At 72.7% G+C, this 53,661-nt stretch carries 55 protein-coding genes and 1 pseudogene (2 of these 56 cut by a window edge); 28 read left to right on the top strand and 28 right to left on the bottom strand.

The window, feature by feature from the left end:
- The 7 genes in view from ACWDLG_RS12380 to ACWDLG_RS12350 are tightly spaced (at most 14 nt apart) and all read right to left on the bottom strand, a layout consistent with a single transcriptional unit that may run on beyond the window.
- Positions 1–763, bottom strand: partial view of an N-acetylglucosamine kinase gene (locus ACWDLG_RS12380; RefSeq protein ID WP_449918957.1) — the 5' portion only. 164 nt of this gene lie to the left of the window's left edge; 763 of the gene's 927 nt are visible here — the first part of the coding sequence; its start codon is at positions 761–763; its stop codon lies beyond the left edge, outside the window.
- A complete protein-coding gene (locus ACWDLG_RS12375) occupies positions 763–1,851 on the bottom strand; it encodes a hypothetical protein (RefSeq protein WP_449918954.1) in 1,089 nt (362 codons plus the stop codon). The genes ACWDLG_RS12380 and ACWDLG_RS12375 overlap by 1 nt, the downstream gene beginning before the upstream one ends.
- The gene (locus ACWDLG_RS12370) at positions 1,848–2,594 is read right to left on the bottom strand and encodes a sugar isomerase domain-containing protein (RefSeq protein WP_449918951.1); all 747 of its coding nucleotides are present in this window, start codon (positions 2,592–2,594) and stop codon (positions 1,848–1,850) included. Before ACWDLG_RS12370 ends, ACWDLG_RS12375 begins: the two co-directional genes overlap by 4 nt.
- 10 nt (positions 2,595–2,604) lie before the next feature.
- Positions 2,605–3,423 carry a carbohydrate ABC transporter permease gene (locus tag ACWDLG_RS12365; protein ID WP_354908176.1) on the bottom strand — a complete coding sequence of 273 codons (819 nt, stop codon included), beginning with the start codon at positions 3,421–3,423 and terminating at the stop codon, positions 2,605–2,607.
- A complete protein-coding gene (locus tag ACWDLG_RS12360) occupies positions 3,420–4,313 on the bottom strand; it encodes a carbohydrate ABC transporter permease (RefSeq protein ID WP_449918948.1) in 894 nt (297 codons plus the stop codon). Before ACWDLG_RS12360 ends, ACWDLG_RS12365 begins: the two co-directional genes overlap by 4 nt.
- A complete protein-coding gene (locus ACWDLG_RS12355; protein ID WP_449918946.1) occupies positions 4,304–5,575 on the bottom strand; it encodes an extracellular solute-binding protein in 1,272 nt (423 codons plus the stop codon). Before ACWDLG_RS12355 ends, ACWDLG_RS12360 begins: the two co-directional genes overlap by 10 nt.
- Before the next feature lie 14 nt (positions 5,576–5,589).
- On the bottom strand, positions 5,590–6,483 hold the full coding sequence (locus ACWDLG_RS12350) for a MurR/RpiR family transcriptional regulator (RefSeq protein WP_449918944.1): 894 nt from the start codon (positions 6,481–6,483) through the stop codon (positions 5,590–5,592).
- Between the two features lie 174 nt (positions 6,484–6,657).
- Between ACWDLG_RS12350 and ACWDLG_RS12345 the strand changes: the two genes are divergently transcribed.
- Positions 6,658–8,298: a bifunctional metallophosphatase/5'-nucleotidase gene (locus tag ACWDLG_RS12345; RefSeq protein WP_449918942.1), complete on the top strand. Its 1,641-nt coding sequence runs from the start codon at positions 6,658–6,660 to the stop codon at positions 8,296–8,298.
- 64 nt (positions 8,299–8,362) lie between these two features.
- Here the strand turns inward: ACWDLG_RS12345 and ACWDLG_RS12340 are convergent, their stop codons facing one another.
- The gene (locus tag ACWDLG_RS12340; RefSeq protein WP_354908170.1) at positions 8,363–8,833 is read right to left on the bottom strand and encodes a MarR family winged helix-turn-helix transcriptional regulator; all 471 of its coding nucleotides are present in this window, start codon (positions 8,831–8,833) and stop codon (positions 8,363–8,365) included.
- Between the two features lie 73 nt (positions 8,834–8,906).
- Here ACWDLG_RS12340 and ACWDLG_RS12335 point away from each other — a divergent pair, with 73 nt between their 5' ends.
- The 3 genes from ACWDLG_RS12335 to ACWDLG_RS12325 all read left to right on the top strand — a co-directional run bounded on the left by ACWDLG_RS12335 (position 8,907) and on the right by ACWDLG_RS12325 (position 11,235).
- The gene (locus ACWDLG_RS12335) at positions 8,907–9,686 is read left to right on the top strand and encodes an SGNH/GDSL hydrolase family protein (protein ID WP_449918939.1); all 780 of its coding nucleotides are present in this window, start codon (positions 8,907–8,909) and stop codon (positions 9,684–9,686) included.
- Positions 9,683–10,306, top strand: coding sequence for an NAD(P)-dependent oxidoreductase (locus ACWDLG_RS12330; RefSeq protein WP_449918936.1), 624 nt, complete (start codon positions 9,683–9,685; stop codon positions 10,304–10,306). Before ACWDLG_RS12335 ends, ACWDLG_RS12330 begins: the two co-directional genes overlap by 4 nt.
- Positions 10,307–10,386: 80 nt before the next feature.
- Entirely contained in the window at positions 10,387–11,235 is an 849-nt protein-coding gene (locus ACWDLG_RS12325) for a hypothetical protein (RefSeq protein WP_449918933.1), read from the top strand.
- A gap of 23 nt (positions 11,236–11,258) precedes the next feature.
- Here ACWDLG_RS12325 and ACWDLG_RS12320 read toward each other — a convergent pair whose 3' ends face one another.
- Positions 11,259–11,684, bottom strand: coding sequence for a VOC family protein (locus tag ACWDLG_RS12320; protein ID WP_449918931.1), 426 nt, complete (start codon positions 11,682–11,684; stop codon positions 11,259–11,261).
- Positions 11,685–11,855: 171 nt separating this feature from the next.
- On the opposite strand from ACWDLG_RS12320, the gene ACWDLG_RS12315 reads away from it, so the two are divergent.
- The 5 genes from ACWDLG_RS12315 to ACWDLG_RS12295 all read left to right on the top strand — a co-directional run bounded on the left by ACWDLG_RS12315 (position 11,856) and on the right by ACWDLG_RS12295 (position 17,125).
- The gene (locus ACWDLG_RS12315) at positions 11,856–12,455 is read left to right on the top strand and encodes a dihydrofolate reductase family protein (protein WP_354908161.1); all 600 of its coding nucleotides are present in this window, start codon (positions 11,856–11,858) and stop codon (positions 12,453–12,455) included.
- A gap of 157 nt (positions 12,456–12,612) precedes the next feature.
- Positions 12,613–14,001, top strand: a complete 1,389-nt coding sequence (locus ACWDLG_RS12310; RefSeq protein WP_449918928.1) for a selenium-binding protein SBP56-related protein — start codon at positions 12,613–12,615, stop codon at positions 13,999–14,001.
- Complete coding sequence (locus ACWDLG_RS12305) at positions 13,998–14,603, top strand: hypothetical protein (protein ID WP_449918926.1); 606 nt, start codon at positions 13,998–14,000, stop codon at positions 14,601–14,603. The genes ACWDLG_RS12310 and ACWDLG_RS12305 overlap by 4 nt, the downstream gene beginning before the upstream one ends.
- A 103-nt stretch (positions 14,604–14,706) precedes the next feature.
- Positions 14,707–16,314 (top strand): protein kinase domain-containing protein, encoded by a 1,608-nt coding sequence (locus ACWDLG_RS12300; RefSeq protein ID WP_449918924.1) that lies wholly within the window; start codon positions 14,707–14,709, stop codon positions 16,312–16,314.
- 193 nt (positions 16,315–16,507) lie between these two features.
- Entirely contained in the window at positions 16,508–17,125 is a 618-nt protein-coding gene (locus ACWDLG_RS12295) for a hemerythrin domain-containing protein (RefSeq protein ID WP_354908156.1), read from the top strand.
- Between the two features lie 147 nt (positions 17,126–17,272).
- Here the strand turns inward: ACWDLG_RS12295 and ACWDLG_RS12290 are convergent, their stop codons facing one another.
- Positions 17,273–17,611, bottom strand: coding sequence for a histidine phosphatase family protein (locus ACWDLG_RS12290; protein WP_449918921.1), 339 nt, complete (start codon positions 17,609–17,611; stop codon positions 17,273–17,275).
- A 208-nt stretch (positions 17,612–17,819) separates the two neighbouring features.
- Positions 17,820–18,470: a CHAP domain-containing protein gene (locus ACWDLG_RS12285; RefSeq protein WP_449918918.1), complete on the bottom strand. Its 651-nt coding sequence runs from the start codon at positions 18,468–18,470 to the stop codon at positions 17,820–17,822.
- Positions 18,471–18,994: 524 nt separating this feature from the next.
- On the opposite strand from ACWDLG_RS12285, the gene ACWDLG_RS12280 reads away from it, so the two are divergent.
- Genes ACWDLG_RS12280 through ACWDLG_RS12270 form a run of 3 tightly spaced genes read left to right on the top strand, consistent with a single transcriptional unit; the run spans position 18,995 to position 21,228 of the window.
- Complete coding sequence (locus ACWDLG_RS12280) at positions 18,995–19,366, top strand: BlaI/MecI/CopY family transcriptional regulator (protein WP_449918917.1); 372 nt, start codon at positions 18,995–18,997, stop codon at positions 19,364–19,366.
- Positions 19,363–20,313: a M56 family metallopeptidase gene (locus ACWDLG_RS12275; RefSeq protein WP_449918914.1), complete on the top strand. Its 951-nt coding sequence runs from the start codon at positions 19,363–19,365 to the stop codon at positions 20,311–20,313. Before ACWDLG_RS12280 ends, ACWDLG_RS12275 begins: the two co-directional genes overlap by 4 nt.
- Positions 20,314–20,373: 60 nt before the next feature.
- Positions 20,374–21,228, top strand: coding sequence for a F510_1955 family glycosylhydrolase (locus ACWDLG_RS12270; RefSeq protein ID WP_449918912.1), 855 nt, complete (start codon positions 20,374–20,376; stop codon positions 21,226–21,228).
- Between the two features lie 25 nt (positions 21,229–21,253).
- Here ACWDLG_RS12270 and ACWDLG_RS12265 read toward each other — a convergent pair whose 3' ends face one another.
- Entirely contained in the window at positions 21,254–21,913 is a 660-nt protein-coding gene (locus tag ACWDLG_RS12265; RefSeq protein WP_449918910.1) for a class I SAM-dependent methyltransferase, read from the bottom strand.
- Positions 21,914–22,028: 115 nt separating this feature from the next.
- On the opposite strand from ACWDLG_RS12265, the gene ACWDLG_RS12260 reads away from it, so the two are divergent.
- From ACWDLG_RS12260 to ACWDLG_RS12250, 3 genes are all read left to right on the top strand, one after another.
- On the top strand, positions 22,029–22,583 hold the full coding sequence (locus ACWDLG_RS12260) for a TetR/AcrR family transcriptional regulator (RefSeq protein WP_449918908.1): 555 nt from the start codon (positions 22,029–22,031) through the stop codon (positions 22,581–22,583).
- A 192-nt stretch (positions 22,584–22,775) separates the two neighbouring features.
- Positions 22,776–23,534, top strand: coding sequence for an ABC transporter ATP-binding protein (locus ACWDLG_RS12255; protein ID WP_449918906.1), 759 nt, complete (start codon positions 22,776–22,778; stop codon positions 23,532–23,534).
- Positions 23,528–26,050 (top strand): FtsX-like permease family protein, encoded by a 2,523-nt coding sequence (locus tag ACWDLG_RS12250; protein WP_449918904.1) that lies wholly within the window; start codon positions 23,528–23,530, stop codon positions 26,048–26,050. Before ACWDLG_RS12255 ends, ACWDLG_RS12250 begins: the two co-directional genes overlap by 7 nt.
- Positions 26,051–26,142: 92 nt before the next feature.
- Here the strand turns inward: ACWDLG_RS12250 and ACWDLG_RS12245 are convergent, their stop codons facing one another.
- Both ACWDLG_RS12245 and ACWDLG_RS12240 read right to left on the bottom strand, forming a co-directional pair.
- Entirely contained in the window at positions 26,143–26,613 is a 471-nt protein-coding gene (locus ACWDLG_RS12245) for a DUF3237 domain-containing protein (protein WP_449918902.1), read from the bottom strand.
- Positions 26,595–27,815, bottom strand: coding sequence for a flavin-dependent oxidoreductase (locus tag ACWDLG_RS12240; RefSeq protein ID WP_449918900.1), 1,221 nt, complete (start codon positions 27,813–27,815; stop codon positions 26,595–26,597). The genes ACWDLG_RS12245 and ACWDLG_RS12240 overlap by 19 nt, the downstream gene beginning before the upstream one ends.
- 82 nt (positions 27,816–27,897) lie before the next feature.
- On the opposite strand from ACWDLG_RS12240, the gene ACWDLG_RS12235 reads away from it, so the two are divergent.
- A complete protein-coding gene (locus tag ACWDLG_RS12235; protein ID WP_354908136.1) occupies positions 27,898–28,395 on the top strand; it encodes a MarR family winged helix-turn-helix transcriptional regulator in 498 nt (165 codons plus the stop codon).
- Between the two features lie 73 nt (positions 28,396–28,468).
- On the opposite strand, the gene ACWDLG_RS12230 is transcribed toward ACWDLG_RS12235, so the two are convergent.
- On the bottom strand, positions 28,469–29,668 hold the full coding sequence (locus ACWDLG_RS12230; protein WP_449918898.1) for a M20 family metallopeptidase: 1,200 nt from the start codon (positions 29,666–29,668) through the stop codon (positions 28,469–28,471).
- A gap of 85 nt (positions 29,669–29,753) precedes the next feature.
- Between ACWDLG_RS12230 and ACWDLG_RS12225 the strand changes: the two genes are divergently transcribed.
- From ACWDLG_RS12225 to ACWDLG_RS12210, 4 genes are all read left to right on the top strand, one after another.
- Positions 29,754–30,212 (top strand): Lrp/AsnC family transcriptional regulator, encoded by a 459-nt coding sequence (locus ACWDLG_RS12225; protein WP_354908132.1) that lies wholly within the window; start codon positions 29,754–29,756, stop codon positions 30,210–30,212.
- A 46-nt stretch (positions 30,213–30,258) separates the two neighbouring features.
- On the top strand, positions 30,259–31,404 hold the full coding sequence (locus ACWDLG_RS12220) for a hypothetical protein (RefSeq protein WP_449918897.1): 1,146 nt from the start codon (positions 30,259–30,261) through the stop codon (positions 31,402–31,404).
- Between the two features lie 102 nt (positions 31,405–31,506).
- On the top strand, positions 31,507–32,364 hold the full coding sequence (locus ACWDLG_RS12215; protein ID WP_449918895.1) for an ACT domain-containing protein: 858 nt from the start codon (positions 31,507–31,509) through the stop codon (positions 32,362–32,364).
- A gap of 60 nt (positions 32,365–32,424) precedes the next feature.
- Positions 32,425–33,315, top strand: a complete 891-nt coding sequence (locus ACWDLG_RS12210; RefSeq protein ID WP_449918893.1) for an NAD(P)-dependent oxidoreductase — start codon at positions 32,425–32,427, stop codon at positions 33,313–33,315.
- Positions 33,316–33,329: 14 nt separating this feature from the next.
- Here the strand turns inward: ACWDLG_RS12210 and ACWDLG_RS12205 are convergent, their stop codons facing one another.
- From ACWDLG_RS12205 to egtA, 7 genes are all read right to left on the bottom strand, one after another.
- Positions 33,330–34,046 carry a DUF4097 family beta strand repeat-containing protein gene (locus ACWDLG_RS12205; protein WP_449918890.1) on the bottom strand — a complete coding sequence of 239 codons (717 nt, stop codon included), beginning with the start codon at positions 34,044–34,046 and terminating at the stop codon, positions 33,330–33,332.
- 241 nt (positions 34,047–34,287) lie between these two features.
- Positions 34,288–36,003 carry an ABC transporter ATP-binding protein gene (locus tag ACWDLG_RS12200; protein WP_449918889.1) on the bottom strand — a complete coding sequence of 572 codons (1,716 nt, stop codon included), beginning with the start codon at positions 36,001–36,003 and terminating at the stop codon, positions 34,288–34,290.
- Entirely contained in the window at positions 36,000–37,715 is a 1,716-nt protein-coding gene (locus tag ACWDLG_RS12195; protein WP_449918888.1) for an ABC transporter ATP-binding protein, read from the bottom strand. The genes ACWDLG_RS12200 and ACWDLG_RS12195 overlap by 4 nt, the downstream gene beginning before the upstream one ends.
- Positions 37,716–38,102: 387 nt before the next feature.
- Positions 38,103–39,086 carry an L-histidine N(alpha)-methyltransferase gene (gene egtD, locus ACWDLG_RS12190; RefSeq protein ID WP_449918885.1) on the bottom strand — a complete coding sequence of 328 codons (984 nt, stop codon included), beginning with the start codon at positions 39,084–39,086 and terminating at the stop codon, positions 38,103–38,105.
- A gap of 19 nt (positions 39,087–39,105) precedes the next feature.
- Complete coding sequence (gene egtC, locus ACWDLG_RS12185; RefSeq protein WP_449918883.1) at positions 39,106–39,825, bottom strand: ergothioneine biosynthesis protein EgtC; 720 nt, start codon at positions 39,823–39,825, stop codon at positions 39,106–39,108.
- Entirely contained in the window at positions 39,825–41,117 is a 1,293-nt protein-coding gene (egtB, locus tag ACWDLG_RS12180) for an ergothioneine biosynthesis protein EgtB (protein WP_449918881.1), read from the bottom strand. Before egtB ends, egtC begins: the two co-directional genes overlap by 1 nt.
- The gene (gene egtA, locus ACWDLG_RS12175; protein ID WP_449918879.1) at positions 41,114–42,355 is read right to left on the bottom strand and encodes an ergothioneine biosynthesis glutamate--cysteine ligase EgtA; all 1,242 of its coding nucleotides are present in this window, start codon (positions 42,353–42,355) and stop codon (positions 41,114–41,116) included. The genes egtB and egtA overlap by 4 nt, the downstream gene beginning before the upstream one ends.
- A 102-nt stretch (positions 42,356–42,457) precedes the next feature.
- Here egtA and ACWDLG_RS12170 point away from each other — a divergent pair, with 102 nt between their 5' ends.
- Positions 42,458–42,700 (top strand): anti-sigma factor family protein, encoded by a 243-nt coding sequence (locus tag ACWDLG_RS12170; RefSeq protein ID WP_449918876.1) that lies wholly within the window; start codon positions 42,458–42,460, stop codon positions 42,698–42,700.
- A 31-nt stretch (positions 42,701–42,731) separates the two neighbouring features.
- On the opposite strand, the gene ACWDLG_RS12165 is transcribed toward ACWDLG_RS12170, so the two are convergent.
- Both ACWDLG_RS12165 and ACWDLG_RS12160 read right to left on the bottom strand, forming a co-directional pair.
- Positions 42,732–42,971, bottom strand: coding sequence for an anti-sigma factor family protein (locus ACWDLG_RS12165; protein ID WP_449918875.1), 240 nt, complete (start codon positions 42,969–42,971; stop codon positions 42,732–42,734).
- Between the two features lie 80 nt (positions 42,972–43,051).
- Positions 43,052–43,684, bottom strand: coding sequence for an RNA polymerase sigma factor (locus ACWDLG_RS12160; RefSeq protein ID WP_449918873.1), 633 nt, complete (start codon positions 43,682–43,684; stop codon positions 43,052–43,054).
- A 192-nt stretch (positions 43,685–43,876) separates the two neighbouring features.
- On the opposite strand from ACWDLG_RS12160, the gene ACWDLG_RS12155 reads away from it, so the two are divergent.
- Positions 43,877–44,410 carry an NUDIX hydrolase gene (locus ACWDLG_RS12155; RefSeq protein ID WP_449918870.1) on the top strand — a complete coding sequence of 178 codons (534 nt, stop codon included), beginning with the start codon at positions 43,877–43,879 and terminating at the stop codon, positions 44,408–44,410.
- A 317-nt stretch (positions 44,411–44,727) separates the two neighbouring features.
- On the opposite strand, the gene ACWDLG_RS12150 is transcribed toward ACWDLG_RS12155, so the two are convergent.
- Positions 44,728–46,284, bottom strand: coding sequence for a phospholipase (locus ACWDLG_RS12150; RefSeq protein ID WP_449918868.1), 1,557 nt, complete (start codon positions 46,282–46,284; stop codon positions 44,728–44,730).
- 82 nt (positions 46,285–46,366) lie between these two features.
- Complete coding sequence (locus ACWDLG_RS12145; protein ID WP_449918866.1) at positions 46,367–47,269, bottom strand: DNA-3-methyladenine glycosylase family protein; 903 nt, start codon at positions 47,267–47,269, stop codon at positions 46,367–46,369.
- Between the two features lie 264 nt (positions 47,270–47,533).
- On the opposite strand from ACWDLG_RS12145, the gene ACWDLG_RS12140 reads away from it, so the two are divergent.
- Positions 47,534–48,136: a cadmium resistance transporter gene (locus ACWDLG_RS12140; RefSeq protein WP_449918865.1), complete on the top strand. Its 603-nt coding sequence runs from the start codon at positions 47,534–47,536 to the stop codon at positions 48,134–48,136.
- Between the two features lie 191 nt (positions 48,137–48,327).
- Here the strand turns inward: ACWDLG_RS12140 and ACWDLG_RS12135 are convergent, their stop codons facing one another.
- On the bottom strand, positions 48,328–48,873 hold the full coding sequence (locus tag ACWDLG_RS12135; protein WP_449919713.1) for a CGNR zinc finger domain-containing protein: 546 nt from the start codon (positions 48,871–48,873) through the stop codon (positions 48,328–48,330).
- Positions 48,874–48,976: 103 nt separating this feature from the next.
- Between ACWDLG_RS12135 and ACWDLG_RS12130 the strand changes: the two are divergent.
- Both ACWDLG_RS12130 and ACWDLG_RS12125 read left to right on the top strand, forming a co-directional pair.
- Positions 48,977–49,798 (top strand): annotated as a pseudogene (locus tag ACWDLG_RS12130) (MFS transporter); the annotation flags it as partial.
- Positions 49,799–49,874: 76 nt separating this feature from the next.
- Positions 49,875–50,219 carry a hypothetical protein gene (locus tag ACWDLG_RS12125; RefSeq protein WP_449918863.1) on the top strand — a complete coding sequence of 115 codons (345 nt, stop codon included), beginning with the start codon at positions 49,875–49,877 and terminating at the stop codon, positions 50,217–50,219.
- A 152-nt stretch (positions 50,220–50,371) separates the two neighbouring features.
- Here ACWDLG_RS12125 and ACWDLG_RS12120 read toward each other — a convergent pair whose 3' ends face one another.
- A complete protein-coding gene (locus ACWDLG_RS12120) occupies positions 50,372–51,157 on the bottom strand; it encodes a SigB/SigF/SigG family RNA polymerase sigma factor (RefSeq protein WP_449918861.1) in 786 nt (261 codons plus the stop codon).
- Between the two features lie 267 nt (positions 51,158–51,424).
- On the opposite strand from ACWDLG_RS12120, the gene ACWDLG_RS12115 reads away from it, so the two are divergent.
- The 3 genes from ACWDLG_RS12115 to ACWDLG_RS12105 form a co-directional block, all read left to right on the top strand.
- Positions 51,425–52,537 (top strand): glycosyltransferase, encoded by a 1,113-nt coding sequence (locus ACWDLG_RS12115; RefSeq protein WP_449919710.1) that lies wholly within the window; start codon positions 51,425–51,427, stop codon positions 52,535–52,537.
- A 126-nt stretch (positions 52,538–52,663) separates the two neighbouring features.
- On the top strand, positions 52,664–53,143 hold the full coding sequence (locus ACWDLG_RS12110; RefSeq protein ID WP_354908102.1) for a Dps family protein: 480 nt from the start codon (positions 52,664–52,666) through the stop codon (positions 53,141–53,143).
- A 189-nt stretch (positions 53,144–53,332) separates the two neighbouring features.
- Positions 53,333–53,661 carry the beginning of an SRPBCC family protein gene (locus ACWDLG_RS12105; protein ID WP_449918858.1) on the top strand. Its footprint extends 580 nt past the window's final position, so only the first 329 of its 909 coding nucleotides appear in the window; the start codon lies at positions 53,333–53,335; its stop codon lies beyond the right edge, outside the window.

Here is a 53,661-nt window from a genome sequence, read left to right as displayed (position 1 = left end):
TCAGGACGCTGCCCGCCAGCACGATCGGCCCCTCGCGATGCAGCCGGGAGACGGTGGCCACCAGGCGGGCGGCGGCGGCCTGGACGATCCGCGCGGCCGCCGGGTCCCCCAGCGCGGCCGCCTGCCCGATCAGGGGCGCGGCAGCGGCGAGCGTCATCCGGTCGGCCTGCGCCTGCCGGACGATGCGGTCGGCTCGCCGCCGGGGCGGGCCGGCCACGCCGAAGTGCCGGCTGACCAGGTCGACCAGGGGTCCCGGCGGCGTGCCGCCGTCGAGGGCGTGGACGGCCGCCCGCACTCCGGCACGTCCGAGCCAGAAGCCGCCGCCCTCGTCGCCGAGCAGCCAGCCGAGGCCGTCGGCGACGGCGTCGACGGCGCGGCCGGTGAAGCGGGCGGCGGCGGCCCCGGTCCCGGCCAGCAGCACCGTGCCCGAGGGGGCGGGCGTGCCGGCGGCGTAGGCCACGTCCACGTCGCTGACCAGCCGCGGAGCGTGGGCCAGGCCTTGCTCGGCCCAGACCTGCCGGAGCACGGCGGCGAAGGAGCCGTCCGAGCCGGCCACCCCGGCGACGGACGCGGTCACCGCCGACGGGTCCAGACCGCCCATCGCCTGGCGCAGGGCGCTCGCGATGGCCGCGGCCGCCGCGGCGTCGCCGTGCGCGGCCGGGTTGCCGCCGCCGGCCGTGCCGTAGCCGGCTCTGGCGCCGGACAGGGTGTGGACGGCGACGCGGGTGGAGGTGCCGCCCGCGTCGACACCGGCGACGAGCATCAGCGCACCAGCCGCGCGGCGCCGGGCGCGAGGACGAACGTGGCGCCGATGGGCTCGTAGGACCCGGTGGCGGGGTCGAATGCGGCGGCCGGGCGGGCGAGCGTCACCTCGGTGGGCCGGTCGTGGCGGGCGTTGCACACGAACAGGTGCCGCTCGCCGTACCGGCCGACCACGACGTCACCGGCCGGCACCGCCCCGTCGGCGGCCGGCGCCGCGCCACGTGGCACCGGGCCGGTGTGCCCGGCCGACCGCCACGGCAGCCGGGCCAGCTCCTCCCCCACCGGCCGCAGCCAGCCGGTGTTGAGGTCGCGCACGATCCCGTAGCGCTCGGTGGACTGCCCGCCGTCGACGAGGGCCGGCTGGAAGCCCTCGCCGCGCGCCGGATCGGGCGTCCAGTAGGTGAAGTACTGGATGCCGGTGTAGCCGTAGGCCAGCGCGGTGTTGACCTGCCAGGCCAGCTCGGCGGCCGTCGGCGTACGGTGCCCGTCGTAGGCGAGCGTCTGGACGTACATCCACGCGGGCAGGCCGGCCCGTCGCGCGTGCGCGCGGATCAGCGCCAGGTCGGCGAAGTAGCCCTCGTCCTCGCCGGTGGACAGGAACGGATAGCGGTCGAAGGAGACCACGTCGGGACGGACGGTGTCGACGAAGCCGCCGACGTAGGAGTCGTAGGACCCGGTGACGTGGCTGGGGAACAGGTTGACGTAGGCCAGGTGCCCGCGGGCGCGCACGGCCGAGACCCCGGCCGCCAGGCGCGGGAAACGCTCGGGCAGCGGTTCGTCCATGAGGCTGATGCCCCGGAACGCCGGGTGCCCCGCGTAGTCGTCGATCACCCGGCCGATCAGCGCCCTGGTCTGCTCCTCGCCGGGGTCCAGGTCGCGCATGAGCACCTCGACCCGCGGGTCGGAGGCCACGAGCACGCCGAGGCCGGTCTCGTCCGCGCAGGCCAGGGCGTGCCGCAGGATGACCGTGTCATTGAGGTAGTTGCCGGTGATGACCAGGTCGATGCCCGCGTCGGCGATCTCGCGGTACCTGGCCACGGTCGTCTCGTGCGGAGGCGGCGGCCAGAACGCGGCGATCGTGAGGCTCACAGCGCACCGGTCCTGATCCGCCCCGCGTAGCGCGCGGCCAACGCGTCGTTGTGCGCGTCGGCGCCCGGGATGTTGGCGGACAAGTAGGTGGGCGGGACGGTGCCGGCCGCGCCGATCAGGCCGATCGCCTCGGCGACCATGAGCTGGACAGCGGTGGCCGAGGTGATCGAGGAGATGCCGCACACCGGCCCGTGCTCGGCCTCCAGGACGGCGTCGCCGTACGGGGCGAGGTTGTCGATCACGACGTCGGCCAGCTCGAACAGCCGCTCGCCCGAGGGGTGGCGGGAGGTGATGGCGGTGGTGTGCGCCAGGGAGGTGATCGCGATCAGCGGCAGCGAGCGCTGCTTGACCAGCCTGGCCATCTCCACGGTGGAGCCGTTGCCGCCGGAGTTGGAGGCGATCACGAAGACGTCGGCCGGCTCGATCCTGTGCAGGGCGAGCACCTGGTGGGCGGTGTGCGGGTCGCGCTCGGCCAGCGGGTCGAACTCCTTCGGGGAGGCCGTGCCCAGCACCACGGGGTCGCGCAGGGTCAGCCGGTTGGTCGGGATGAGACCACCGGCCCGGCCGGCCACCTCCAGCGCCACGGCCTCCGAATGGCCGGTGCCGTAGGCGTGGACGACGCCTCCGGCCCGCACCGCCCCGGCGATCAGCGCCCCCGCCCGCCTGATGGCGGGCAGCTGGCTCCTCGTCAGCTCGTCCAGGCGCCGGCGCGCCTCGTCGGCGAAGGCCATCACAAGATCCATGAAGGGTTCCTCAACGGTTCATGCCGGCGGTCAGGCCGGCGACGATCTGGCGCGTGGCGATGACGAACAGCACGACCAGGGGGATCGTCGTCATCACCAGTCCGGCGAAGAGCGTTCCCCAGTCGTTCTGGAACTCGCCGAAGAAGTGGGTGAGCCCGACCGGCAGCGTCAGCCTGCTCTCGTCGCGCATCAGGACCAGAGGGTAGAAGAAGTCATTCCACAGCGGCACGAACTGGAAGACGACCACGGTGGCGACGGCCGGCCGTACCAGCGGCAGCATCACGTGCCAGAAGGTCGCCAGCGGGCCGGCGCCGTCCAGCGCGGCGGCCTCGTCCAGCTCGTGGGGCAGCTGGCGGAAGAACGCCGTCAGCACGAAGACGTTGAACGGGATCGAACCGGCCGCGTAGACGAGGATCAGCCCCAGCAGCGTGTCGACCAGGCCCATGCTCTCCATCAGGTAGAACAGCGGCAGCACGCCGAGGTGCGCGGGCAGCGTCATGCCGGAGATGAAGTAGGCGGTGAACAGGCCGCGCCCGCCGAAACGGCCGCGGCCCAGCGGGTAGGCCGCCAGCAGCGACACCGCGGCGCCCAGCAGCACCGCGCAGACCACGACGATCACCGAGTTGCCGACGTAGGTGGAGAAGGAGGCCTCGGTCCACGCCTTGGCGTAGTTGCCGAACCACGATCCGCCCGGCAGGCCGAGCGGGTCGTCGAAGATCTCGCCGGTGGGCCGGAACGAGCTCAGCACCATGACGATCAGGGGCGTCATGGAGAAGACGGCGTAGCCCCACAGCAGCAGCCTGATCCACAGGCCCTGTGCCCTGGTCATGCCTTCCTCCTCAGCACCCGTTCGAGCAGCAGGGTCGAGCCGAAGACGAAGGTGAACATGAACACCGCCAGCGCCGAGGAGGTGCCCAGCGCGTTGACGTCGCCCGAGGCGAAGGCGGCCCGGTAGAACAGCAGGCCGAGCACGTCGGTCGCGCCCGCCGGGGCGCCGTTCGAGCCGCCGAGGGCGTAGACGAGCGCGAAGGTGTTCATGCTGCCGATGAAGCTCAGGATGGTGACGGTGCCCATCGCGGGGCGCAGCAGCGGCAGCGTGATCCGCCGGAACACCTGCCACGAGCCGGCCCCGTCGGTCCTGGCGGCCTCGCCGTACTCCTGGGGGATGCCGCCGAGCGCGGCGCTGAACAGCAGCATCGGGAAGCCGACCCACTGCCAGGTGGTGATCAGGATGACGGTGGGCAGCGCCGTGGCGGGGTCGCCCAGCCACGGGACGGCCAGCTGCTCCAGTCCCGCCCCGCGCAGCAGCGAGTTCACCGGCCCGAAGGTCGGGCTGAGCAGCAGCGTCCAGAGGTAGCCGATGACCAGCGGGTTGACCAGGTACGGCAGCGCGAACATGGTCTGCAGCGCGCGCTTGCCCCGCCGTACCCGCGACAGGGCGAGGGCGAAGGCCAGGCCGAGCGTGTTCTGGACGAGCACGCTGCCCGCGAACAGCAGGGCGTTGTGGCCGAGCGCGGGCAGGAGCTGGTCGAGGAAGGAGCCGGACAGCAGCCCCGCGTAGTTGGCCAGGCCGGCGAAGCCGTCGCGCAGCGTGCCCTTCCAGGTGAACACGCTGTAGCTGAGGGCGGTGAACAGCGGGTAGACGACGAAGAGGGAGTAGAGGAGGAGGGCGGGGACCAAGAACAGGTACGACGATCCCCGCCGCGGGCCTACAGCCATGTGGACACGCTCTTGTCGAGCTGCTCGGCCGCCTCCCGGGCGGTGATGCGGCCCAGCAGCATCTCCTGCAGCGACTTGGAGAAAACGACCTGCGAGGAGGGGTTGCCGTAGGCGAACTCGTTCATGAAGTAGGCGGCCCCCTGCTGCTCGAAGGTGGTGGCGACCTGCTTGAGCAGGGCGTCCTTCGGGGTGACGCCGGGGACCGCGGAGAAGATGCGCAGGGTGTCGGTGAAGAGCTGGCCGTAGTCCTTGGAGGCCAGCCAGGCGGCGAACTTCAGCGCCTCGGCCCTGTTCCTGCTCTTGGCGTTGATGCCGTACGAGCCGTCGGTGAAGCCCGGCATCAGGCCCGGCCCGTTCGGCGCGGGCGGCGTGAAGACGCCCAGCTCGATGTCCTTGGCGTGCTGGCCGAAGAAGTTCAGCTCCCACAGGCCGCCGGGGAACATGGCGGCCTTGCCCGAGGAGAACAGGATCTGGGCGTCGGTGTAGGACACGCCGGCCACGTCGTCGGGGAAGTACGGCTTGAGCTTGTTGAGCTGGTCGATGCCCTCGACGAACGCGGGGTCGGCGAACTTCTTCTCCTTGGCCTTGACCGCCTTCAGGAAGTCGTCGCCGCCCCAGTGGGCGGTGCCGAAGATGCCGGCCACGACGGGCAGCATCCAGTCGTCCTTGCCGCCGAAGGCGAACGGCACGATCTTGGCGGCCTTCAGCTTCCCGGCCGCGGCGATCATCTCGTCCCACGTCCGGGGCGGGGAGATGCCGTGGTCGGCGAAGATCTTCTTGTTGTAGATGACCTGCAGCGTCTGCACGGCGAACGGCACGCCGTACACCTTGCCGTCCTTGTCGCCCTTGGCGGCGCGCAGCACCTTCTCGTCGTAGGCGGCCAGCCCCGGCACGTCCTTGACGTCGAGCGGCAGCAGGCGGCCGGCCTCGACGAGGGGCTGCAGGTTGGCTCCGGCGCGCAGCCAGGCCAGGTCGGGTCCGCTGTCCCCGGCCAGGCCGGTCGACAGGATGGTGTCGTACTCGGTGGCGGTGGTGAAGGAGCGGGCGTCGACGTCGACGCCGGGGTGGAGTTTCTCGTACTCAGTGAACATCTTGTCGTAGTCGGCGTCCGGTCCCCACCCCCAGACCGACAGGGTGACCTTGCCGCCGGGCGCGGTGGAGGTCGAAGGGGAGGTCGAGGTGGAGGTCGAGGGGGCGCAGGCGGTGGCGGACAGGAGGGTGAGGGACAGCAGGACGGCGGCCGTGCGGGGGGCCAGGCGCATGGGGGGCTCCTGAGTCAGCGTTGGGGCAGGCGATGCTTGGCGACCGCGTCCGTCGCCGCGGTCAGCAGCTGGTTGCTGGTCTCGTGGGTGCGCTGGACGACGCCGATGTACAGGCAGTCGAGGACCAGCATCTGGGTGTGGCGGGCGGCCACGCCGCCGGCGCGGAAGGGGGTGTCCTGCGCCGCGGTCGTCAGCACGATGTCGGCGGCCTCGGCCAGCGGGCTGCGCGGGAAGTTGGTGACCGCGACGGTGGTGGCGCCGCGCTGTCCGGCGATGGCCAGCGGTTCGACGACCTCCGCCGTGGTGCCGGAGTGGGAGATGCCGATGGCCACGTCGCGGTGGTCGCGCGCGTTGGCGCTGCAGACGGCGCTGTGCACGTCGGTCCACAGCGCGCACGGCCGGCCGATCGCGTGCAGCCTGAGGTGCAGGTCCATGGCCACTCCCGCGCTGCCGGAGACGGCGAAGAAGTCGATGAACCTGGCCCGTACGAGGGCGGAGACCGCCCGTTCCACGGCGGTGACGTCGAGCTGCGCGGCGGTCTCCTCCATCGCGCGCATGTCGCTGGCCAGCAGGCTGCGCAGCACCATGCTGAGCGGGTCGTCAGGGGAGAAGGCGATGACGCTGTCACGCGGGCTGGCGTTGGTACGGCCGAGCTCGGCGGCCAGCGCCAGCCTGAGCTCGGGGTAGCCGGCCAGGCCCAGCTCGCGGCAGAAGCGGGTGATCGTGGTCAGTGAGGTGGCGCAGCGTTCGGCCAGCTCGGTGATGGTGGAGGCGGCCACGGCGGCGGGCTCGGCGAGGATCGTCTCGGCGATGCGCTGGTGTGCGGCGGTGAGGGTGGGCGCCACTCCCCTGATCCGGGCCAGGATCCCGGTGGCGGTAGGTGAATTATTCTCCGTGGACGTGGCCATGGGAGGAAATTTCCCGTACTGACTGTCGTAATGTCAAGAGTTCACCTCGATGCCTCGGCGTATCCACCCGCATGATGTGAATAATTCCCTTCGACGATCTCTTGTCAAGAGAGTCTTTACTTCGCCCTGAATGTGTGTCTACGCTCGCCCCGACCAAGCCCTGAAGGGACGCACATGCGCAATCTCTTAGCCGCGCTGGTGCTGGGCGGCGCCACCCTGCTGCCCGCCCACGCCGACACGGTCGACATCCAGCTGCTCGGCATCAACGACTTCCACTCCGCCCTGCCCACGAGCTTCGCCATGACCCCGGACGGCCCCGTCGAGGCGGGCGGCGCCGAATACCTCGCCGCCCATCTCGACCGGCTCCAGCGGGACAACCCCCAGGGCACGCTGCGGCTGTCCGCGGGCGACAACATCTCCTCCAGCACGCTGGCCGCCACCGCGCTGCACGACGAACCCGGCATCGAGGCGCTGTCCATGATGCGCCTGGACGCCTCCAGCGTGGGCAACCACGAGTTCGACGAAGGACTGGCTGAGCTGCGCAGGATGGAGGAGGGCGGCTGCCACCCCATCGACGGCTGCGCCCTGCCCGGCTTCAAGGGCGCCGCCTTCCCCTACCTGGGCGCCAACATCGTCGACACCACCACCGGCAAGCCCGCCTTCCTCCCCTACGTCGTCAAGGAGGTCAAGGGCGTCAAGGTCGGCGTCATCGGCGTCAGCTACACCAACACGCTCAAGGAGGCCCCGGGCCCCACCGCGCCGCTCGAGGCCCGCGACGAGGCCACCGCCGTCAACGCCTACACGGCCGAGCTCAAGGCCAAGGGCGTGCGCACCATCGTCGTCGTGATCCATCAGGGCGGCGGGCAGACCGGCGGCGGCCTGCCCAACCAGTGCAACAACCTGGTCGGGCCGATCAAGGACATCGTGCAGAGGTTCGACCCCGAGGTCGACGCGGTGATCTCCGGACACACCCACAACGCCTACAACTGCGTGGTCAACGGGATCCCCGTCACCCAGACCTCCGGCCACAGCCGCGAGGTCACCCGCATCGTCCTCACCGTCGACCGCGCCACCGGCGACCCCACCGCCGCCAAGGCCGACAACATCACCGTCACCCACGACATCAAGCCCGACCAGCGCATCGCCGAACTGCGCCGCAAGAGCGACGAGCATGCCCACCGCCTGCTGGACCGCCCCGTCGGCATGCTCCACCGCGACCTGACCGCGGTCAGGAACGCCGCCGGCGAGTCCACCCTCGGCCACGCCCTGGCCGACGCCCGCCTGCACGCCACCTCCTCCCCCGACACCGGCGGCGCCCAGATCGCCGTCCAGCCCCCGTACGGCGGCGGCATCGCCGGCGACCTGTGGGTCTCGCCGATCGGCAACGACATGCCCAACCTCGTCACCCACGGCGAGGCACTGCGCGTGCAGCCGTTCAGCAACATGCTGGTCACCATGACGCTGACCGGCGCCCAGGTGGAGCGGCTGCTCGAACAGCAGTGGTGCGGCCAGGGCACCCAGCGCGTGCTGGGCGTCTCCCAGGGCCTCACCTACACCTACGACAACGCCAAGCCCGCCTGCGACAGGATCGACCCGGCCTCGATCAGGCTCAACGGCACCGTCATCGACCCGGCGGGCAGGTATCGGCTGACCGCCAACTCCTTCATCGCCTCCGGCGGCGACGGGTTCACGGTGCTGACCGAGGGCACCGAACGGGTCGAGAAGGTCCGCGACATCGAGGCCTTCGAGTCCTACATCCGGGCCGTCAGCCCGCTCCAGCCGCCCGCGCTGGGCCGCGTCACGCGGGTCAACTGACCCTCGGGACGGCCGCGCCGTGGCGGGACGCCACGGCCGGCCGTTCCTTCGTTCCCTGGTCGCGCTACAGGCCCCGGTATCCGGGATGGACGCCGGGGGTGAGCCCCTGCTGGGCCGCGACGGCCTCGAGCATGGCGGTCAGCGCGGCGCGCTGGTCGTGGTCGAGGGCCGCCAGCAGGTCGTCCTGGTGCGCGGCGCCCAGCTCGCGGACGGCCCCCATCAGCCGCAGCCCCTCACCGGTCAGGTGCAGGGCGTAGTTGCGCCGGTCGGCGGGGTTGCGCCGCCGTTCGACCAGCCCCTTGCCCTCCAGGGCGTCCAGCAGCGTGACCACCCTGCTGGGCACGACGCCCAGCTCCTCGGCCAGGGACTGCTGGCTGCGGCCCGGCGCCGTGATGATCATGCGGAGCAGGCCGATGTCGGCCGGGACCACGCCCAGCTCGGCCACGCGCTCGGCGAACCGCCTGGCGGCGTGCGCGCCCACCTGGGCCAGGAGGAACGCCGCGCCGGACGGCGGCCTGTCGTCAGCGGTCGGCATGACGAACACGATAGCGCGTCACGAAAATAGTTCTGTGCTATAAACGATTCATCTAAGAGAACGGATTCGTGACATGACCTTCCCCACGCCCGAACGGCTCATCCGCTTCCAGCACCCCGAGAAGGTGCTCGGCTACCTCGGCCCGCTCGACGAGGACCGCCTCGGCCCGCTGTTCGGGCTGCCGGCCGAGCGCTTCGGCGCGATCCGCCGTGAGCACGCCGCGCACGCCCGGCGGCTCGCCGAAGACCTGCTCGCCGACGACGACTTCGCCGCCGCCGTCGACCGGCTGCCCTTCGCCGCCGGCCAGCGGGTGGTGGCCGTCGGCGAGAGCACCACCGCCGACCTGCTGTCCTGGTTCGAGATCCTGCGTCACCTGCTCGACCTGCGCCGCCCCGGCCACGGCAGCACGCTGGTCAACCTGGCCGTCTCCGGCCAGAGCACCACGCAGGCGCTGGGCACCCTGCCCGCGCTGGCCGCACAGCGGCCCGACTGGGTGCTGTGCATGCTGGGCGGCAACGACGCCATGCGCGTCGGCGGCACCAAGGACACCCAGGTCAGCCTCCCGGAGACCGAACGCAACCTGCGCCTGCTCCGCCAGGCGGCCCCGGCCGCCACATGGCTCTGGCTGGCGCCCACGTCGGTGGACGAGGCTCGCGTCACCGCCTACCAGCCGTTCCAGCGGGCACGTCTGAGCTGGGCCAACGAGGACCTACGGGCGATCGGCGAGGTGCTGGCCGCCATGCCCGAGCAGGTGGTGAGCCTGGCCGAGCCGGACCACGAGGACGACGGACTGCACCTGTCGCCGGCAGGCCAGCGGGCGCTGGCCGCCGCGTTCGTCGCGAGCCTGGCATGAGGATCCTGCTGTTCGGGGCGAGCGGCGGCACCGGCGCGCAGGTTCTGCGGCAGGCCACCGAGGCCGGGCACGAGGTCACGGTCGTCGCCCGCGACCCGGCCTCGGTACGGCACGACACCGTGGTGGCCGCCGACGTCCTCCGGCCGGAGACCTGGCGGGCGAGCCTGGACGGGCAGGAGGCCGTCGTGTCCTGCCTCGGCACCAGGGACCGCCGCCGCCCGACCACGGTCTACTCCGAAGGCACCGCCAACATCCTGGAGGCGATGGGCGAGTACGGCGTGCGCCGCCTGCTGTGCCTGTCGTCGGCCGGGCTGGACATCCCGCCGGACCTGCCGCTGCCGCAACGGCTGGTCGTCAAGCACGTCATCCAGCGGCTGTACCGGTACGCCTACGCGGACATGGCCGAGATGGAGCGTCTGGTGAAGGACAGCGCCGCCGACTGGACGATCGTCCGGCCGCCGATGCTGACCGACGGGCCCGCCACCGGCGCCTACCGCTTCTCGACCGACGGCGGGCTGACCGCGGCCAGGAGCGTGTCCAGGGCCGACCTGGCCCACTTCCTGCTGCACCACCTGGACGACGCCGCGTGTGTACGCCGCGTCGTGGACATCTCCTCGTGAGCCGTCTACCACGACGGGCGTACCCCGGCCGCCTCTGCTGGGCGGATGCCCCGGGGGGCGGTCGCGGCCAGGCTGGATCCATGTCCAACCCTCAGCGCTTCGGCTACCGCGTGGCCGCGCTCCTGCTGGCCAGCAGCGCCTTCCACCTGCTGGTGTACGCCGTCGACGGCGGCGGATGGGGCGGCCCGGTGTCGTGGCGCAAGCCCATCCTGTTCGGCTTCTCCTTCGGGGTGACGCTGATCAGCCTGGTCTGGATCGCCGGACGGTCGGGGCTGAGCCCCAGGGCGAGCCGGCTGCTCGTCGGCACGCTCGCCGTGGCCAGCCTCGTCGAGACCGCGCTCATCGATCTCCAGCGCTGGCGCGGCGTGCCCTCGCACCTCAACTTCACCACCCCCTTCGACGCGACCGTCTCGGCCGCGCTGGCCGCCTTCGCGATCGTGGGCCTGATCCCGTCGATCATCGTGATCATCGTGGTGGCCTGGCGGCGCTTCGACGGGCCGCCGAGCATGCGGCTGGCGGTGCGGGCCGGACTGGCGGTGCTGTCGCTGACGCTGGTCTCGGGGGCGGCGCTCATCGCCAACGGCCGGGCCATCGGACTGCCGCCCCAGGCCACCGACCTGTCGATCTTCGGGGCGGCGGGGCAGCTCAAGGTGCCGCACGCGGTGACGCTTCACGCGGTGCAGGTGCTGCAGGTGCTGGCCTGGCTGCTCACCCTGACCGCCTGGAGCGAGGCGGCCAGGGTGCGTCTGGTGGCGGTGGTGGCCGCGGGCTACGGCGGGGTGGTGCTGGTCTCCGTGCTGCAGGCGGCCGCCGGGCTGGCCCCGGCCGACCTGACGGTGGCCTCCGGCGTCCTGCTGGTGGCCGCGCTCGCGGCCATGGCCGGCGCGGGGACCGCCACGCTCGCCCGCCTGCGCCCGCCTGGCCGGTAATCCGGTCGGCGGGACCGGGCTGTTCAGCGCACCGGTTCGCCGACGCCCAGCAGGTTCCCCTCGCTGTCACGGAACCAGGCTCCGCGTTCGCCGCGCGCGCCCTTGCTCGGATAGTTCCCGTCGATCTCCGCGATCCCGTCCCTTGTCCGGAACCCGGGGACGTCGACCTCTTCGAACACCACGCCGCGCCGTCTGAGTTCCGAGACCGCTGCCTCGATGTCGTCGACCTCCCAGGCCATCTGGGTGAAGGTGCCCGGCGAGGATCCCGTCGACTGGAACACGACGAACTCCGCGCCTTCACACCGGTAGAGCAGCCCCCCGGGCCGTTCGTCGACGGGCTCCAGACCGAGCCGCTCGGAATAGAACCGCCGCGCCCGGTCCAGGTCCTGGGCCGGAAGCCTGGTCGCCACGCGTGCCCGGGACAGCACGTTCCTGTCATCCGCGTTCATGTCTCCACTGTTCCACGGGCGGCGCCCGGAGGAGTGGAGGCGTCCCGCCGTCGCGGCGTGGGCATGGCGTGCCGAGAAGCTCAGCAGGCGATCACCTCGAGCGGGATGTCGAGAACCCGTCGGCGGCTCCGACGAGTGCGTGAGAGACACCCGACGACAGGAGTTGCACAGATGGGCAAGGTCACCTCTGACATGGCGATGTCCGTGGACGGTTACGTCGCGGGCCCGAACCAGAGCCTGGACAACCCGTTCGGCGAAGGGGTCGAGGAGCGCCTGCACCGGTGGATGTTCGAGGAGCCCGAGGCGCACGCCGAGGTCATCGAGGCCATCACGGCGGCGGGCGCCTACATCATGGGCCGCAACATGTTCGGGCCCGGCCGGGGGGACTGGGACCTGGACTGGAAGGGCTGGTGGGGTGACGAGCCGCCGTACCACGGCCCGGTGTTCGTCCTCACCAACCACCCGCGCGAGCCCCTGGAGATGAAGGGTGGCACGACCTTCACCTTCGTGACCGACGGGATCGAGCCGGCGCTGGCCATGGCGCGCGCGGCCGCGGGCGACGCCGACGTCGCGATCGCGGGTGGCGCCCACACGGTCAACCAGTACCTCGCGGCGGGCCTGATCGACGAGCTGCGCCTGCACATCGCGCCGGTGATCCTCGGCGCCGGCGAGCGCCTGCTCGAGGGCGCCGGGAGCGTCGACCTCGAACCCGTCCACGTCTCGGGCACCGGCCTGGTCACCCACGTGACCTACCGGGTGGTGCGCGGCTGAGCGCGTGACCACGGAGAGGCGGGGCCGGTCCTGCTCCCCGCCTCTCCACGTACGGCCGGCGCACAACGCCGGCGTCCGTCCACGGGGGGTCAACATTCGGCCACCAGTTGCTCCGGCCTCTTGACCGGCCAAGAAAAGCGACGGAGAGGATGAGAAGGTGACACTCTGGACGCCGGACCCGACCTTCTATCCGTCGCCGCGCGACGCCGCGGCCGCGCCGGCCGAGCGGTACGCCTACGTCGCCGCCTTCGACCGTCAGGCGGCCAGACCCGACGCGATGGCCGTCATCGACGTCGACCCCGACTCCCCGGGGTACGGCGGCGTGGCCGGCTGGACGGACCTGCCGTACACGGGCGACGAGCTGCATCACTTCGGGTGGAACGCCTGCAGCAGCGCGCTGTGCCCCAACGCGCCGCACCCGCACGTCGAGCGCCGCTACCTCGTCGTGCCCGGCCTGCGCTCCTCACGCATCTACATCCTGGACACCAAGGACCGCGTCAGCCCCGAGGTGGTCAAGGTGATCGAGCCGGAGGAACTGGCCGCGGGGGCCGGGTACTCCCGGCCGCACACCGTGCACTGCGGGCCCGAGGGCCTCTACGTCTCCGCGCTCGGCGGGGCGAACGGCGAGGAGGGCCCCGGCGGCATCGCCGTCCTCGACCACCAGACGTTCGAGGTACGCGGCCGCTGGGAGGCCGACAGGGGCCCGCAGCACCTCGCCTACGACTTCTGGTGGCACATCAACCACGACGTACTGATCAGCTCGGAGTGGGGCACCCCCTCCATGATCGAGAACGGCGTCGTCGGCGAGCTGCTGCTCGGCCGGAAGTACGGTCACCACGTGCACTTCTGGGACCTGCGCAAGCGCCGCCACCTCCAGGCGGTCGACCTCGGCGACCAGTACCAGATGACCCTCGAACTGCGCCCGGCCCACGACCCGCGACGGACCTACGGCTTCGTCGGCGTGGTCGTCAGCGTCGAGGACCTGTCGGCCTCGGTGTGGACGTGGTTCCAGGAGGAGGGCCGCTGGCAGGTGCGCAAGGTGATCGACATCCCCGCCGAGCCGGCCGACCCGGCGGACCTGCCGGACCTGCTCAAGCCGTTCGGGGCGGTGCCGCCGCTGGTCACCGACATCGACCTGGCCGTGGACGACCAGCGGCTGTACGTCTCCTGCTGGGGCACGGGCGAGCTCAAGCAGTACGACGTCAGCGACCCGTTGCACCCGGTGGAGACCGGCTCGCTGCGGATCGGCGGGATCGTGCGCGGCGACCCGCACCCCGCCCTGGACGAACGCCTGCGTGGCGGCCCCCAGATGGTGGAGGTCAGCAGGGACGCCCGGCGCGTCTACGTGACCAACTCCCTCTACGGCGCCTGGGACGACCAGTTCTACCCCGAGGGCGTCGGCGCCTGGATGGCCAAGATCGACGCCGAGTCGTTCACGTTCGACAAGAGCTTCTTCCCGCACGGCGACGACTTCCGCGGCCTGCGCCCGCACCAGGTCAGGCTGCAGGGCGGGGACGCCTCCTCGGACTCCTACTGCTACCCGTGACGCTCGCGGCCGCCCTGCTGCTCGGGGCCCTGCACGGGCTGAATCCGGCCATGGGCTGGCTGTTCGCCGTGGCCCGCGGGCTGCAGGAACGCAGCAGGGCCAAGCTGCTCGCCTCGCTTCCGGCGATCGCCGCCGGGCACCTGGCCGCCGTCGGGCTGGTCGCCGCCGTCATCGTGGTGACCGGCTCGCTCACCACGGGCCGGGTGGTGGCGCTGGTGGGCGGGACGGTGCTGGTCGGGTTCGGGCTGTGGCGGCTGCTGTCCAGGCGGCACTTCCGCTGGGTGGGCATGCGGCTGTCGCTGCCGCAGCTGGCCGCCTGGTCCTTTCTCATGTCGTCGGCGCACGGCGCCGGGCTGATGCTCATCCCGCTGTTCGCCGGGGTGAACGCCGCCCACGCGGGGCACGCCGGGCACGCCATGGGCGGCAGCATGGCCATCGCGCTGGCCCACACGCTGGCCATGTTCGTGGTCGCGGGCGTGGTGGCCGTGATCGTCTACGAGGTCGCCGGGTTGACCATCCTGCGCCGCGCCTGGTTCAACGTGGACCGTATGTGGGCGGCCGCTCTCATCGCGGCCGGCGTGATCACCCTGGTCCAGGCCTGATCGCGGGCGCGTCGGCGGCGGGCCGGAACGCTCTGACTCATCCCTTAACTCCCGCACCGCCGCTCTGATACGATCTTGCCCCACTTCACTGGCTGGAGACTTCGTGACCGAAGCGGTGGCCCTCTTAGCTGAGGACCCACGAGTGGTCGGGCCCTACCGCCTGGAAGGGCGGCTCGGGCTGGGCGGGCAGGGCACCGTCTACATGGGGCGGGACGGCGACGGCGGGCTCGCGGCGATCAAGCTCCTGCATCCGCACCTGATGGCCGACCCGCGGGAGCGACAGCTCTTCCTGCGCGAGGTGGAGACGGCCAAGCGGGTCGCGCCCTTCTGCACGGCCCAGGTGCTCGACCTCGGGTTCGTCGGCGACCGGCCGTACATCGTCAGCGAGTACGTCGACGGGCCGTCGCTGCAGAACGCCGTGCGGGACAACGGGCCGCGCGGAGCGGCCGCCCTGCAGCGGCTGGCGGTCAACACGGCGACCGCCCTGGCGGCCATCCACGAGGCCGGGGTGGTGCACCGCGACTTCAAGCCCGGCAACGTGCTGCTCGGGCCCGACGGGCCGGTCGTCATCGACTTCGGCATCGCGCGGGCGCTGGACCTCAGCCAGTCGGTCATCAGCAGCCGGCCCATCGGCAGCCCCGCCTACATGGCGCCCGAGCAGATCGCCGGCGGCGACGTCGGGCCCGCGGCCGACGTGTTCGCCTGGGGCGCGACCATGGTCTACGCGGCCACCGGGGAGCGTGCCTTCGCCGGCGACTCGATCCCCGGGATCCTGCACGGCATCCTGCAGGGCGAGCCGGACCTCGGCGGGCTGGAGGGCGCGCTGCGGGAACTGCTGCGCGAGTGCCTGGACAAGGACCCGGCCCGGCGGCCCACCATCGTCCAGGTGATCGAACGCCTGCGCGCGCTGCCCGCCCCCGCCTGGCATGCCGCCCGCGGCGCCCGCTCGGGCGGCTTCGCCGTTCCCGACGTGCCCGGCGTCGGCTCCGGCGCCCCGACCGCTCCCGGTACCGCCGTCGCGGGCGGTCCTGCCGTACCCGCTCGGAAGGCGCGGCGCGGCCTGGTCCTCGGTACGGCGGGCGCGGGCGTGCTCGTCGCCGCGGCCGCCGCCTACTTCGCCCTGGCGCCCAGCGCCTCCGGCAACCACGCCGGGCAGGCGAGCCAGGCGGCGACCGTACCGGCCGTGGCGCTGCCGTCGTCTTCCGTGGTGCCCGTCGAGCCTTCTCCCAGCGCGCCCGAGACGCCGACCCTGGATGACACGCCCACTCCGAAGGCGACCAAGCGGTCGCAGGCGGCCAAGGCGGTGCCCCGTGCGAGCGCCGCCCCGCAGGAGGCGCCCCGGCAGACCCGCAAGACCACCACGACCTCCGACACGCCCACCACCACACGCACCACGAAGCCGACCCGCAAGCCCGTGACCGCGCCGATCGGGACCACGCCGCCGCGCGACGACGACCCGCCCCCGCCGCCGCACAGCGACCCGCCCGCGCCCGCCCAAGGCTCGATCACCTTCAACGACGCCAGCGCGTACTGCGCGGCGCAGGGCCAGAGCATGGCCGGCGGCACCTGGGACAACCTGTGGTGCTTCGGCGGCGCCGGGGCGCGCATCAGCGCGACCACGGTGTGCCAGTGGAAGTACCAGGGCCGCGACGCGGTCGCCGAGCAGCCGCCCAACACGTGGTCGCAGGAGGTGACCTGCCGGCTGTCATGACCGCCCGACCGGCCGCGACACCGCTCGTCCCGCGTCGTTCGGTCCCCTTCCCGCGAGCGTCCCCTCGGCTGGAGACGGCGGTGACGAGCGGCGGGCCCGCGTCCAGGTAACACCAACAGCTGTTCCGTTGTCCTCCAACTTGGCGTACGGCCCTCGCGTTCGGGTACCGGGGAGCGCCAGGAAGGGAGTAGCCATGACATCGGACGCCATCAGCATGATCACCGCGGACCACCGCGACGTGGAGCGGCTTTTCGACCGGCTCAAGAAGGACACCGAGGACCGCCCCGCGCTGCTGGCCGAACTGGCCGCCAAGTTCGTCGCCCACTCCAGGGGCGAGGAGGAACTGATCTACCCGGAGATCGCCAAGACCGTTCCCAGCGAGAAGGACCAGGTGCGCGAAGGCGCGGAGGAACACCACGAGGCCGAGCGGATGCTGCTCAGCCTCCTGGACGTCGACCCGGACACGCCGAAGTTCGACACGCTCCTGGACCAGCTCGTCCAGGCGGTCAACCACCACGTCCAGGAGGAGGAGAGCGAGATCCTGCCGGCGCTCAGGAAGGCGGTTCCCCGCCGGCGGCTGGAGGAGCTCGGCCGGGCCTTCAGCGAGCGCAAGGCACAGGAGATCCAACACGGTCTACCCGTGGGGAACGGCAGGAAGTCGGGCAAGCGGACCCGGGCCGGCGGAGGAGGATCCACGGGGATGAGCAAGGAGGAGCTGTACCACCGGGCTCAGGAGGCCAAGATTCCGGGCCGCTCGTCCATGACCAAGGAAGAGCTCACCAAAGCGCTGCAGAAGAGCGGGAAGGCCTGACGGGCCGGGAAAACCGTCCGGCAGGGGTCGCTCGTGACCCCTGCCGTCCAGCGGGGGGTCGCTCCTGACAGTGACACATGCGCGACGTGGCCACGCGCGCCCTGGTCCGGCGCTGAGCGGCGGGCTGCCGACCCACGCGGATGACGATCAGCCCCCGCCGGCGGGTCTCGTTCGGCTCGAAGGTGACGGGCGCCCGCGCCAGTCGGAAGGGAGGATGAACTCCCACCCGGGTTGCCAGCGAGGCGCCGCCTCGACGAGTGCCGTCAGGTCGGCGCCGCCCAGCAGACACTCCAGCGCCCAGCGGTTGGCGGAGTGCGCGATCACGAGGACCCGGCCCCCGTCCCGGCGGGCGAGCAGGTCGTCCAGGAAGTCGGCTGTCGCGGCGAGCACGTCGCGGTAGCTCTGCCCACCAGGAAAGGGCACGTCGACGTGCCGCGCCCGCAAGGGGGCGACGAGCGCCATGGGACGGGCCGCTTGCCAAGGCACAGCCTGACAACCTACTATGACAGTTAGTTGAGAAGGACCGATCGGGTGCGACAGGCGCGGGAGCCCCGACTCGAGCATGCCCGGCATCTTCCCCGTGGATGCTGGGCATCCCCCTGTTCCCGCTCGGCGCGGACCGCCGGCGGCCGCCACCGAGCCATCGACCCGCGATGTCCTGTCCGACGATACGGGCTCGTAGATCCGCCGGCTCTCAGGCCTGGTAGACGGGGTAGCCGTAGCCGACGACCTGCGAGGCGGCCCTGATCCGCTGCTCCACCCTGCCGTTGCCGGTGTTGCCTTCGATCGTGGTGATGGTGCCGTCCCCGTTGTCCTTCTTGACCAGGCCCATGTGGTCGATACCGCTGACGCTCTTGCTGCCGCTCCACGAGAAGTACACGACGGCGCCCGGCTTGGCGGCGCTTCCCCAACGCCGGTTGTTCTTGAACCACTGGGCCCAGGTGACGGTGTAGGCGTCCCAGCCGACCGTGGGCCTGGCGCCGGCCTTCTCGCCGACCCAGGCCACGAACATGGCGCACCACGGCGCGTTGGTGTAGGCGCGCAGGCTGCCCCCGTCGCGCTTCAGGGTCTCGCTCGCCCGCCGGGACGACATGTACCAGCGGTGGAAGGGGGTGCCGCCGCCGGAGGCGTTCTCCTTCACGCCGAGCTGTGACTCGGCCACCTTCAGCACCGCCGTGGCCGTCGCCGGGTTCCGCTTCTCGGCCGCCGGCGCCGGGACGGCGACGGGACGGGAGACCTGGGGGCGCACGTCGTTCGTGTGGCCGGCGAGGGCGGGACCGGCGCCCGCGATCGCGCTTGCCGCGACTGTCAGGCCCAGACCGATGCGGGACAGGTTCGCGGGCATACGGAAGTGAGAGAGGGCAGGCCTCGACATACTGGGGTTTGACTCCTTGTTTCATGCCGCCCACCGGGACGGGTTCGGGCATGGAAGTGCCCTACGGCGCTGTGTCGGTGCACGCGCCACCCTGGAGAGATGTGGGTTCCCGGCTCCGCGAGAGTGCGGACTCGGCGGCCGCGCCACGTCGGGCCTGAGGCTCCGACCGGTGGTCACGAATTCATCGGTATGCAGGCGGCAACCTGCCGCCTGGCGTCGCCCCAACGTAAGCGAACCGTATAGAGCGATGCAAGGCCGGGCCGCGAACGCCTCACGGGATCGCCTGCGCGACAGGCGTTCGCGAGGAAATTCTTTACCTTGGCGACGGCCGTCCCGCCTGGCCGGGCAACGGCCTTTCCGGCTGTTTCCAGGACCCGGTACGGCACGAGCGCGCCGTCGCCGCCGGGGACCCGCCTCACCGCCCACCCTGCCCCGGGCCACCCCGCGACAACCGGGCATAATCGGAGGAAACCCGCAGGTGGGAGGGGGTACGCATGATGCGCGGCCTGGGCGACCTGGAGTCCACGATCATGGAGCGCATGTGGTCCTACCGCAAGCCCGCGTCGGTCAGACAGGTGCTGGAGGACCTGCGCCAGGAGCGGGAGATCGCCTACACGACGGTCATGACCGTGATGGACAAACTCCATACCAAAGGGCTCCTCTCGCGGGAGCCCGTCGGCAAGGCCTACATCTATGCGGCGACCTCCTCCAAGGAGGCCTACACCGCCGACCGCATGCGTGAGTCGCTGGCGCGGAGCGGCAACCAGGCGGCCACGCTGGTGTACTTCCTGCAGCGGCTGACGCCGGAGGAGGCCGACGCCTTCGAGGCGGCGCTGCAGATCTTCCAGCCGAGGGACCGGCAATGACAACGGCCGTCCTGGCGGTGTACGCGATCATCGCCGCCATCCTGCTGCCGCGGGTGGTGGGGCGCGCGCGCTGGGCCGACCGCGCCCCCAGTCTGGCGATCGCGCTGTGGCTGGCCGCCACCACGTCCGTGGTCGCCTCCGTCCTGCTGGCCGCGTTCGCGCTGGCGGTCCCCGCCTCCATGGTGGGCCAGAGTTTCGCCGCGGTCTTCGACCTCTGCGTCGCCCTGTTCGGGCAGCAGCCGGGCCTGACGTCGACGACCACCGGCATCGCGCTCCTCGTCGCTGGCGCCCTCGCCGTACGGATCACCTGCTGCGCCACCGCCGTCCAGGTCCGCGTACGGACCGAGCGGCAGCACCACGCGGCGATGCTGCGCCTGCTCGGCGAGCGCGACCGCTGGCGCGGCGCCATCGTGCTGGACTACGACGAGCGGCTCGCCTACTGCCTTCCCGGCAGGCCGGGCGAGGCCGTCATCACCACGGCCGCCCTGCGGGCGCTCACGCCGGGGCAGGCCGAGGCCGTGCTGGCACACGAGCGGGCGCACCTGCACGGGCGTCATCACCTGCTGCTCGCGGGGGCGGAGGCGCTGGCCAGGTCCTTCCCGCGCATTCCCTTGTTCGAGCGCACCAGGAGCGAGGTGGCCAGGCTGCTGGAACTGCTCGCCGACGACGTGGCCGCCCGCCGCCATCCGCGCATTCTCATCGCCACCGCGCTGGTGCAGCTGGCCACCGGGCGCGCGCCCGACTTCGCGCTGGGCGCGGGAGGCGACACCGCGGTGACGCGCGTGCGCCGCATGCTCACCCACCAGGCGCCGCTCACGCCCAGGGAACGGCTGGGCGGCCTGCTCGCGGTGGCGCTGCTGCTCACCGGGCCCGCGGCGGTCGCTCTCGCTCCCGGGTTCGGCGACTTCCTCACGCATCACTGCCACGAAATCCTTCTCGGCTGCTAGACCTACGATGACGCGTAGTAGGCTGCGGCCGTACGTCTGGGACATCAGCGAGGTCGTCATATGCATGGAACGCGTCTCCGGATCCGCGCCGCGGCGGTCGCCGCGGCGCTGGTCGCGGCCACCGCCGCCTGCGGCACCGGCAGCCAGGCACCGGGCCGGGACCCGGGTGTCGGCCACATCCACGGCCTGGGCGTCGATCCGGCCGACGGCGCCGTCTACGTCGCCGGCCACTACGGGCTGTTCCGCGTCAAGGACGGCCGGAGTGTCGAGCGGGTCGCCGGCCACGTCCAGGACCACATGGGGTTCACGGTCGTGGGACCGAAGACGTTCCTGGCCAGCGGCCACCCGGGTGAGGAGGCGGCCGCCGCCTCGCCGCACCTCGGTCTCATCCGCACCACCGACGGCGGCCGGACCTGGGTGACGGTCTCGGAGGAGGGCACCGCGGACTTCCACGCGCTGGAGCAGTCCGGCGACACCCTGTACGGCTTCGACTCCCAGTCCGGGCAGCTGCGCCGCAGCGCCGACGGCGGCCAGAGCTGGACGCCCGGAGCCGAGGAACCCCTGATCGACCTCGCCGTGGACCGCGGCAAGGTCTACGCGACCACGCCCGAGGGGCTGAAGGTCAGCGAGAACGACGGCGCGGCCTTCGCGAAGGTGTCGAACGCGCCGCTGCTCAGCCACGTCGCCGCCTCCGCCGAGAACACCCTCGTCGGGCCGGGCACCGACGGCCGCGTCCACACCAGCCGTGACGGCGGCAGGACATGGACGGCCGGCGGCGCGCTGCCGGGCGCCGTCAGCGCGTTCACGGCCGTCGACGCGCGGCGGCTGCTGGCCGCCACCGAGGACAACACCGTCCTGGAGTCGAAGGACGGCGGCCTGACCTTCTCCCCGATCTTCCGGCCCCCGACCGGCTGACCAGGAGGAGTCCCGGGGACGAGCCCTACACGGAACTCGCCGGCCGGTGGGCGCGCACGTAGTACAGCAGGGACGGCAGCGCGCCTTCCGACTCCACGTCGAAGCCCGCGTCGGGAACGAGCCTGCCGAGCAGGTCGCGGGGATCGTGCCGCATGGCGGGCCCGGACAGCATGCCCACGACCCGCCTGGCGAGGTGGTTGGCGGGCGGCCGGAACTCGGCGATGACCAGCCGTCCTCCCGGCCTCAGCACGCGGAACATCTGGCGCAGCGCCGCGGGGCGGTCGTCGGCCGGGATGTGGTGGACGGCCAGGCTGGAGACCACCGTGTCGAAGGAGCCGTCGGGGAACGGCAGGTCCTGAGCGGCTCCCACCACGTAGGCGCAGTTGCCCGGCGCGCGGCCGCGGGCGTAGTCGATCATCTCGGGTGCGAGGTCGATGCCGGTGACCTGTCCAGCAGGGGTGACGACCGGGGAGATGACCCGGCTCAGGTAGCCGGTGCCGCAGCCGACGTCGAGGACCCGGTCGCCCGCCCTCGGCCTGGCCAGGGCCGCGACGCGGGTGAACGCGGCCCTGCGGCCCCCGGCGAAACCGATCGTCGCGAACAGCTCGTAGGCGCGCGGATGGTCGATGGTGCCGCCCGCGTCGGCGTGCTCGGCGTGGTTGTGCAGCAGCTTCCCCAGCCCCATGGCTTACCCCCTTGATACTGAACACTCTGTTCGTTAACAAATCATGCGTTCACTATGGTGAGAGGGTCAACGACCAGATCGGGCGAGGTGTGCGGTCCTGAACAGGAACGGGAAAGTGTCCGGAGACCGGCGCGTACGGCGCACCCGGCGGGCCGTCCAGGACGCTCTCGTGGCGCTCATCCTGGAGAAGGGCTACAGCGCCGTGACGGTCACCGACATCATCGACCGTGCCGACGTCGGCAGGTCGACCTTCTACTCGCATTTCGCCGACAAGCAGGACGTGCTGGTCAGCAACATCGAGGAGCTCGGCTTCCTGCACCCTGACCACGCCGTCCGCGAGGGGGAGCTGTTCGCGTTCAGCCTGCCGATGTTCGAGCACGTGCGGGAGCAGCGCTCGCTGGTGCGGGCGTTGCTGGGACGGCGCAGCGGCGGCCCGGCGGAGGCGCACGGGGAGCGCCTGCTGGCCGCCGTCGTCAGGGACGAGCTCGTCGCCAGGGCCGGCGGGCCGGCGCCTTCCCTCGACCTGATGGTGATCTGCGTCGTCGGCGCGTTCCTGGGGCTGGTGCGGGCATGGGTGGACGGCGAGATCTCCGCCACGCCCGCCGAGCTGGACGCCGCCTTCCGCGCGGCGACCGTTCCAGGCGTCCGGGCGGCGCTCGACCGGCTCTGACCTCGGCGAAGCCCCGCCCGCGACCACCCCGCGGCCGACCGGCGGGACGCGGCGCGCGGGAGACCCGCGCCTCGCCCCTGGTAGGGCCAGCACTACCTCCGAGACGGTAGACCACCAGCTGGTGTCCGAAATGACCGGATCACTACGTTAGGTGGCGGTCAAAGAGGCACACAGATCAGAACGGGGGCCGGAGTGACGACGCACGCGGTGCGCCTGAACACGGTGACGAAGACGTACGGGCACGGGACACAGGCGGTGCACGCGCTGCGCGGGGTCACGGTCGACCTGCCGCGCGGCGGGTTCACCGCCGTGATGGGGCCCTCCGGCTCGGGCAAGAGCACCTTCCTGCACTGCGCGGCGGGCCTCGACACGCCCACGTCGGGAACGGTCCACCTCGGCGAGGTGGAGCTGTCGGGGATGAACGAGACCCAGCTGACCGAGCTGCGCAGGCAGAAGGCGGGCTTCGTCTTCCAGGCCTTCAACCTGATCCCGGCGCTCAGCGTGACGGAGAACGTCACCCTGCCGCTCCGGCTGGCGGGCGCCAGGCCGGACCGCGCCTGGCTGGCCGAGGTGATCGCGCGGGTGGGTCTCGGTGACCGTACGGGACACCGGCCGTCGCAGCTGTCCGGCGGACAGCAGCAGCGGGTCGCGCTCGCACGGGCGCTGGTGACCAGGCCCGAGGTGGTCTTCGCCGACGAGCCGACCGGCGCGCTCGACACCCGCACCGCCGCCGAGGTGCTCGGCCTGCTGCGCCAGGTCGTGGACGCGACGGGCCAGACCGTGGTGATGGTGACCCACGACCCGGTGGCCGCGGCCTACGCCGACCGGGTGCTGTTCCTGGCCGGGGGCACGCTGGTGGACGAGGTGTGGTCCGCCTCCGCGGACGCGATCGGGCGGCGCCTGGCCGGCCTCGGCGGGTACGGCAGGCCGGCGGAGGCCGCGCGATGCTGAGACTCGCCTTCGCCACGCTGCGCGGCCGGATGTCCTCGCTCGCCGGTTCGTTCCTCGCGCTGCTGTTCGCCACGGCCGTGATCACCTCGTGCGGGCTGCTCATGGAGACCGGCCTGCGCGCGAACACGCCCCCGGAACGGTACGCCGCGGCCCCGGTCGTGGTGGCCGGCGACCAGTGGGTCTCCGTCGGCATCAAGGCCGGCGGGGACACCTCGGCCGAGATGAGCGAACCGCTGCCGGAGCCCGTGGCGGTCCCGGCCGCGCTGGCCGGGAAGATCCGTAAGGTGGAGGGCGTGACGCGGGTCGTACCCGAGCTCACCTTCCCGGTGGGGCTGGTGGGCCGGGACGGCCGGCTGGTCGGGGGCGCCGGAGGGCGCACCCTCGGGCACGCCTGGGAGTCCGCGGTGCTCGCGCCGTACACCCTGCGCGCGGGCCGGGCGCCCGCCGCGCCCGGCGAGATCGTCCTGGACGCCGCGCTGGCCGGGCGGGCACGGCTGGAGGTCGGCGGGACCGCACGCGTCCTGGGCAGGGACGGCGTCAGGGAGTACACGGTGGCCGGGATCGCCGGTCCGGGGCTGGCCCGGCAGTCGTCGGTGTTCTTCACCGCCGAGCGGGCCGCCGAGCTGTTCGGCCGCCCCGGCCGGGTGTCGGCCTTCGGCGTGACCGGGCAGGGCGACCCCGAGCAGCTGAAGGAGCGGATCGACGCCGCGCTGGGCGGCGCCGGCGTGGTCGCCCACGCGGGCGCCGAACGGGGGCTCGCCGACGACATCCGGGCCCTGACGGGCAGGGAGATGCTCGTCGGGCTCAGCGGCAGCCTCGCCGGGATCGCCGTCATGGTGGCGGTCTTCGTGGTGTCCGGGACGTTCGCGCTGACCGTACGGCAGCGCCAGCGGGAGATCGCGCTGCTGCGGGCGATCGGGGCGACGCCCCGGCAGGTCCGCATGATGCTCGGCCGTGAGGCCCTGCTGGTCGGGACGGTGGCGGCGGCGCTCGGCCTCCCGCTGGGGGTCGCCGTGGGCGACTGGATGTTCGGCCGATTCGTCTCGGTGGGGCTGCTGCCGGACACGTTCACGCTCGCCGTCGGCCCGCTGCCGATGCTGGCCGCCGTCGTGGCCGGGCTGGCCACCGCGTGGCTGGCGGCCCGCGCCGCCGTCCGGCGGGCGACGCGGATCCGCCCCACCGAGGCGCTGGGCGAGGCCGCGGTGGAACACCGCGCGCTGGGCCGCGGCCGGATGATCAGCGGTCTTGCCTTCCTCGCCCTGGGGTCGGGCGTCACCGGTCTGGCGATGTCCATGACCGGCGAGACGGCGGCCGCGAGCGCGGGCGGGATCGTGCTGTTCCTCGTCACCGCCGCCGCGCTGCTGGGGCCGTGGCTCGTCCGGCTGGCCGCCGGGCTCGTCGGCGGCGCGCTCGGCCGGGCCTCCCGGGTGGGCGGCTACCTGGCCGTGGCGAACACCCGGGTCGGGGCCAAGCGGCTGGCGTCCGTCGTGAGCCCGCTCATCCTGCTGATGGCGTTCGCCGCGACCATCCTCTTCACCCAGTCGACGCTCGGCCACGCCGCCACCCGGCAGGCCGCGGAGGGCAACCGCGCGGACTACGTGCTGGAGTCGGCGGGACCGGGGCTGCCCGCGCAGGCGGCGCGCGCGGCGCGGGCGCTGCCGGGGGTGAAGGGCGTGACGGAGGTGATCGAGACGCAGGTGATCGCCCACCACGAGCAGCTGGGTGACCCCATGCTGACCTCGTACGGCGCCATCGGGCTGACCGTGCCGGCGCACGGGATCGACCTGGGCGTGCGAGCCGGCTCGCTGGACCGGCTGGACGACGGCGGGGTCGCGCTGAGCACGCTCAGCGCCGGCACCCTGGGCGCGTCGGTCGGCGAGAAGGTACGGCTGCGCCTCGGGGACGGCACGCCGGTCACGCGGACGGTGGTGGCCGTCTACGAGCGGGGCCTGGGCTTCGGCGACGTGGCCCTGCCGTACAGCGTGGTGCGTGACCACTCGGCGTCGGGCATGACCGGCCGTCTGTACGTCGTGGGCGGCGAGAAGGACCGGCTCACCGGGCTGGCGCCCGGCCTGACGGTCCTCGACAGGGCGGAGGCCGCCACCGCGCGGGACGCGGCGCAGGAGCTGAGCGACATGGCCAACCTCCTGGTCCTCGGGATGATCATCGTGTTCATCGCGATCTCGGTGGTCAACACGCTGGTGATGGCCACCGGATCGCGGGTGCGGGAGTTCGCGCTGCTTCGCCTGGTCGGCGGCACCCGGCGGCAGGTGCTCAGCATGGTCCGCTGGGAGGCGCTGCTGGTCGGCGGCATCGCGGTGACGGTCGGTACGGCTGTCGCCGCCCCGACGCTGATGGCGCTCAGCTACGGCGTGACGGGCTCGCCATGGCCGTACGTGCCGCCGCTGGCCTACGCGGCGATGGCGGCGGCGACGCTGGGACTGGCCTTCGCGGCGAGCCTCGTGCCCGCCCGGACGGTGCTGCTCGGCAGGCCGGCGGAGCAGATCCGCGGCTGACCGCCGTCCTGCGGGCTCCACCGGGAGTGGAAGCGGGCCGCGACGCGCTGCCGCGCGTCGCGGCCTGCTGATGGTGTCAACGGCGCCTCCTGTCAGCGCAGCGCGTAGGCGTCGTAGTGGACGGCCGTGGCCGCCCGCAGCCCGGACGCGACGGCGAGGGTGTGGTTGAGCCAGAGGTATCCGGGCGCGGCCGTCTCGAACCTGACCGCGAGCCGGAAGTAGTAGTCGGCCGGGTCGACGGGCTCTCCGCGGCCGAGCGCGGCGATCACCTCGGGCGGGCCGTGCCGTACCCCTGAGGTCTGGATACAGATCAGCGCGCCGTCGTGGGTACGCAGGGTGTAGCGGGCGTCGATGGTGGCGCTGCCGTCGCCGTGCACCACCTGCCAGTCCGCTCCGCCGGGCAGGACGGTTCCGGCCATCCTGGGTCCGTCGAACGACCCGCCCAGCACGTCGATCACCCGCCGGTGCCCCCGCGGCGTCTCGCCCAGGTCCTTGACCGCCGCCAGCTCGACCCGGAACCGGGCCAGCGGCTCCAGGCCCGGCCTTACCGGTTCGTCGAACATGTGTAGGAGGCGCGCTGGTTGAGGAGTTCGGGGTCGAAACCGGCCTTGCGCTTGTAGCCGGCGGCGATCGCGGCGAGCTCGGCCCGCGGGATGACCTGCTCGATGTCGGCGAAGCCGCCGGGGGCCCGCTCGTGGGCGAGCTTCATGACGACCTCGGGGCCCATCTCGCGGTTGGCCAGGCAGAGCGCGGTGGTCGGCGGGCGCCGGTCCCGCTCGTAGGCGGCCAGAGCCTGGTCGATGTCGCCGGTCCCGGCCAGGTGGAAGGCCAGCACCCGGGCGTCGAGGATGGCCTGGGAGGCTCCGTTCGACCCGATCGGGTACATGGCGTGGGCGGCGTCGCCGAGGAGGGTGACCCTGCCGTGGGTCCAGCGCGGCAGCGGGTCGCGGTCGACCATCGGATACTCGTAGATCGCCTCGGCGCCGGCGATCAGCCCGGGGACGTCCAGCCAGTCGAAGCGCCACTCGGTGAAGTGCGACAGGACCTCTTCCGCCGGTACCCGCCTGTTCCAGTCGCCCCGGTCGGTCGCCTGTCCTGCGACGGGCCGCTCGGCGATCCAGTTGATCAGCTGCGGGTCGCCGTCCTTGATGGGGTAGGCGACGAACTTCCGCTCCCCGTCGCCCGCCATGATCATCGATCGGCCGGTGAGGAACGGCGGGGCGTGGGTGGTGCCGCGCCACAGCACGAGCCCGTTCCACGGCGGCGGACCCTCGTCCGGATACAGCCGCGCCCGCACGGTCGAGCGGATGCCGTCGGCCCCGACGAGCAGGTCGAACCCCAGCGTCGAGCCGTCGGCGAACCGCGCCTCCGCCTCGCCGAAACCGGTCAGCTCGCGCCCGGTGAGCACCGGCACGCCGCTCGCCTCGACCTCGCGCAGCAGCAGCATCTGCAGCTCGCCGCGATGGATCGAGTACTGCGGCCAGCGGTATCCGGCGGCCGGCCCGCGCGGCTCGCTCCAGATCAGGGAGCCGAAGCGGTTGTGGTAGGCGAGCTCGGCGGTGGCTCTGGCCCGCTGCTCGAGCTGCGGCGCGAGCCCCAGCTCGGTCAGCTCCCGTACGGCATGCGGAAGCAGGTTGATCCCGACCCCCAGGGGACGGAGCTCGGCCACGGACTCGGCCACGGTGATCTCGGTGAACCCGGCGGCGCGCAGGCTCAGCGCTGCCGCGAGGCCACCGATGCCCCCGCCGATGATGAGGATGCGCATCAGCTACTCCCGGAAATTGATTTGGCCAAAACTATTTTGGGCATAATCATCGGTGCGGGCAAGAGGGTGGGAGGATCGCCGGATGGAACGGCTGGACGTCTGGTACGAACGTCACGCGCGCGAACTCGTCGCCAAACTGCCCGTCGAGGTCGACACCTCGACCTTCGGGCTCGCCTACAACCTGCTGCACCTGTCGTACGTGCTCGTGGCCGACCTCGAATCGCGCATCCACCGGCCCCAGGGGTGGACGCTGCCCGGCTTCCGGCTCATGTTCAAGCTCTGGCTGCTGGGGCCGTCCAGGGTGAGCGACCTGGCCGACTTCTCGGCCATGACGCGCTCGGCGGTCTCCAACGCCGTCAACACCCTCGAGGCGGCGGGGCTGGTCGAGCGGCAGGCCGTACCGGATGACCGCCGGGCGGTGCTGGTGGCGCTCACGGAGGCGGGACGGCAGGCGGTGAGCGGCGCCTTCGAGGAACAGAACCGGCGCGAGCGCGAATGGTTCGCCCCCCTGTCGGCGGAGCAGCGGGAGCAGCTCGCCGACCTCATCCGCACGATCATCGCCAGCCGCCCCGACGCCTGACCGGCACCCGACGGCGCACCGACGCGGCCACCAGGCATCCATGCGCGGCACCAGCAGGTCGACCCCGGGGCCGTCATGCCAGCATGGCGCTCGCGTAGCGGGCGTACACGGCGGCGCAGCGGCGCATGGCGGCCTCCTCGACGTACTCGTCCGGACCGTGGGAGACGTCCAGGCGGCCCGGGCCGTAGCCGAAGGCGGGGATGCCGAGCTGGGCGTACCAGCGGGTCTCCAAAATGCCCGCGCACAGCTCGAACCGGGCCGGGGCACCCTCGACGTCGCCGACGACGCGGGCCAGCGTGGCGGCCGCGGGATGATCCTGGCCGGTGCCGGCGGAGGGCTGCAGCTGGGTCGTGCGGACCGACACGGTGGCGCCGACCTCTTCCGCGGCGTCCTCGATGAGGGCGGTCAGCCGTCCGAGCTCGGCCTCCAGGTCCTCTTCGGGGTTGTAGCGGCCGTCGACGGTGAAGTAGGCCGCGCCGGGGACGACGTTGAAGTTCGCGCCGCTGCCGGACGAGCCGCCGACGACGAGCATGCTGCCGGGAGCGTCGGCGGGGTTCAGCGGAAAGCCGGTGTGCCGTTCGGCCAGCTCGGCGGCGTAGCGCTCGACGGGGCGGGCGATGTGCAGCATGTGCTGGAAGGCGTTCACGCCGCGGTGGGCCTGTCCGACGTGGGCCTCGCGGCCCTGGATGTCGACGCGGACGGAGACGGCGCCGCGGGCGGCGTTCCAGATGCCGCCGCCGCTGGGCTCGGCGGTGAGCATGGCCAGCGCGGCCGGGTCGATCAGCCCCGCCGCGCGCAGGTGGCCGGCTCCGGCGACGCTGCCGGTCTCCTCGTCGCACACCAGGTGCAGCACGATCCGGCCGGCGCCGAGCAGGCCGAGATCCTTGGCGGCCGCGGCGCCGTAGAGCATGCTGACGATGCCGCCCTTCATGTCGGCCGTGCCGCGCCCGATGATCCTGCCGTCGCGGCGTACGGGCGTGAACTGCGCCCGGTCCTGGGCCGGCACCACGTCGAAGTGGCCGTGGAAGTAGACGAGCCTGTCACCGTCGCCGGCGGTGCCGCGCACGACGCACGGGTCCGCCGACCCGCCGGCCGGGTCGGCGACCGGGATGACCTCTGGCGCCAGGCCGAGGCGGTCCATCTCCTCGCGCAGGACCTCCGCGCAGCGGCCCAGGGCGCGTCCGGGCGGGTTCTCGGAGTCGACGGCCACCAGGCGGCCGAGGAGGGTGGCCATGTCCTCGGCTCGGCGCTCCAGCCAGACCTCGATCGTCATGGTCCCCACCTTTCCGTCGGTCACGGGAAATTCTAGGTGGATATCCGCCTCATATGGTTGTCGATTATGACGATATGATCGGCAGATGAGCAATGAAGTGACCCTCGACGCGATCGATCGAGAAATATTGTTTCAGCTCCAGCAGGACGGCCGGTTGACCAACGTCGAGCTCGCCCGGCGCGTGGGGCTCACGCCGCCCCCCTGCCTGCGCCGCGTCAAACGCCTGGAGGAGGCGGGCGTCATCAGCGGCTACCGAGCGACCGTCAACCACGAGCTCCTCGGTGGCGGCCTCGAGGTCATCGTCTCCATCGAGGTCGGTGTGAGCGACCTCAAGACCCTGGAGGAGCTGGAGAGGACCATCGCCGCCTACGACGAGGTCGTCGAGTTCCGCCGGCTGTTCGCCACACCGGACTATCACCTGCGCGTCCTGGTCGCCGACTACGCGGCCTACGAGGCGTTCCAGACCGGAAAGATCATCGGCATTCCCGGCGTGGCCAGGGTGATCTCCCAGCCGACCATGAAGAAGATCAAGGTGCTCGACTGACCAGGCCCGCCGACCGGAAAGCACCCAGGCCTACGATCATGGTGTGATGGGACGCGCATTCGCTCTCGTGACCGTGGCCGTGACCGCGGTGGCCTGCTCCACCCCGGTCGACACCGCCCGGGAGCGCCCACCCCGTCCCACCCCGGCCAGGAGCGTCACCTCCTCCGTCACCTATCTCGACCTCCGATGGGACGCGCTCAGCGCGCGCGCCATGGGCATGTCCGAGAAGGACGTCAAGAGCCGCATGTCGGGGTCGTTGGCCGACGTGGCGGTGATCACCCCCCGCGACGTGTGGGCGGTGGGCGCCAGTACACCGAGCGACACCCGGCGATGGCACGAGGAGACCAGGGCCGTCGTCCTGCACTGGAACGGCAGCGGCTGGCGCCCCGTCAAGCCTCCGGCGGGCATGCGGTCCCCCGATCTGATCGCCGCCTCGTCGAGCGACAACGTCTGGGTGATCGAGCGCTACCGCCCCGGCGTTCACCGGTGGGACGGCCACACCTGGACCGACCTGGGCGCGCCACGCATCACCGACCCCGCCGTCCCGAAGGGGTTCTCGCTCGGGCTGGGCAGCGCGGTCGTGACCGGCCCGCGCGAGGCGTGGGTGGCGGGGAAGGCCTACGTCGACGACGAGGGGCCCGCGTACCCCTACCTGGCCAGGCGGACGGCTTCCGGCTGGTCGCAGGTGCCCACCCCCGGCGGCATGACGATCAGCCGGCTCGAGGCGCTGTCGCCGGACGACGTGTGGGCGGTGGGCGAGAAGGACGGCACGCTCGCCATCGCGCACTGGGACGGTCGCCGCTGGCGTCCGACCCCCACCCCGGTCGCTCCGACCCGGGGCGCAGACGTCGCCATCAGGGCGGTGTCGCGCGACGAGGTATGGGCGACGGTCGCCTCCATCGCGCGGGTCATGCGGTGGGACGGCACGCGCTGGACGGTGCTGCCGCCTCCCCCGACCGGAAGCGCCTGCATGATCACCGGTGGTGGGCGCGGGAAGCTGTGGATGGTCGCCACGGAACACACCAGGGTCCAGCCGCGCATCTCCACGGTGTCCGCGGTCCTCCTGCGTTACGACGGCCGCAGCTGGAGCGTCGAGGACCTGCCCGCGAGCTACGCCAAGTGCCGCGGGGCGCTGGCGCGCGACCCGGACACCGGACGGCTGTTCTGGGCCGCCGACTTCACCGCGAAGTAGCGCGGCGGCCCGACATGTGGCGCCGGGCCGGTGCGAACGGCTTAATCCCGCGCAATCGCGCAGGTCACGGCGGCGTAACACAGCGCGGTGAGACTGGCCGGCATGAGCGATGCACCGAAGGCGACCCATCCGAACTCCGGACCCGACCGCCGGCACCACGCGCGCTCCTGGTGGCGGGAGATCCTTGAGGTGGCCGCGCTGTTCGTGGCGGTGGGCATGGCCCACCTGCTGGCCACCCTCCTCGGGCACACCGATCCCGGACCGGTGGTGCTGGTGGGCCTCGGCGGCGCCCTGATCGCCGGCTCGGCCGTGCACCGGCGCCTGAAGACCGGACGGCCGGCGACCGCGCGGCGGCGGTCCGCGCCCGCCCTGCCGCCTCCCGCCGACGACGGCGGCACGATGACGCTGTGGCGGATCCGGATGCGCGTGGTCGAGCGTCCCGGCCGCCTGGGCGAGGTGGCGGGCGCGTTCGGCCGGCTGGGCTGCAACATCCTGGCGCTGCACATCGCCCCCACCGCCAGCACCGCGATCACGCCGTCCGGCGGCGACGCGCTCGACGAGTTCGTCGTCGAGGCGCCCACCCACCTGACGCCCGGCGTCCTGCACGCCGCGCTGTCGGAAGCCGGCGGCCTCGACGTGCTGGTCGTGCCCGCCCAGGTCAAGGACCTGATCGACCCCGGCATCCAGGCACTGACGATGGCGCAGCGGGTGCACGACGACCCCGGACGGCTCCCGCAGGCCATGGCGGAGCTGCTCAGGGCCACGCGGGTCGAGTGGCGCCGGCCGGGCGAGACCCTCGCCGACGACGGCGAGCTGACCAGCACGATGGTGATCTCCGTACACCCCGGACGGGCCCTGCTGCTCAAGCGGCCCGGCCTGCCCTTCACCCCCACCGAGGCGGCCAGAGCCGCCGCCCTGGCCGCCGCCGCCAGAGGCGCCCGCTACTGCGGCACCACCTGAGCGCGCGAGGGCGCACGACCGTTCAAGACGAGGGCCGCCGCCTGGCGGTACAACGTGCGTATGGACGTAGGTTTCCTCGGCCTGGGACTGATGGGCGAGCCGATGGCGGTCAACCTGGCCCGGGCGGGCACGCCTTTGGTGGTGTGGAGCCGTTCCTCGGCCAGGTGCGACTCGGCGCGCGCGGCCGGCGCGCGGCAGGCGGCCAGCCCCGACGAGGTGTTCGGCCGGGCACGCGTGGTCATCCTGATGCTGGCGAACGAGGACGCGCTCGACGCCGTGCTGGAGCGCGGCACACCCGGCTTCGCGGCGAAGGTCGCCGGGCACGTCGTCGTGCCCATGGGGACGACCGCGCCGGCCTATTCGGCGGCGCTGGAGCAGGACGTGCGCGCCGCGGGCGGCGCCTACGTCGAGGCGCCCGTCTCAGGGTCGCGGGTGCCGGCCGAGGCCGGGCAGCTCGTGGGCATGCTCGCCGGGGAGCCCGCGGCGGTGCGGGAGGTACGGCCGCTGCTCGGTCCGATGTGCCGGGAGACAGTGGTGTGCGGCGCCGTCCCTTCGGCGTTGCTGATGAAGCTCGCGGTCAACCTGTTCCTCCTCACGATGGTCGGCGGCCTGGTGGAGGCCACGCACTTCGCCGCCAGGAACGGCCTGGACATGGACGTGTTCCGTCACGTGCTCGACTCCGGGCCCATGGCCAGCGCCGTCTCCAGGATCAAGGCGGCGAAGCTGGTCGAGCGTGACTTCAGCCCGCAGGCGGCGATCGCGGACGTCCTCAACAACAACCGGCTCATCGTGGATGCGGCACGCGACTCCCGGACCGCCTCGCCGCTGCTGGACGTCTGCCTTGCCCTGTTCGGCGAGACCCAGGCGCTGGGACACGGCGCGGCGGACATGGCCGCGGTGGTCCACGCCTTCGAGGCCAGGACGGCCCGGCTCACGGGCGACGATGCCTGATCGCGTCCCTCACGTCACTGGCCGGCTGGTCGCTGCTCCACGGCCAGGTCCCCGGAGCCGCTGGACAGCTCGATCGTGCGCTCGGCCGAGGGAACGCCGGCGACCTTGATGTCCTTGTCGCCGGAGTCCGTCGTGGCCACGATGTTGTACGGCCCCTGCGGCACGTGGATCACGGTCTGGCCGGAATCCGCGGTGGTCGTGACCCGAGCGGGCCGCCCGGCGAAGGCCAGTTCCGTATCGCCCGAGTCGGTTCTCGTGACCACCCGCCCGTCCGTCAGCCCGGTGGCCTCGATCGCCCCGGAGTCGGTGACGGCTTCCACGTCACCCGACAGGTTCTTCAGCGTCAGCTTCCCCGAGTCGGAAACCACCTTGACACGGAGTCCCCTGGGCACCTCCACCTCGTAGCTCACGTCGCAGGACGTGCCCATGGCGCCCCACCCCCACGTGTTGGGACAGGTGAACGTCAGCTCCAGCGTGTCACCCCGCGTCCGGTGACGGGTCTGCGGCTTGTTCTTGTACCAGCTCAGCCGCTCCGTCACGCGGATGCCCCGACGGTTCGACTGGACCACGTCGACGGTCCCGGAGTCGACTTCGACGTGCAGCGCCGCCACCTCGTCGGTGACGTCGTACGAGACGGCGGCCTCATCCAGCGAGACACTGGTGCCGCACCCGGTCGACACCGCCACGAGCCCGAGAAGGCCCGCGATCACCGCCGCTCTCCGCATCGTCATGATGTCCCGTTCTGCGTGGTCCAGCCGTGCCGGACTCGGGTGATCCCCGGAGTCCCCGGGGGGGACCCCTGCCTGGGCTGCTTCCTGCCGTGAGACCGCCGACGAAACCGGTCGCGCAGAAGACTCTAGAACCCCTTGTGAGCGACGGCATTGCCGCTGGCCCGCCCCTCGTCGGTAGTGCCAGCCCCACCCTTGGGGGAAGTCCCCGAGACGGTCGCGCCACCGCCGGCCGACTACCGGCTCATTCGCTCCCTGCCGGAGTCATGGACAGTTCCCAGAAATCGGCGTAGCGACCGCCGTGGCGCAGCAGCTCGTCGTGGGTGCCTTCCTCCACGATCCGGCCGCCGTCCAGGAAGACGACCCGGTCGGCGCGCCGGACGGTCCGCATCCGGTGCGCCACCATCACCACCGTCCGGCCCGCCATCAGGCGCTCGACACCCTCGTGGACGGCCGCCTCGTTCACCGGGTCCAGTGCCGAGGTCACCTCGTCCAGCAGCACGATGGGCGCGTTCTTCAGCAGCGCTCGCGCGATCGAGACACGCTGGCGCTCACCACCCGACAGCAGTGCGCCGCCCTCGCCCACGTTCGTCGCCCATCCGCCGGGCAGTCGCTCGACCACCTCGTCCAGCCGCGCCGCGGTCGCCGCCGCCCGCACCTCGGCGTCGTCGGCGTCGGGACGGCCGAGCCGTACGTTCTCCTCGATCGTGCCGTCGAAGAGATAGACGTCCTGGAAGACGATGGCGATCTGCGCCATCAACACCTCGGTGTCGATCGCGCGCACGTCCACACCGCCCACGCGCACCGCGCCCGCGTCCACGTCGTAGAACCGCGCGATCAACTGCAGCAGGGTGCTCTTGCCCGCACCCGACGGACCGACGACGGCGAGCCGCTGTCCCTCCGGCACGGACAGCGACACCTCGTCGATCACGGTGCGCCCGCCGTGCCGGAAGGCGACGGAGTCGAACCGCAGGTCATGGCGTTCCGGCCGGACCGGTTCGGGAGCTTCCGGCAGCGGCTCGGTGCGCAACACCGTGTCGAGCCTCGCCAGCTCGGAACGCGCGCCGCGGATTCTGCCACCGATGTCCGACAGCGACAGCAGCGGATCCGCGCAGCGGGCGGCCAGCACCAGGATCGCCAGGATCTCCGCCGCGCCGATGTTCCCGCCGAGGGCGAGGTAGGCGCCCAGGACCAGCAACACGGTGAACATCGCCTGCACCGTGAGCGTCAGGCCCAAGAGGCCGGGCAGCGCCGTCAGAAGGGTACGGCGGGACGCGCGCTGCAGCTCACGCAGCGAGTCGTCGAGCAACCGGAAGCGTTCGACGGTCCGGCCGCCGGCGCGCAGCACCGGCTGGGCCTGCAGATATTCGATGACCCGCCCGGTGGCCTCATGGTCGCGTTCGACGCGCTCGGCATCGGTGGCGGCCATCGAGCGTCCCGTCCAGACCTGGATCGCCGCCACGACCGGTACGGCGACCAGCGCGGCCAGCCCCATCTGCCAGTTGAAGGCGAGCATCACGACAACGATCGTCACGGGAGTCACGCTGGCGGAGACGAACGGTGCCAGCAGATGCGCGATCGCGCTCATCGCCTGCAGGACGCCGCTGCTGGCCATGACGGACACCTGCCCGACGCGGCCCGCGCTGTACCAGCCGATGGGCAGGCGAGCCAGATGATCGCCGAGCCGGTGATACATGCCATGCAACAGCGTGGTCCCGGCGCGGAATCCGGACAGGTCGCTGACATAACGCAGCACCGCGTAGACCGCGACCGCGGCCCCGAACGCGATCAGCCAGGGCCGCGCGTCCGCGGGGCTGCTCCCGAACAGTGCCCGCAGCACCGGAACCAGCAGCGCGTAGGACAAACCCTCGACCACCGCGGTCGTCGTCATCAGGGCCACGGTGCGACGCACCGGCCGGGCGTACTCCTGTCCCAGCACGCGCAACAGCATGCGGATCATCGGGTCTCGTCTCCTTGCGGTACGACGTGGGTTTCGAGGTCGCCGGCGACCGCCGACCGCTGGGTTCGCCAGAACGCGGCGAACTTCCCGTTCTGTGCCAGCAGCTCGGCGGGCCTGCCGCGCTCGACGATCGACCCGTTCTCCAGCATCACGACGGTGTCGGCGTCGGCGATCGTCTCCAGGCGATGGGCGATGACCAGGATCGTCCGATCGCCTTCCAGCGTCGAAAGGGCCCGGCGCACCGCCAGCTCTGTCTGCGGGTCGGCGAAGGCGGTCGCCTCGTCGAGCACCAGAACAGGCGCGTCGGCGAGCAGTGCGCGGGCGATCGAGATCCGCTGCGCCTCGCCACCCGACAGTCCGGTGTCGTCGCCGATCACCGTCTCGTATCCGCGCGGCAGCTCGAGGATCCGATCATGGATGTTCGCCTGCCGGGCGGCGCGAACCACGTCGTCGAGGTCGGCATGCGGTACCGCCAGCGCGATGTTGTCGGCGACCGACGCGCGCAGCAGGCGAACGTCCTGGAAGACGAAGGAGACCGTCCGGTACAGCTCCCGGCTGCCGAGCTCGCGCAGATCGACACCGCCCAGGGCGACCGAACCGTGGGTCGGGTCGAAGAAGCGCGGCAGCAGCTGGACCAGCGTGGACTTCCCGCTTCCCGACGGCCCGACGAGCGCGGTGACCGTCCCCGGCTCGAGCACCAGGTCGATCCCGCGCAGCACCTCGTGATCTGCTTCGTAACCGAAGCGGACGTCACGCAGTTCCACCCGGTGACCCTGTGGCGCGACCGGGTGGGCGGGCTCCGGTAGCGACGGCACCGCGAGCACGTCCCGGATCCTTCCGACCGCGCGCCGGGCGGCCTGCAGGTCGTCGAAGCCGTGGCCGAGAGCCGCCACCGGAGCGGTCAGCCCCAGTCCCAGCAGCAGGAAGGGCAGCAGGTCGGCCGGGGCCATGCCGCCGGTCGTGATCAGAGCCGCACCGCCGATCAGCACGACCAGCAGCACGAACGGCGGCGACAGCGCCACCTGCATCCCCGCGGCGATCCCGGAGAGACCGCGCACCATCCGGTAGAAGATGTCGACGAAATCGTCCGTGGCCGTGCGGAACTTACGGTGGGCGCGCCCGGATCCGCCGAACGCCTTGACCACCGCGATGCCCTGCACGAACTCGACGACCGCGCTCGAGATCCGCCCCATGGCCTCGTCGAACTGCTTCTGCTCGCGCAGCCGGACCGGGGTCATCATCAGGGGGACCAGCGCCACCGCCAGCGCCACCGGGATCAGCGTGATCAGCGTGAGCCGCCAGTCGACGGTGAACAGGTAGACCAGCGACACCAGCGGCACCACGAACGCGGAGATCAGCTCGCCGGGGGTGTGGGCGATGAACGGGTGCACGGCACTCACGTCCTCCCCCACGACCTTGGCCAGCTCGCCCGTCCGGCGCCGGGAGAACCAGCCGATCGGCACGCGTCCCAGCCGCGCGGCCAGTCGCCGGCGGAACGACAGTTGCACCTGGCCGTCGAGGACATGTCCGATCCCGGACGACGCGGCCGTGAACAGCAGCCGGACGAACAAGCCGGCCGCGCCCGCGACCACGACGAACCAGACATGACCGTGATCGATCGGGCCGGGCGACAACAGCACCCGGCCCAACTCGACGACCGCCAGCAGCGGCGCCAGACCCGCGGCAGCGCCGACCACCTGCAGGATCACCACGGCGGCGAAACTCCGGAGGTGAGGGCGCAGCAGCCCCGCCATGCTCTGTTCAGCTGGGGAGCGGGCATCCGGGGGTGGTGCGGACTGCTCTCTTCCTTGGGCAAGGGCGGCGGTGGTCATCGCTCTCCCGCCTTCGTCAGTCCCGTCGCGACCGCGGCTGTCCCTGCTGGGTCTCTCATGACCGACAATCGTCGTCCGGCCACGGTTCGGAGTCGTCCCACAGGCGGAGTCATCTTCCGGGATCAGCGATCAGCCGGACTACGACGCAGGGAGTAGTCGCACCGTCCGCCTCGCACGCGAACGCGGCGACGAGCAGTCTTCACCCGGACGGTGGCGGCGGTCCTGCCCGCGGCGCCCGGCGGGGGAGACACCGGACGCCCCCTGTGCTCAGGCCTGTGCCAGGACCAGGGTGAAGTCCCCGGAGGGGTCGGTGTAGCGGCGGCGCACCTCGAACCCGGCGGCGGCCAGTTCCCTGCGCAGGCCCTCCGGCCGGAACTTGGCGCTGATCTCGGTACGCATCTGCTCACCCTCGACGAAGTCCACGGTCAGGCCTAGCCCGCCGATCCGCACCCGCATGTCACGGCTCGCCCGCAGCCGCATCTCGATCCAGTCGTGGCGCGCGTCGTACAGCGCCACGTGCGCGAACGCCTCCGGTTCGAAGTCCGCCTCCAGCTCCCGGTTGATCACGTGCAGGACGTTCCTGTTGAAGGCGGCCGTCACCCCGGCCGCGTCGTCGTAGGCCGCCACCAGCCGTCCGGTGTCCTTCACCAGGTCGGCCCCGAGCAGGAAGGTGTCGCCTGGGCGGAGCGTGGCCCGCAGTTCCTTCATGAACACCTCGCGCGCGGCCGGTTCGAGGTTGCCGATCGTGCCGCCGAGGAAGGCCACCATCCGCCGCCCGGTGCGGGGCAGCAACGCCAGATGGCGTTCGAAGTCGGCGCACACGGCGCGCACGTCCAGGCCGGGGAAGCGCTCGGCCAGCCGCCGCGCGGCCGCGGCGAGGGTGACCGCGTCCACGTCCACCGGCGTGTAGGTGCGCAGCGTGCCGGCCGCCTCGAGCGCCTCCAGCAGCAGAACGGTCTTCTCGCTGGTGCCCGAGCCCAGCTCGACCAGCGTGTCCGCGCCGCTGGCCGCGGCGAGCTCGGCCGCCCGCGCCCGCAGGATGGCCAGCTCGCGCCGGGTCGGGTAGTACTCGGGCAGCCGGGTGATCCGGGAGAACAGCTCGCTGCCCGCGGCGTCGTAGAACCACTTGGGCGGCAGCCACTTGGGCGACGACGTCAGGCCGGCCCTGACGTCGTGCTCGAGCGCCTGGCGCAGGTAGTCGCGGTCGAGATGGTTGATCACGCGGTGGAAGGTCGGCCGGCTGACGAACACGGGGCCTCCTGGGGTGAGATCACAACGGCTGCACGCGGACGTCCGTCCCGGTGACCGTCATGAGGCTGCGCTCGGGTACGGCCTGCCATCCGGGCAGGTCGTCGAGCGGCTCACTGGCCACCAGCACGCCGTCGTGGAGCGGGTGGTAGAAGAGCGTGTCGCCCCAGACGGTCGCGGCGATGGACGCGCCGTCGCAGGCGAGCAGGTTCAGGCGGGCGCCGGGATCCTTCTCCCCGGCGCGGACGACGACCTCGGCCAGCGCCTCGCCCATGCCGAGCCCGGCGCGCCCGAGCAGGAACACCGCGGCGGCCACCCAGGCGGCGTCGCACGTGCTCTCCGCGCGGTCTGGCAGGTCGTCGGCGAGATCGAGCAGCGCGTCCCTGGCGACGCGGCCGTTGAGGCTGAGCAGCCACCCCCCGTCGGTGAACGGCGCCGTGGCGCTCTCCTCGATCGGCATGCCCGCGGTGGCCGAGCGGACGGCCGCCAGCAGGCAGGTCGAGCGGGCGACCTCGGCCAGCGCCGGCAGGTTGGCGTCGGTCCAGATGGGTACGGCCCGGCGGTAGCGCACCGGCTCGGCACGCGCCGGGTCGTACCAGCCCATGCCGTACCCGTCGGCGTTGACCAGGCCCTGGTGCTGGCGGCGCGGCGCGAACGACTGCCGCAGCAGGCCGTGCTCGGGCTCGTGGATGAGCCGGCTGAGCGGGCTGGCGGCGCCCAGCCAGGCCGCGTGCCTGCACATCAGGTCTGCTCCGAGCGGGCGCAGCGGAAGCCGGTGAAGATCTGCCGGCGGATCGGGTAGTCCCAGTTCCTGAACGTGGTGCGCACCGCCGCCGGGTCGGCCGCCCACGAGCCGCCGCGCAGCACCCGGTACTCGTGGCCGAAGAAGACCTCGCTGTACTCCTTGTACGGGAAGCTGCGGAAACCGGGGTAGGGCTGGAACCACGAGGAGGTCCACTCCCACACGTCTCCCACCATCTGCTCGGCCCCGTAGGCGCTGGCGCCGGCCGGGTAGGCGCCGAGCGGCGCGGGACGGGCGGCGCGGTGGCCGAGGTTGGCCCGGTCGGCGGTGGGCGCCTGCTCGCCCCACGGGTAGCGGCGCGCGCTTTCCGCCCGCGGGTCCCAGCCGCAGGCCTTCTCCCATTCGGCCTCGGTGGGCAGCCGCCTGCCCGCCCAGCGGGCGTAGGCGTCGGCTTCGTACCAGCACACGTGCTGGACCGGCTCGTCCATCGGGACCGGCTCGGGACGGCCGAAGCGGGTGCGCCACCAGGCGTCGCCGTCCCTGACCCAGAACAGGGGGGCGAAGGCGCCGCTGCGCTGCCGCCACTGCCAGCCCTCAGGGGACCACCAGCGCGGGTCGTCGTAGCCGCCGTCGCCGATGAACTCCGCGTAGGAGCGGTTGCCGACGGGCAGCCGGTCGATCCAGTAGGCGGGCAGGTCGACCCGGTGGGCGGGCCGTTCGTTGTCGTAGGCCCAGGGCAGGGTGGCGGTGCCCATGAGGAAGGCGCCCGCCGGCACGAACACCTCGTCGGGGCCTGCGTCGCGGCCGGGCGGGAGCTCGCCGTCGCGCACCAGGCCGGGCTGCCGGGACAGCTGGAGCGTGGCGAGCATGGTCTCGTCGTGCTGGTGCTCGTGCTGGATCACCAGGCCGAACACGAAGCCGTCGCGGTGCAGCGGGTCGGGGCCGTCGAGGTCGACGGTGTCGAGGACGTCGAGCACCCGCCCGCGCACGCCCTCGATGTAGCGCCGCGCCTCGGCCGGACCCAGGATGGGCAGGCTCGGGCGATCCTTGCGCGGGGTCTTGAACGCGTCGTAGATGTCGTCGATCTCCGGCCGGAGCGGGTCGATGCCCCCGGCCGCGCGCAGCACCCAGAGCTCCTCGTAGTTGCCCACGTGCGCCAGGTCCCACACCAGCGGCGACATCAGCGGCGAGTGCTGGCGCAGCAGCAGGTCGTCGTCCGCCGCCGTGTAGGTGAGCGACCGGTCGCGCACCGCGACGAGCTCGGCCGCGATGCGTTCCTTGAAATCGTTCATCCCCATCCCTCATCGTCCAGCCAGGTCGGGACGCGCCGTGTCGACGCCGGATCCATCAGGTCGGCCGCCGGGGAGCGGCCGGTCGTCACATGCCGGTCGGCGAACGCGGCCACCTCGCCGGCCAGGCCCGGGTCCACGCCGAGGCGGGGCAGCGCCTCCAGCGCGGCGCGGAAGCACGCCTCGGCGGCCCTGCGCAGGCGCGGGTCGGCCAGCCCGCACCGCGCCGCCACCCCGCTCAGCTCCTGGTAGCGGTGCGGCCCCTGGAACGGCTCCGTGGCGGCCAGCGCCGCGTCGGCGGCCCGGTCGTCGGCGACGAGGGCGCAGGTCACGGCCACGCAGACCGGCCAGGTCGCCGGATGCTGCGCGTCGAGGTAGCGGATCTCGAGCCAGCCTCTGGGCCGCACCGGGGGGAAGACGGTCGTGGCGTGGTAGAGCAGGTCCTCGACGGTGGGCCGCCGCCCGCCGCCCGACCGCAGCCAGTCGCCGAACGTCGAGCCGTCGCTGACCGTGCGGTAGCGCTCCTCGTCCTCGCGCACCAGCATGAGCCGGGCCTCCAGCAGGTAGTCGGCCCAGTCCGCGCCCGGATCGCCCGAGGCCGGCACGGGCGCGGTCCTGGTGCGGTCGAGGTGGTCCCAGACGGCCTGGCGGCCCGACATCCAGCCGCACGGCCTGCCGCCGCTCAGCGGCGAGTTGGCGAAGGCCGCCGTCAGCACGGGGCCGACGGCGTGCGCCCGCGCCCATCGCGTCGCGGGCCGCTCCCCCAGGTCCAGGTTGACCTGGATCGACGCGGTCGAGCACATCATCAGGCTCCCGTACGGCACGCCGAGGAAGGCGGCCATCGCGTCGTACCGGGGCAGGCGCAGCTGGCGGCGGGCCGGCCGTACCGGGTCGAGACCCACCCCGGCCAGCGCCAGCCCCGCCGCGCGCAGGGCGGCGCGCACGGCGGCCACGTCGGCGGACAGGCGGGCCAGCGCGTCCGGCAGCGGCCCCGGCGGGCCGGACAGTTCGAGCTGGCCGCCCGGCTCGAACGTCACCCGGCTGCCGCCCGTCAGCGCCGGCAGCGCCCGCTCGATCCTGGCCAGCGGGACCTGAGCGGCCGGCGCCGTCTGGTCGAAGACCAGGAACTCCAGCTCGACGCCCACATGGTCGGCGGTGGCGGGACGGAAGCAGCGGCGCGCGAAGTCCACCACCTCCGAGGTGTCCCGCAGCGGCGTGTCCTCGGCGGTGAGCCCGATCATCGTCTCCCCTTCGCACGGCGCACAGGTCTACAGACCCGCGAGCCCCGCGATCGTTACACGCGGATTCGCGTAACGGATGGAGCGCGACCGGCACTAGGTCACATGGGGTGGGCACGAGGCGAGCTCGGGTGCGATGACGTGCTCGACTCGATCACGGACTATCTGGAGGCGGCGCTCCCCGCCGGGCGGCGGCGGCTCGTCACGGATCATCTGGCGGCGTGCCCGGCGTGTTCAGGGTGGCTGGCTCAGGTGCGGGCGACGATAGCGGCGCTCGGCTGCCTGCGTGACGGCGCCGTCCCCGCGCCGGTGGTCACCGCGCTGCGGGAGAGCTTCCTCGCCTCATGACCGGTTCATGACCTTGCTCATGACCGGCTCCTCATGACCGGCTCCGCGCGCGGAAGGCGGCCATGAGCCGGTCGCGCACGTCGGACCGCAGCTTCTCCGGGGGCGGGTCGCCCAGGACGCCGACGGTGGCGCGGAACTGCTCGACGTAGCGGGCGCAGGCCTCGCAGCAGGTCAGATGCTGCCGGACGCCGTCACGGGCCGGCTGGTCGAGGGCGTCCTCAAGGTAGGCGGTGATGACTTCCACCAGTTCGTCGCAGGTGAACCGCTTCACGACGTGACCGCCCTATCGCCTGGGAATTGAACCGTTTCACTTATTGTGGCCGCTGCACGGGCCAGCGGAAGCCCTACGCGCTATTCCGGCCGCTTCCCCGACTCGAAATAGCCGGCCAACCAGCCGCGCACCGCCACCCGGGCGCGGTGCAGCAGCACCCGCTGGTTCGCCGCGGAGATCTCCAGGATCTCGCACACCTCGTCGGAGGTGCAGCCTTCCACGTCGCGCAGGGTGATCACGATCCGCTGCCGGGACGGCAACCTGCCCAGGGCTTCGGCGATCAGCCCGCGCACCTCCGCGGCCAGCGCCTCGCCCTCGGGCGTCGGCCAAGCCCCCGGAACCTCCTTCCAGCCGCCCGGCGGCACCGGGCCGTGGCCCGCGGACCTGCCGCCGTCCTGCTCGAAGGCGCTCCACGGCAGCGTACGGCTCTCGCGCACGCCGCGCTTCTTCGCGGTGTTGACCAGGATGCGGTAGACCCACGTCTTGACCGAGGAGCGGCCCTCGAAACAGTCGATCCCGTCGATCACCGCCAGCCACGTGTCCTGGACGACCTCCTCCGCGGAGTGGTCGGTGGACACGTAGGACCTCGCCACCCGCAACAGGCCCCCGGACCAGGTGTCCAGCACCGCCGCGAACATCTCCTCGTCGCCGGCGCGCAGAGCCGTGACGACGACGTCGTCCGGGGGCAGCCCTTCGCCCAAGACAGACCCCACGATCGCCTCCCCCGGTCGAACGATGGGACGTTCATGACATCGGGACCGGGCCGCAGCCCGGCGTCGCCCCGCGGCGGGCCGACACCGCCCAGGTTAATTCCTCCCACCGACGTTCTTCCCGTCCGGGCGGTCGTGACCACCTTGTGCGTATCCTCGAAGGGCGAGTCCGGCGAAGCGGGGAGGTGCGGGTCCATGCGGCGCTCGGAACGGCTGCTCTACGCGGCGAACGGGGTCGATCTTCGCGTCGTGGATGTCGCGCTGACCGACGGCGAGCACGTCGAGCGGCCCTTCATCCGCACCCCGCGGGCCGCCGGAGCGGTGGTCGTCCGCGGCGGGCGCGTCCTGCTGCGGTGGCACCACCATCTCGTCACCGACACGTGGGGATGGGAGATCCCGCTCGGCGAGATCGGCCCCGGCGAGCAGCCCGAGGCCGCCGCCGCCCGGCACGTGGAGGAGCAGACCGGCTGGCGGCCCGGACCGCTGCTGCCGCTGATCCGCATCCGCCCGGCCGGTGACGTCGCCGACTGCGACCACCTGGTCTTCGTCGCCCATCAGGCCGCGCCCGGCGCCGCCCCGGCCGACGACGTGGAAGGCGGGCGCGCCGAGTGGCTGCCGATGCTGCGCATCCAGCAGCTGATCGACGAGCAGGCCATCACCTCGGCCACCACCCTGGCGGCGCTGCTGCACTTCCTGGCCGACCTCCTCCAGACCAGAACGCCCCACTAGGTTTCCACCCCACGCCACCGTGCGAGTGTTCGGCTTCACCCGCCGCGCCGCGTCGATCTCCTTGGCCAGGCGCTCGTCGGCGCCCCGTCGCGCAGGACCTTGACGGCGACCAGCGCGCCGGGCCCTTCCCCTTGCCAAGTAGACGATGCCCTGCCCACCGGCGCCGAGGCGGCCGAGCAGCCAGTAGGGCCCCACGATCGCGGGATCGCCCTCCCGGAGGCGTTCGGCATGCGGCACGGGACTCCGGTGACAGCAGGTAAGGGATCTTCAGCACCATATCCGGACAGGTCACGCACGGGTCGGCGGTGTGGCAGCGCTCAGAACGCGTTCGTCCTGCGCAGGCGCGGCGGCCGGCCGTCCGGGTCCACGACCGTCCGGTACAGCGGCATGGCCATCGCCCGGCGGACGCGGCCGAGCTCCGGTTTCGGATGCGGGCGCAGCCGGCCGGGCGGGCGGGGGCCGCGACAGCCGCCCTGGTGCCAGGCGTCGAGCCGGGCGGCCGACTCGGCGAACGCCTCGAACGCGCCCTTCGGGTCGCACAGATCGGCCAGTTCGCCGGGGTCACGGTCGAGATGCTCGGCGGCCAGCGTGAGCCGCAGGTCCCTGGCGAACCGGCGCGCTCCGGCGGGCGGGCGCGGATCGGGCTGCTCGTCGATCACGGCGCAGCTCAGCTCGGAGTCGAACGTCCACGAGCGCAGGTTGACGTTGTCGGAGCCGACGCTCGCCCATACGTCGTCGACCACGCAGACCTTGGCGTGCACGTACACCGGCGCGCCCGCGTGGTTCTCCAGGTCGTAGATGGCGATCCGGCCGGGTCCTGCGCGCATCAGCCGGGTCAGCGCATCCGCCCTGCCGATCAGGCTGGCCGGGCCTGCCAGCCAGCCGTCCTGGTCGGGATGCCGGGGCACCACGATGATCATGCGGAGCTCCGGCTCCCGCTCCAGCGCCCGGGCGAACGGCTCGATCACCTCCGTGGACCACAGGTACTGGTCCTCCAGGTAGACCAGCGTTCGCGCCCGGCCCAGCACCTTGCGGTAGGCCCTGGCCACGCTGCGTTCCCCCTCCGGTGCGAACGGGTAGCGGCGGCGCAGGTAAGGACAGGTCCGCAGCAGCTGGACGGCGTGCGTCCCGGCCGGTAGCGGCGGCGGAGCCGGCTCGGGCAGCGGCGGCACGTCGGCCATCCGGTCCAGGCGGTCGCGCAGCCGCCTGAGCGGTTGGCGGGTCTCGGGCGCCGGGTCCTCCCACCGCTCGCGGAAGACCTTCTCCACCTCCGCGACGGCGGGGCCGCTGATCGCCACCTGGGCGTCGTGCCATGGCGGGCGCGGGCCGTACGTGGCCGGCATGGACGCCGCCTGCGGGTCGCCCAGATGCCGCGCGTCGTCGCGGCGGCTGTGACACAGGTCGATGCCGCCGACGAACGCCACGTCCCTGTCCGGGTCGCCGTCATGGCGCAGGACGACGAACTTCTGGTGGTGGGAGCCGCCGAGCCGGACCCTGGTGTCGAGCAGCGCCTGGCCGCCGGCCGCCTCGATGTGCTCGCCGAGGTGCCGGTTCTCGGCCGCGCTGAAGCGCAGGACGTCCAGGTGCGAGCGCCAGATCAGCCCTCTGACCAGGGCTCCCCTCTCGGCCGCCGCCGCCATCGCGGCCGCCACCGTGGGACCGTCCGGTCGGAGCCGCTCGTCGGGGTCGCCGCGCCAGTCGGTGAACATCAGCAGGTCGTCCTTGCCGAGAGCGGCCAGTCCCGCGTGGAGCTCGGCGAAGTAGGTCGCGCCGTGCAGGAGCGGCCGCACCAGGTTTCCCTCCGACCAGGACACCAGCCTGGTCCAGTCGTTCCCGCGTTCCTCGCGGGTGAGGAACCAGTCGTCGAGCCTCATCTCCCCGGCCAGCGGACCTCTCCCCTCCCGTGCGGCTCCGTCGAAGACCTTGCAGCTGCCCCGGATCTCGCGCTCTAGGCCTTCACCCGGCGCCGGCGGGCGACCGGTCGTCCATGACGCCGTAGGTGGCGGCCCGGAACAGGAAGGAGGCCCAGCTGCGGTAGGGGCGCCACGACTCGGCCAGCCTCCGGTACGCGGCCGGTGTCGCGTCTTCCGGCAGGCCGTAGGCCTCACGCAGGATCGCGAACAGGCGCGGCTCGTCGCCGGGGAACGCGTCAGGCGCGCCGGCGCCGCGGATCAGGATCAGGCCCGCCGAGAACGGGCTGACGCCGGGCAGGGCGCGCAGCTCGGCCAGGGCCTCCTCGGGGGCCAACGCGCGCAGGTGCTCGGCGGTGAGCACGCCGTCGAGCGCCGCGCGGGCCAGCCCGCGCAGCCACTCCTCCTTCTGCGCGGGCAGGCCCAGGCCGCCCGCCTCCACCAGCGCCATGGGCGGCGGGAAGGCCGCGTACGGCCGGCCGTCCAGGGTGATCGTGGCGCCGTACCGATCGGCGATGCGCTGCTTGAGCCGGGAGGCGATGAGCATCGACGAGCGCTGCACGATCACCGCCCAGCACGCCGCCTCCCACGGGCTCCAGAAGCACACCGGCCGCAGCCCCGGGCTGCGCCGCTGCAGATCGCCGAGCACCGGGTCGGCCTCGCCGAGCTCGGCGAAGCCGGAGCCGTCCACGTCCAGGGAGAGGATGCGGGACACCTCGCCCCTGATCCCCGCTCCCGCCGCCCTCGTGGTGGTGACGGCGACTCCGCCCGGCGCGGCCGTCACGGTCACGCCGATCGGCCGCCAGTCGGACTCCGCGCAGTAGGCGAAGCGCAGCGCCCGCCCGTCGGAGGGCAGCGCGCTGGTGGCCGGCCAGTCCTCTACGAAGCGCAGCGAGGCGCCGAAGTCGAACGGGCCCTCGGCGGTGAGCGTGAATCCGTGCGTGGTCATGCGCGTATGTTAGGAGGCCGCGCGGTTCCCGGTGCCGCGGGCCGGCCGCCGACGGGAGCGCACGCCGCGCGGTTCCTGCTGCCGCCGCCGACGGGAGCGCATGCCGCGCGGATCGTGGCGCCGTGGCCGGCCGCCGACAGGAGCCGCACGCCGTGCGGTTCGTGGTGTCGAGGGCCGCCGCCGACGGGAGCCGCACGCATGCCGCGCGGTTCCGGGCGCCCGCGCGGGCGGACCGCCGCGGCCCGCGCTGTAGCGTCTCGCCCTGTGAACGCAGGCATCCTCGGGCAGGCGGCCGGCCTGTTCGCCGTCACCAACGTCGACGACATCCTGATCCTGGCGCTGTTCTTCGCCCAGGGTGCCGGGCGGCGAGGTACGGCAGCGCGGATCGTGGCCGGGCAGTACCTGGGCTTCCTCGCGATCCTGGTCGTCGCCGTGGCCGCCGCCTTCGGCGCGACCTTCCTGCCCGACCCGGTCATCCCCTACCTGGGCCTGCTGCCGCTGGCCCTCGGCGTCAGGGCCGCCTGGCGGGAATGGCGCAACCACCGCGACGGCGCCGGCGACGACCCGGCGGGAGCGCGCGGCGGCGGGCCCGGGGCGCTGGAGGTGGCCGCGGTCACCTTCGCCAACGGCGGCGACAACATCGGCGTGTACGTGCCCGTCTTCGCCACGGCGGGCGCCGGCGCGATGACCGGCTACGTCGCCGTCTTCCTGGTCCTGGTCGCCGTCTGGTGCGCCGCCGGGCGCTTCCTCGCCACCCGCCCGTTCGTGGCCGGGACCCTCAGCCGCTGGGGCCACGTCCTGCTGCCGCTGGTCCTGATCGGCATCGGCGCGGTCATCCTGGTCTCGGGCGGCGCCTTCGGCCTGTAGGCCCGACGGGACAGCGACTCCCCGGCGCGGGAGACACCGGGCGCGGGAGACACCGCGCGCGGGAGACGCCGCGCGCGGAAGGCACCAGGCGGGCGATGGTGCGGGTCATCACCTGCCGCCCGCACGGAACCGCAGCCCGCGCGTGCGGAAGTCATCGCCTGCCGCCCGCGCGGAACCGCGGGTCGGGGCGCTCAGGGTGACGTGCGGGTCGCGTAGTACCGCCGCGCCTTGTCGCGGCTGCCGCAGGTGGTCATGCTGCACCATCGGCGGCGGCCGTTCTTGCTGGTGTCGAGGAACAGCCAGCAGCATGACGGGCACGCGCCGAGCCGTTCCAGCGGCCCGCGGGACAGCAGGTCGACGGCGGAGGCGGCGACCTCCCAGAGCAGGGTCATGGGGGTGCGCGGTGCGGGCCACGCGAAGCCGAAGCGGCCGTCGGCGCGCTCGAGCCGGGCGTGGGCGAGGCCGTCGGCGTACACGGCGGTGACGGCATCGAGGTCGGCGCGGGGCGGGTCGGCCCCGCGGGTCAGCGGGTCGAACACCCGGAACACCGACTCGCGGAGCTCGCGCGCGCCGGGCAGGGCGGCGGCGAGGTCCGCCTGCCGTTCGATCGGATGGCCGGCCGCCCGCGCCCAGGTCAGCGCCTGCTCGGGGACAGCCAGCCAGTCGCGCCGGGCCACCGGGCGGCTGTTGACCGTGTTGGCGAAGTCCAGGCAGAGGGCGTTGCCGACCAGTTCCATGTCGATCACCCGCCGATTATCTCACCAATCAAACGCTGTTGACAGGTGAGACGGGACTCCAGCACGCTATGACCCTTCAAACCACTTTGAAAGGTGAGAATGCATGCGCGTCCTCCCCGTCTCGCTGGGCCGGTCCTTCAACGGGCTGTGGTTCGGCACCGGCGCCGCCAACCTGGGTGACGGCGTGGCGCTGTTCGCGCTCCCCCTGCTCGCCCTGGCGGTCGGCGCCTCGCCCGGCGGGGTGGCGGCCGTGACGACGGCGCTGACGCTGGCCTGGCCGGTCTTCGGCCTGCACGCCGGCTGGCTGGTCGACCGCCTCGACCGGCGCCTGCTGCTGGGCGCCGTCAACCTCGTCCGGGGGCTCGTGCTGGCCGCTCTCACCGCCGGTCACCTGGCCGGCGCGCTCTCGCTTCCGTTGATCCTGGCCGCCGCGGTACTGCTCGGCGCGGCGGAGACGCTCGCCGACACGGCGCTGACCTCGACCGTCCCCATGGTCGTCGAGCCGGTAGGCCGTTCCAGGGCGAACGCCAGGATCGAGGCGACCGTCAACGTCACCAACCAGCTGGCGGGACCCCCGCTCGCGGGCCTGCTGGCGGCCCTCACGCTGGCGCTGGCCACCGGCGCGAGCGCGGCTCTGTACGTCCTGGCCGCCGTGGGGCTCGCCGCGATGACGCTCCGCCGCGCGCCGGCGGACGGCCGGACCGGCGGCGGCGCGGGCCAGGTGGTCGCCGGGTTCCGCTTCCTGTGGCGGCAGCCGGTGGTGCGGACGCTGACGCTCTTCACCGCCGCGATGAACGTCGTCTGGGCGGCCGCCACGGCACTGCTCGTCGTGTACGCCGTCAGCCCCGGCCCGCTCGGCCTCACCGCGGTCCAGTACGGCCTGCTGATGACGGCGATGGCCGTCGGCGGGCTGCTGGCCTCGATGCTGGTCGAGCCGCTGCGCCGCCGGTACGGGGTGACCACGCTCCTCGTCGCCGACGCCGTCGGCCACCGTCCTGCTGGTGGCGCCCGTGGCGCTGGGCGCGGACGCGTGGCTGGTCGCCGCGGGCGTGGTGGTCGCAGGAGCGGGGTCGAGCGTCTGGCGGATCCTCGTGGCCACCGTCCGGCAGAACCTGACCCCGCCCGACCTGCTGGGCCGCGTCTACGCCGCGTCGCGGGTGCTGAGCTGGGGCGTCATCCCGGCCGGCGCCGCGCTGGCCGGGCTCGGGGCGGAGCTGTGGGACGTGCGGACGGTGTTCGCCGCCGCCACCGGCCTCGCGCTGGTCACCCTGGCCGGCTTCGTGCCGTTCGCGCTGCGCACCGACCTGTCGGCCGCCGTCCAGCCGATCGCGGAGCCCGTCGCCTGAGCCGATGCCGCCCGGCCGGTCGCGGAGCCCGCCGGGTGCCGCCCGGCCGATCGCGGAGCCCGCCGGGTGCCCGCCCGGCCGATCGCGGAGCCCGTCGGGTGCCGTCCGGCCGGCCGCGGCCCGTCGCCCCTGCCCCGGCGTGCGGGGGCCGCCTACACGGCGGCCGTCAGCTCGCCGCGGAGCTGGTCGAGGACCTTGCGCAGGATCCGGGAGACGTGCATCTGCGAGATGCCGAACTCCTCGGCGATCTCGGCCTGGGTCATGTTGCCGAAGTAGCGCAGCAGCAGGATGTTCCGCTCCCGGTCGGGCAGGGCGTCGATGAGCGGCCTGACCGCTTCGGTGTCGACCAGGGTGGCGAGGGCGCCGTCCTCGTCGGGGATCATCTCGCCGAGGGAGGCGACGTCGTCGCCACCGGCGGACCCGACCGGGGCGTCGAGCGACAGCGTGCTGTAGGCCGCCGAGGCGTCGAGCGTGAGCAGGACGTCCTCCTGCGAGATGTTCATCCGCTCGGCGAGCTGGGCCACGGTGGGCGACGTGCCGAGCTCCTGCGTCAGCTCGCCGACCAGCCGGTTCAGCTCGGCGCGGCGGTCCTGGTAGACGCGCGGCACCCGGATGGCCCAGGCGCGGTCGCGGAAGTGGCGCTTCACCTCGCCGCTCATGGTGACGGCGGCGTAGCCCTTGAACGCGTGGCCGAGCGAGGCGTCGAAACCGTTGATCGCCTTCATGAGGCCGAGGTAGGCGGCCTGGAGGATGTCCTCGTACGGCTCGCCCCGGTAGCGGTACTTCCGGGTGATCTCCAGGACCAGCGGCCGGTGCATCTGGACGAGGCGCTCGCACAGCCGCTCACGATCCGCGGGGGACGTCTCTGGCCGGGCCATCTCCTCGAGGAGGTCCTCGGCGGTCACGTCATCGGCGCGAACGACATTCTGGACGGTCACGGTGCTACTCCTTCAGAAAGGGGATGCAGGCGGCCCGCCAGAATGAATCCGCGCAGGGGCACACCTCGCCTCAACGGCGGTCAAGCCCTCTGCTGGACTTATGGCGCCGAGTATGCCCCACCTTCGAGCGGTTCAATCATCAAGATTCAGATGAATTTCGAGGTTTGGGATCCGGCGGGATCGTGGTACAACTCTTCTGCCTCCACGGCGGTGCCTAAGACGCAGGCACACCCCTTTTTCGTTCGTCATTCCTCGAACGGGTGTGCCATGAAGATCGCCATTGTCGCCGCCGAATCCCTCGCCAAGCGCGCCGAGCTGCTGTCCGTCGCCAGGGAACTGGGGCGCGACCACGACGTGACCCTCTACAGCCGCCGCAGCAGCGACGCCAGGCCCGCGGCGCGCATCGGCAAGGGCGTCACCGTCCGCTACCTCGAGGTGGGTCCCGCGCGTGAGCTGACCTCCGAGGAGCTCACGCCGTACCTGGCCGAGCTGGGCGACTCGCTGCGCCGGCAGTGGACCGCCGACCGTCCCGACGTCGTCCACGCGCACGCCTGGACCTGCGGCCTGGCTGCCATGGCCGGCAGCAGCGGGCTGGGCCTGCCGGTGGCGCAGACGTTCCTCCACCGCCGGGGCGGCGACGCCGCCGGGCAGCTGAAGCTGCAGCGGGCGCTCGGCAGGCGGGCGAACGCCGTGGTGGCCCGGTCGGAGGAGGAGCGGTCGAGCCTGGTCAGGTCCGGCGTGCCGCGCGAGCGCATCGAGGTGGTGCCGTACGGCGTGGAGGTGGACAGGTTCCGCCGCCGCCCGGTCGCCGAGGCCCGGCAGTCACGCGGGCGCCTGCTCCATGTCGGCTCGCTCGCGCCCGACCGGGGAGCGCACACCGCGCTGAACGCGCTGCGCGCGGTGCCCGACGTCGAGCTCGTCGTCGCCGGCGGCCCGGCGCCCGACCGGCTGGCCGACGACCCGGAGCTGACCGAGCTCCGCCGGATGGCCCAGCGGTACGGCGTCGCCGACCGGGTCACCTTCCTCGGCCAGGTGCCTCACGCGTCGATGCCCAAGCTCATGCGCGGCAGCGACATCGTGCTCAGCCTGCCGCACCAGGCGCCCAAGGGGCGGGTCGCCCTGGAGGCCATGGCCTGCGGGATCCCCGTCATCGCCTCCGCGGTCGGCACCCACCTCGACTCCGTGGTCGACGGTGTCACCGGCCTGCTGGTGGCACCGGACCGGCCCGCGGAGGCCGCCTGGCTGATCCGGCGGCTGCTGGCCGACCCCACGCGACGGGCCGCGATGGGGTTCGCCGGGACCGACCGCGCCAACGCCCGGTACGCCTGGGACCGGGTGAGCCGCGAGCTCGTGCGCGTCTACGAGAAGGCCGCGGCCTGAGCGTGCCGCGGACCCCCAAGGCCGCCGAGGGGGTGGCAGAACAGGACGCCGGCGACCCCGGGTGGTTGTCCGGGGACCGGCCGGGTAGCAGGACGACGCATCGCGAAGACACGAAAGGCAGCGATCATGGCCGTTATCACGAGCCCGCTGGGGGACGCCGAACGCAAGCTCACGGGTGACGCGCTGCAAGGAGCGCTGGTCGACCTCATCAACATCTCCCTGACCGCCAAGCAGTACCACTGGAACCTCGTCGGCGCGCGGTTCCGGTCGATCCACCTGCAGCTCGACGAGGTGGTCGGGGTCGCGCGCACGCATGCGGACACCGTCGCCGAGCGCGCCGCCGCCATCGGCGTCAACCCGGACGGCCGCGCCAAGACCGTCGCGGTCAGCGAGGTCACCGACGCCGACGAGGCCGGCTGGCTGTCCGACGACACCGTCGTGAGCCGGACGGTGGCCATGCTGCGCCGCGTCGGGGAGCTCATGCGGGCCCGCATCGACGCGGTGGCCGAGGCCGATCCGGTCACGCAGGACATCCTCATCGACGTCTCCGCCGACCTGGAGAAGCAGGCCTGGATGTTCGAGGCCCAGCTCTCCCGGACCGGCTGAGGCCAGGCCGCGGCGCTGGATCGGCCGCTTTTCCGGGGCCGGGCGGTGCCGGAGTTGGCGGAATCGGGGACGGCATTTGGCGAGACCTGGACGGTTGACACCCACCGGGCGGGCAGGGGGCTCAGGGTGCAGATCCCCGCCAAACCGGACGCGTCACCCGACCGCCCGACAGAACGGAAGCAATCGGCTATGTCGCGACATGAACACCACAGAACCGACAAGCTCGCCCGGGCACTCGGGTGGGTCAGCCTGGGGCTGGGGGCGACACACCTCCTCGCTCCGGACGCCGTCCGCCGTGTCAGCGGCATCGACGGCTCCCCGTCGGCGAAGGCGGCGACGAAGGCGGCCGGCGCGCGCGAGCTGGTGCAGGCCGCGCTGCTGCTGGGCAGCCGCAGGCCCGCCCGATGGGCCTGGACCCGGGTGGCCGGCGACGCGCTGGACCTGGCGCTGCTGGGCAAGGCCATGACCACCCGTTCGGGCGACGACCGGCGCCGGCTGGCGGCGGCGACCGCCGCGGT

Source organism: Nonomuraea sp. NPDC003727 (assembly GCF_053586935.1).
The sequence above is the reverse complement of the archived record's forward strand: the minus strand, read 5'-3'. Positions and strand labels throughout refer to the sequence as shown.

Excerpts from the sequence above, each read along its gene's own strand:
- ACWDLG_RS12370 (WP_449918951.1), bottom strand. The coding sequence starts at position 2,594 with ATGGATCTTGTGATGGCCTTCGCCGACGAGGCGCGCCGGCGCCTGGAC.
- ACWDLG_RS12365 (WP_354908176.1), bottom strand. The coding sequence starts at position 3,423 with ATGACCAGGGCACAGGGCCTGTGGATCAGGCTGCTGCTGTGGGGCTAC.
- ACWDLG_RS12360 (WP_449918948.1), bottom strand. The coding sequence starts at position 4,313 with ATGGCTGTAGGCCCGCGGCGGGGATCGTCGTACCTGTTCTTGGTCCCC.
- ACWDLG_RS12355 (WP_449918946.1), bottom strand. The coding sequence starts at position 5,575 with ATGCGCCTGGCCCCCCGCACGGCCGCCGTCCTGCTGTCCCTCACCCTC.
- ACWDLG_RS12350 (WP_449918944.1), bottom strand. The coding sequence starts at position 6,483 with ATGGCCACGTCCACGGAGAATAATTCACCTACCGCCACCGGGATCCTG.
- ACWDLG_RS12345 (WP_449918942.1), top strand. The coding sequence starts at position 6,658 with ATGCGCAATCTCTTAGCCGCGCTGGTGCTGGGCGGCGCCACCCTGCTG.
- ACWDLG_RS12340 (WP_354908170.1), bottom strand. The coding sequence starts at position 8,833 with ATGCCGACCGCTGACGACAGGCCGCCGTCCGGCGCGGCGTTCCTCCTG.
- ACWDLG_RS12335 (WP_449918939.1), top strand. The coding sequence starts at position 8,907 with ATGACCTTCCCCACGCCCGAACGGCTCATCCGCTTCCAGCACCCCGAG.
- ACWDLG_RS12330 (WP_449918936.1), top strand. The coding sequence starts at position 9,683 with ATGAGGATCCTGCTGTTCGGGGCGAGCGGCGGCACCGGCGCGCAGGTT.
- ACWDLG_RS12325 (WP_449918933.1), top strand. The coding sequence starts at position 10,387 with ATGTCCAACCCTCAGCGCTTCGGCTACCGCGTGGCCGCGCTCCTGCTG.
- ACWDLG_RS12320 (WP_449918931.1), bottom strand. The coding sequence starts at position 11,684 with ATGAACGCGGATGACAGGAACGTGCTGTCCCGGGCACGCGTGGCGACC.
- ACWDLG_RS12315 (WP_354908161.1), top strand. The coding sequence starts at position 11,856 with ATGGGCAAGGTCACCTCTGACATGGCGATGTCCGTGGACGGTTACGTC.
- ACWDLG_RS12295 (WP_354908156.1), top strand. The coding sequence starts at position 16,508 with ATGACATCGGACGCCATCAGCATGATCACCGCGGACCACCGCGACGTG.
- ACWDLG_RS12285 (WP_449918918.1), bottom strand. The coding sequence starts at position 18,470 with ATGCCCGCGAACCTGTCCCGCATCGGTCTGGGCCTGACAGTCGCGGCA.
- ACWDLG_RS12280 (WP_449918917.1), top strand. The coding sequence starts at position 18,995 with ATGATGCGCGGCCTGGGCGACCTGGAGTCCACGATCATGGAGCGCATG.
- ACWDLG_RS12275 (WP_449918914.1), top strand. The coding sequence starts at position 19,363 with ATGACAACGGCCGTCCTGGCGGTGTACGCGATCATCGCCGCCATCCTG.
- ACWDLG_RS12270 (WP_449918912.1), top strand. The coding sequence starts at position 20,374 with ATGCATGGAACGCGTCTCCGGATCCGCGCCGCGGCGGTCGCCGCGGCG.
- ACWDLG_RS12265 (WP_449918910.1), bottom strand. The coding sequence starts at position 21,913 with ATGGGGCTGGGGAAGCTGCTGCACAACCACGCCGAGCACGCCGACGCG.
- ACWDLG_RS12250 (WP_449918904.1), top strand. The coding sequence starts at position 23,528 with ATGCTGAGACTCGCCTTCGCCACGCTGCGCGGCCGGATGTCCTCGCTC.
- ACWDLG_RS12245 (WP_449918902.1), bottom strand. The coding sequence starts at position 26,613 with ATGTTCGACGAACCGGTAAGGCCGGGCCTGGAGCCGCTGGCCCGGTTC.
- ACWDLG_RS12240 (WP_449918900.1), bottom strand. The coding sequence starts at position 27,815 with ATGCGCATCCTCATCATCGGCGGGGGCATCGGTGGCCTCGCGGCAGCG.
- ACWDLG_RS12235 (WP_354908136.1), top strand. The coding sequence starts at position 27,898 with ATGGAACGGCTGGACGTCTGGTACGAACGTCACGCGCGCGAACTCGTC.
- ACWDLG_RS12230 (WP_449918898.1), bottom strand. The coding sequence starts at position 29,668 with ATGACGATCGAGGTCTGGCTGGAGCGCCGAGCCGAGGACATGGCCACC.
- ACWDLG_RS12225 (WP_354908132.1), top strand. The coding sequence starts at position 29,754 with ATGAGCAATGAAGTGACCCTCGACGCGATCGATCGAGAAATATTGTTT.
- ACWDLG_RS12220 (WP_449918897.1), top strand. The coding sequence starts at position 30,259 with ATGGGACGCGCATTCGCTCTCGTGACCGTGGCCGTGACCGCGGTGGCC.
- ACWDLG_RS12215 (WP_449918895.1), top strand. The coding sequence starts at position 31,507 with ATGAGCGATGCACCGAAGGCGACCCATCCGAACTCCGGACCCGACCGC.
- ACWDLG_RS12210 (WP_449918893.1), top strand. The coding sequence starts at position 32,425 with ATGGACGTAGGTTTCCTCGGCCTGGGACTGATGGGCGAGCCGATGGCG.
- ACWDLG_RS12205 (WP_449918890.1), bottom strand. The coding sequence starts at position 34,046 with ATGACGATGCGGAGAGCGGCGGTGATCGCGGGCCTTCTCGGGCTCGTG.
- ACWDLG_RS12200 (WP_449918889.1), bottom strand. The coding sequence starts at position 36,003 with ATGATCCGCATGCTGTTGCGCGTGCTGGGACAGGAGTACGCCCGGCCG.
- egtC (WP_449918883.1), bottom strand. The coding sequence starts at position 39,825 with ATGTGCAGGCACGCGGCCTGGCTGGGCGCCGCCAGCCCGCTCAGCCGG.
- egtB (WP_449918881.1), bottom strand. The coding sequence starts at position 41,117 with ATGAACGATTTCAAGGAACGCATCGCGGCCGAGCTCGTCGCGGTGCGC.
- egtA (WP_449918879.1), bottom strand. The coding sequence starts at position 42,355 with ATGATCGGGCTCACCGCCGAGGACACGCCGCTGCGGGACACCTCGGAG.
- ACWDLG_RS12170 (WP_449918876.1), top strand. The coding sequence starts at position 42,458 with ATGGGGTGGGCACGAGGCGAGCTCGGGTGCGATGACGTGCTCGACTCG.
- ACWDLG_RS12155 (WP_449918870.1), top strand. The coding sequence starts at position 43,877 with ATGCGGCGCTCGGAACGGCTGCTCTACGCGGCGAACGGGGTCGATCTT.
- ACWDLG_RS12150 (WP_449918868.1), bottom strand. The coding sequence starts at position 46,284 with ATGAGGCTCGACGACTGGTTCCTCACCCGCGAGGAACGCGGGAACGAC.
- ACWDLG_RS12145 (WP_449918866.1), bottom strand. The coding sequence starts at position 47,269 with ATGACCACGCACGGATTCACGCTCACCGCCGAGGGCCCGTTCGACTTC.
- ACWDLG_RS12135 (WP_449919713.1), bottom strand. The coding sequence starts at position 48,873 with ATGGAACTGGTCGGCAACGCCCTCTGCCTGGACTTCGCCAACACGGTC.
- ACWDLG_RS12115 (WP_449919710.1), top strand. The coding sequence starts at position 51,425 with ATGAAGATCGCCATTGTCGCCGCCGAATCCCTCGCCAAGCGCGCCGAG.
- ACWDLG_RS12110 (WP_354908102.1), top strand. The coding sequence starts at position 52,664 with ATGGCCGTTATCACGAGCCCGCTGGGGGACGCCGAACGCAAGCTCACG.